Consider the following 57,671-nt stretch of genomic DNA (forward strand, 5'->3'; position numbering starts at 1 on the left):
CGGCGCCGGCTGTGCGGGCGTCTGCTGCGGCGCGCCCGCCTGGGGCTGAGTCGCCGGCGGCAGCGTCGCGCCCGGCGCGGGCAGGGGCCGCACCGAGTTGTCGACGCCGTCGGTGGAGCGGTTGTTGTTGAGGAAGTCGGTCAGCGGGTCGCCGCTGGACAGGTCGAGCGAGGCCACCGCCTGGCCCGGCGGGAATTCGTTGAAATAGTATTCGCCGTTGTCCACCAGCAGGCCGTCGGGACGCGGCGCCGGCTTGGCCTCGGGCACGCCCTTGAGCGCCGGCTGCATGTAGTCGAGCCAGGTGGTCAGGGCCAGGCCGCTGCCGAATTCGTTGGTGCCCAGCGACTTGGGCTGGTCAAAGCCCATCCAGACCGTGGTGGCCAGGGTGGGGGTGAAGCCGGAGAACCAGACGTCGACCGCTTCGTTGGTGGTGCCGGTCTTGCCGCCGATGTCGTTGCGCTTGAGCACCTGGTGCGCGCGCGCCGCGGTGCCGCTGGTGGTGACGCCGCGCAGGATGTCGTCCATGACCCAGGCGGTGCGCGGGTCGATGGCGCGCGCGGCGGCGTCGCCCGCCACCACCGGCTGCGCCTGCATCAGCACATTGCCCGAGCGGTCGGTGACTTTGTCGATCAGGTAGGGCGTGACGCGGTAGCCGCCGTTGGCGAACACGCTGTAGCCGTTGACCACCTGCAGCGGCGTGGCGCCGCCGGCGCCCAGACCCAGCGGCAGCACCGCCGGCCAGCGCGCCTTGTCGAAGCCGAAACGGGTCAGGTAGTCCTGCGCGTACTGCGGGCCGATGGCCTGCAGGATGCGGATGGTGACCATGTTCTTGGACTTGTACAGGCCCTGCCGCAGCGTCAGCATCGGCTCGTAGCGGTTGCCGTCGTTCTTGGGCTGCCAGTCCTTCGAGCCGGTCTGCGCGGCGGTCAGCATGAAGGGCTGGTCGGAGATCTGCGTGGCGGGCGTCAGGCCGCGCTCCAGGGCGGCGGCGTAGACGAACGGCTTGATGTTCGAGCCCGGCTGGCGCCAGGCCTGCGTGACGCGGTTGAAGGTGCCGCGGTTGTAGTCGAAGCCGCCGATCATGGCGCGGATGGCGCCGTCCTGCGGCACCATCGACACCAGCGCCGCCTGCAGCGCCGGCATGTTGATGATTTCCCAGCCGTTGCCGTTCTTGTGGATGTAGACCACCGAGCCGCGCTGGATGCGCTGGCTGTCGCCGGCCTTGGGGTTGAGGGCGCGCGCCACCACGGCCAGCGCCTTCTTGTCGGAAATGGTGATGATCTCGCGCGCGCTGCGCGCCACGGTCACTTCCTGCGGGCTGGCGGCCAGCACCACGGCGGTGAGCAGGTCTTCGCTGTCGGGCGTCTTGTCCTGCACGCCGTCGAGGATGTCGTCGAATGCCGCGGCATCCTTTTCGACGCCGTCGGGCAGCTCGATCTGGTCTTCCGGCCCGGGGTAGGGCGCGCGGCGGGTGTAGTCCAGCACGCCGTCGCGCACGGCGCGGTAGGCGGCTTCCTGGTCCTTGGAGTCGATCGTGGTGTAGACGTCGATGCCCTTGGAGTAGGTCTGCTCCTGGAACACGCCGTACATCAACTGGCGCGCCAGTTCGGCCGGGTATTCGCCGTGGATGGCGAAGCCGCGCAGGCTGGCGCCGTCGGCGCCGCGGATCACCACATGCTGCTTGAGGGCTTCTTCGGTCTGTTCCGGCGTCAGGTAGCCCAGCGTCTTCATGCGGCCCAGCACGTAGTGCTGGCGGATCTCGGCGCGCGGGAAGTTGGTGATGGGGTTGAAGCGCGAAGGCGCCTTGGGAATGCCGGCCAGCATCGCGGCCTCGGCCGGCGTGACCTCGGACAGCGGCTTGCCGAGGTAGGTGCGCGAGGCGGCGGCGAAGCCGTAGGCGCGGTGGCCCAGGTAGATCTGGTTCATGTAGAGCTCGAGGATCTGGTCCTTGGTGAGCTCGGATTCAATCTTGTAGGTCAGCAGCAGTTCGTAGAACTTGCGCGAATAGGTCTTTTCGGACGACAGGTAGAAGTTGCGCGCCACCTGCATGGTGATCGTGCTGCCGCCCTGGGTCTTGGATTGCTTGACGAGGTTCACGAGCACGGCGCGCACCATGCCCATCCAGTCGACGCCGCCGTGCTGGTAGAAGCGGTCGTCCTCGGCCGCCAGCACGGCCTGGCGCATCACCGCCGGGATTTCGTCGAAGCGCAGCACGTTGCGGTGTTCTTCGCCGTATTCGCCGATCAGGACCTTGTCGGCGGTGTAGATGCGCAGCGGCACCCGCGGCCGGTAGTCGGTCATGGCGTGCAGGTCCGGCAGGCTGGGCCAGGCGATCGCCAGCGCCAGGCCGACCAGCAGCGCCCCGCAGACGCCGAGGCCGGCGACGGCGACGCCGGCCTTGATCAGGAGTCGTTTCCAGGGAAAGCCCGATTTGCCGCCCGGGTTGGCGGAGGATTGCTGGGGGGTGCTCATTGCTGGCGATTCTAGGGCAGAACGCTATAGACCGGCGACGGGGCCGGAAGGTTTCGGTAACCAAACTTGCCCGCGGGGACGGTTCGCGCCACGGGCAAGGCATATGGGGACGGGTTTGAGCATACGCGCCGCGCGGGTTTCGCGCAGCGGCCGGCTGCAAGCGCGCGCTGAAATGTATTGCGCGCCGTGACAAACGGCAAGGCCGGTTGCAGTGTCATGCGACATTCGCCCGCAGATAGCGTTGCGGCGGCGCGCCCAGGGCGCGGTGGAACATGGCGCTGAAGGCGCTGGGGCTGCGATAGCCCAGGTCGGCGGCGATGCGCGCCACGGGTACGCCCAGCGACAGGCGGCAGACGGCGTCGGCCAGGCGGACCTGCTGCACCCATTGCCGATAATTCAGTCCCAATTCAGCCTGGAACAGCCGGATCAGCGTGCGCGCGCTGGCGCCGACCTCGCCGGCCCAGCCCTCGATGCCGCGTTGCAGGCCGGGCCGGTCGAGGATGGCCTCGCAGATCGTCTGCAGGCGGCGGTCGCGCGGCCAGGGGATCTGGATGGGCACCACGCGGGCGGCGGTCAGTTCGGACAGGATCAGCGCGGCCACCTGCCCGGCCCGTCCGCCCAGCGGATAGTCGATGGGCTCGGCGGTCAGCGCCAGGATCAGTTCGCGCAGCAGGCCGCTGACCTCGATCACCTGGCATTGCGGCCAATAGGCCCGCGCGGCGTCGGCATGGATGTACAGCGAGCGCATCGAGACCGCGCCGATCATGTCGACGCCATGCGGCACGCCGGCCGGCACCCACAGCGCGCGCAGCGGCGGCAGGGCCCAGAAGCCGCTTGGCGTGGTGACGCGCATCACGCCTTCGACGGCGTAGATGAGTTGGGCGCGCGGATGGGAGTGGGCGCCGGTGCGGGCGCCGGCGGCGAATTCCTTGGCCATCGCCGTCACGTCGCGGGGGCGGTCCTGGTAGTCCTGGGCGTCGATGCTGCGAGCCGGGTCGAGGCGCGCGGGCCGGGTGGGCATGGTGTCACTTCCGACAAAAGGAGGAAGCCGATTTCATGGTGGGGGAAACGCTATTTTGTCACTTTCTCGACGAAAAATGTCAGACGCTGGAAGCGCGCCGTTCCTACACTGGCCAGGCCCCGGCGTGAGGTCGGACGCATTCCCGTTTTCTTTTTTCGTTCCCTATCCATGAACTCCGCCCAGAATCCCGCCGCCGCGTTGCCGGACCGCACCGCGTCCGCCGCGCCCGCGCCGAGTCCCGCCGTTGCCGATCCTTCCACCGCGTTCGCGGTATTGGGCGCGATCAGCGTGGCGCACCTGATGAACGACATGATCCAGTCGATCCTGTTGGCCATCTATCCCATGCTCAAGGATTCGTTCAGCCTGTCCTTCGCGCAGATCGGCCTGATTACCCTGGTGTACCAGTTGGCGGCCTCGCTGCTGCAGCCGTTCATCGGCTTCTACACCGACCGCAATCCCAAGCCATATTCGCTGCCGGTGGGCATGGGCTTCACGCTGGCGGGGCTGCTGTTGCTGTCGGTGGCGCCGTCGTTCGGCTGGCTGCTGGTGGCGGCGGTGCTGGTGGGCACGGGCTCGTCGGTGTTCCACCCCGAGTCGTCGCGGGTGGCGCGCATGGCCTCGGGCGGGCGCCACGGGCTGGCGCAGTCGCTGTTCCAGGTGGGCGGCAACGTCGGCTCGGCGCTGGGGCCGCTGCTGGCCGCGCTGTTCATCATTCCGCACGGCCAGCGCAGCGTGGCCTGGTTCTCGCTGGCGGCGCTGTTCGGCATCGTGGTGCTGACCGGCATCGGCCGCTGGTACAGCGCCAACCGCGTGCGCCTGAAGCCGCGCGCCCGGCGCGAGGGCAGCGGCCACGGCCTGACGCGCAACCAGGTGCTGGGCGCGCTGGGCGTGCTGGGCCTGCTGGTGTTCTCGAAGTACTTCTACCTGGCCAGCCTGAACAGCTATTTCACCTTCTACCTGATCGACAAGTTCGCGCTGTCGGTGCGCGAGGCGCAGTTGTACCTGTTCCTGTTCCTGGCCGCGGTGGCGGTGGGCACGGTGGTGGGCGGGCCGGTGGGCGACCGCATCGGCCGCAAGATCGTGATCTGGGTGTCGATCCTGGGCGTGGCGCCGTTCACGCTGCTGTTGCCGCATGCCAACCTGTTCTGGACCGGCGTGCTGGTGGTGATCATCGGCGTGGTGCTGGCGTCGGCCTTTTCGGCCATCGTGGTGTACGCGCAGGAACTGGTGCCGGGCAAGGTCGGCATGATCGCCGGCCTGTTCTTCGGCTTCGCCTTCGGCATGGGCGGGCTGGGCGCGGCGGCGCTGGGCAAGCTGGCCGATGCCACCAGCATCGGCTATGTGTACCAGGTGTGCGCCTATCTGCCGCTGCTGGGCATCGTGGCGGTGCTGCTGCCGGACGTGGAGCGCAAGCGCGCCTGAGGAGCGGGGGCGCGCGACGGCCCGTGACGGCCGCCCGCGCGCTCCGGGCGCTATCCGCCCTCAGGCCGCCGGCACGGCGGCCAGGCGCGGGCGGGCCGCCTCGATGGCCTGGATCTCGCCGTCGCCGCCATGATGGATGACGGCGACGCGGGCGGCGCGCAGTTGGGCGATCTGGCGCGGCGTGACGGCGAAGCTCAGCGCCAGCCGGTGATCGTCCAGCGGCGCGATGGGCTGGCGGCGGTCCTTGCCGCCGAAGCGCAGGTGGTTGTAGGCCGCCCACAGCACCAGCACCGCCGCATTCAGCAGGGCCAGCACGGCGTAGCTGCCGAGCGTCTGCAGCGTCGGCAGGAAGGTCGGCCAGAGCGGCGCCTGCGGCCCGCTGGCCGCGCCACGCAGGATGGCGACGATGCCGGCGCCGAACAGGTAGACGAAGGCGAGCCAGCCGACCGCGGTCAGCAGCAGGTCGAACAGATAGCCCGCGCGCGAGCGTTTGGTCGTGATGATCATGATGCGTCCGGTGATTTGATGCCGCGGTCGGGGCTGGTCCAGCGCGCGCGCTCGGCCTGCTTGCGCAGCATGACTTTGGGGAAACTGACCAGGGTGGTGAGCAGGCTCACCATCCAGTAGGCCAGGGGATACCAGATGACCCAGTAGAGCGCGCGCCACAGGCACGGCTCGTAGCGGCGGTCGATCAGGATGCTGATGGCGAATTGCAGCAGGCACACCATCGCCAGCATCATGCCGGTGAAGGCGGGCGGCATCAGGCTGGCGATGTGCATGTTGTTGGGCAGGGTCACGATCTGGCTGATGAGCCACAGCAGCACCGAGATGCCGAAGGCGAAGGCCCAGGCGGTCGACAGGCAGAATTCCAGCATCAGCGGCCACAGGCGGCGGTGGCGCCAGCTCCAGATCGAGCGCAGGTTCTTCAGGAACACCTCGGCGCCGCCCTGCGCCCAGCGCAGGCGCTGCTTCCAGATCCCGCGCAGCGTCTCGGGCATCAGGATCCAGCACAGGCCGCGCGGTTCGTAGAAGATCGACCAGTGGTCGCGCTGCAGCTTCCAACTGATGTCGATGTCTTCGGTGATCATGTCCAGGCTCCAGTAACCGACCCGGTCGAGCGCGGCGCGGCGGAAGGCGGCGACCACGCCCGACACGGTGAAGACCTGGCCGTAGACGCGCTGGGTACGCTTGATCAGGCCGATGATGGAGGAGAACTCGCCCACCTGGACGCGGCCGATCAGGGTCGAGCGGGTGCGGATGCGCGGGTTGCCGGTGACGGCGCCCACGCGCGGGTTGTCGATCAGCGGCGCCACCAGGTAGGCGGCGGCGTCCGGATCGAGCACCGCGTCGCCGTCGATGCAGACCAGGTATTCGCTGCGCGCGGCCAGCGCGCCCATGCGCAGCGCCATGGCCTTGCCCTGGTTCTGCGCCAGGTGCACCACGCGCAGGCGGGGGTGCTGTTCAGCCAGACGGTCCAGCATGGCCCCGGTGCCATCGCTGGAACCATCGTTGACGGCGATGACCTCGATGTTCGGATAGCGTTGGTTGAGGGCGGCCAGCAGGGTCTCTTCGCCGTTGTCGGCTTCGTTGTAGCAGGGCACCAGGATCGACACCAGCGGATCGCCGGCCAGCGCCGGCGGCGCCGATCCGGGCCCCCACTGCCAGCGCCGTTCCCAATGCCACCAGAAGTACAGGCCGCCGGCCATCCACATGCCGGACATGAACAGCGGGTAGAAGAAGACGAAGCCCAGCAGCGCCTGGCCGGTCAGCATCATGGTGAAGCCGAACGGCGCGCCCAGCACCGCCAGCAGGATAATCAGGGCAATCAGACGGTCGATCATCGGAGGGGATACCAGGCTTCGGAGATGGCGGGCCGGATGCCTTGCAACCGGGGCTGGTCTTGCGAGAAATCGTCGGGGTAGTAGCCGAAGCTGCGGGCGCCGCGCAGTTGCAGGCGTTGCATCCAGCCGGCCAGCACCGCGGTGTCGACGGGCGTGGCCTCGGGGCGGCCGGGGCCGGTGCGCCAGTCGCGCGCCTGCAACTCGAACACGGTCCGGTCGAGCGCGCCGGGGCGCCGCGCCACGGCGTCGACCAACCGGTCGAGCCAGGCGTTTTCCTGGCCCTTGGGCACGTTCTCCATCAGCGGCATGGCCATGGGCGCGGTCCAGTCGTAGGCGCCCAGGAAGTCGTCCAGGTTCTGCGCGAACCAGGTCTCCGATTGCGGTTCCAGGATCGGCATGGCGAAGATGTTGCGGGCGGTCTTGATCTGCGGGCCGCGCACGGCGCGCACGCGGTCGGTCAGCTCGGCGGTGAAGTCGACCAGGGCGCGGCTCTTGACGCGCGTCCAGCGTTGCAGCGTGTCCGGGTCGGCGCGCAACTGGCCGATGTCGCCGGGCAGGCCGGCGGCGCGGTAGGCCGCCAGCGCGCCGGGGCTTGCGTCCTCGAAGTCGGACAGCACGGCGTCGTCGTGGAACAGGATGCCGTCGAAAATGGCGTGGCGCGCCAGGTCCTCGTACAGGTCGCCGATGCGGGCGCGCGCGGTGGCGTCGAACGGCGACAGGCGGCGGTACTGGTCCGGATCGGGCCGCGCCTCGGCCTGGCCGGGCTGCCAGCGCGTGACGCGCGGGATCGAGGCGTCCAGGTCGTAGGCCAGCACCGGCATCCAGGCGTACACCATGACGTTGGCGCGGTTGTGCAACTGCCAGGCGGCGCGGTTGAACAGGTCGGCGCGCACCGGCAGCCAGCGGTTTGGGAAGTACACCGAGCGCACCAGGCCGTCGCCGGTGGGGTCCGAATACGCCTGCAGGAACACGGTGTTGATCTGCAGGTCGAGGATGCGCTGCACCAGTTCGCCAAGATTGCGGTCGGTCTGCGCCGGATCGGGGTCGTAGACGTAGTCCAGGTCGACGTGGGCGACCCGCATGAAGGGGGTGGCTTCCATGCCGACGATGCTGTTGGCGAACGGCTTGAGCGGCGGGTCGCTGGCCAGCAGCATGCGCGGCGTGGACATCAGGCGGCCGAGGCGGCCGGGGCCGTCTTCCAGCGTCAGCGCCAACTGGTAGCCGTTGTCGGCGGCGATGCGCAGCGTGCTGCCGCCCTCGGCGCCGTAGGGCCAGACCCAGACGCGCGGCTTTTTGCCGGTGACCTGTTCAATCTTGCGGCTGATGGCGCGCACGTCGCCGCCCATGCGGGCCTCGAATTGCGCCTCGGTCTCGTAGCGGCCGGTCTTGGCGTCGTAGGCGCGGATCGCGGCGGCCGGCTCGGTGTTGCCCTGCGGGTTGGCCAGCGCGCCGTAGTGCGAGGCGTCGGTATGGGCGGCGATCTCGACCAGCCCGGACTGCGAGATGGCGCGCACTTCGTCCCAGTTCAGGAAGCGCTGGCGCGGCTCGGGGCTGCCGCCGAAGTCCACGCGCTTGTCCGCGGGAGTATCCATCCAGGTGCCCACCGGCGCCAGCAACGCCGGCCAGCGGTAGGCCTTCAGGATCGGCAGCACGCGGGTGTAGAAGCTGCGGTAGCCGTCATCGAACGACAGCAGCACCGCGCGCTCGGGCAGCGGCTTGCCGCCCTGGCGCGCGGCCAGGATCTGGTCGACGGAGACGGCCTGGTAGCCGTTTTCGCGCAGCCAGGCCAGTTGGTCGACCAGGCGGTCGGTGCGCACGCTCAGAAAGCCCTGGTCGGGGTCGTCGTCCTCGACGTCGTGGTAGGCCAGGGCCAGGAAATTTCCCTGGACCCAGGGTTGTTCGGCGGCCGCCACGGGCCGTTCGGACGGCGGCGTGTAGACCGGGATGTCCTTGGCGCAGGCGGTCAGCGCCAGGATGGCCAGCAGCAGCAGGGCCGCCAGCAGGAGTCGGGTGGATAGCTTGAGCAACATGGCGGTCTCAGAAGCGGTAGGCAAGGTCGAACACGATGCGCAGTTCGCGCTCGCGCTGGCCGTCGTACGGGCGGCTGATGCCGGTGACCATCGCGCCCATGTCGAGCACGTCGTTGGCGCGAAAGCGCTGGCCATAGCCGAGGGCGATGACGCCGCCGGTGCCGTGGCCCTGCTGGGTGTAGGTGCCAGCGCCGATGGTGCCGATCTGTTCCCAGGCGGTTTCGTAGCGGCGGTACAGCGTGTGCGTGAGGCGCGCGCCGGGCAGCGCCATCAGGTCCGAGCGCGGGTTGTAGTAGGGCGCGTCGTCGCGGCTGTTGCGCTGGGTCGACAGGTCCAGCGTCAGGTCGGCCTTCAGGTGCGGCGCGGTGTAGACGCGCTCGCGCCCGTCCAGTCCCAGTTCCCAACGCTGGTTGCCGTCGGAAAAGCGCGACGGCGACAGCGACAGGGTCCATTCGCGCCGCTCGTTGGCGCGCCAGCGCACGAAGCCGGTCAGGCGGTTGGCGGTGATGTCGTTGGTCAAGGCCCGCAGCGGGGTCTCGCGCGACAACAGCTCGCCCGAGCCGCCCACCTGCCAGTGGTCGTCGATGTCATAGGCGGCCGACAGGCGCAGGCCCGGTTTGACGCCGTGGCCGTAGCTGTGGGTCGAGACTTCGCCCTCGACCGTCAGGTCGCGGCCGCGCCATTGCACGCCGGTGCGCAACCAGCGGTAGTTGCCGCGTCCTTCCTCGAAGTCGCCGGTGGCGTAGCCGCCGCCGCCAAAGGCGCGCCAGTTGTAGTCGATGGGCGGCGAATACAGCACCGCGTCGATGCCGAAGTCGCCATTGCCGTTGACCGGGCTGTCCGAGGCCAGGCCGCGGTAGCCGCTGATGCGCAGCTCGGCCTTGTTGTGCACTTCCCATTCGCGCGCCAGGCGGCGGCTGGTCAGGTTCTCGGGGGCGCGCGCCAGGGTGTCGGCCGACAACGCCTCGGCCTGGCGCCATTCCTGCAGGTCCATGGCGGTGAAGCCCTGGCCGTTTTCGACCTGCAGCGCGCGCGGCGCCAGGGTTTCGGCCATCTTCAGTTCGCGTTCCGAGGCGCGCGGCAGGTCGCGGCGGCGATACAGCGAGGCCAGGTCGGCGCGCAGCGTCGAGTTGTTGGGCGCGTTCTCGACCATGCCGCGCAGGCGCTGCTCGGCGGCGACCGTGTCGTCGGCCAACTGGCGCGCGGCCGCCACGGTCTGGGCGCTTTCGAGCTTGAGGTCGTTGGGGTTGCGGGTGGCCTGGCCCTTGAAGTACAGCCAGGGCGCGTAGCCGGATTCGATGGCGTCGGTGACGGCATCGGTGCGGTCGAATTCCTCGGCTTCGGCCAGCGCGTAGTACAGGCCGGTCTCGGTGTTGAGTCGGTCTTCGGCATCGTCGTCGCGGCTGGCGCCGTCGGCGCCGACCTGGCGGTAGAGGTCGCGGGCCTTTTCCGGCTGGCGCAGGTACAGGTAGGCCGAGGCGACGTCATTCAGCGCATAGCGTGGCACCGCCACGTCCTGGGCGCGCAGGGCCTCGTATTCACGCACCACGTCGGCCATGCGGACCCGCGCATGCAGCGCGTGCAGACGGTCGATGCGGGCGCGCAGCACGTCCTGGCGCGCCGGCTCGCCCAGGGCTTGCCAGGCGGGGATCAGCGCGTCGTAGCGGGCCAGCGCGCGGTCGGCGATGGCGAAGCGCCCGGCCTCGGTGCGGGTGGGCATGGCGGCCAGCCGGACCTGCTGGGCCAGCGCGTCACCCTCCATCCGGCGCAACTGCGCGGCGTCGAACAGGTCGGAATGCTGGCGGGCCAGATCCAGCGCCGGCTGCGCCAGGCGGGCGCGGCTGAGGGCGTCGATATATTCGCGCAGCACGTAGGGCGTGCCGGGCGCGATCGACAGCGCCTGGTCGGCCTGGTGCAGGGCCTCATACGGCTGGCGCAGCCGCGCATGGACATAGGCCAACGCCAGGCGCGCGTCGGCGTCGCGCGGCGCGCGCTTGACCCAGGCCTGGCCGGCGGCGAGCGCGGCCTCGGTCTGGTCGGCGTCGGCGAGGGTCATGATCTCGCCGGCGGCGAAGGCGGTCTGGCCGGGATGGCGGCTCAGGCCGGCGCGGTAGGCCGCCAGGGCCTCGGGCCAGCGACGCAGGTCGCGGTAGGCGCGAGCCGCCGCCAACTGGATGTCGGCGGGCACGGCGGCGGCCCGGGGCAGGGATTCGTAGGCGGCGACCGCCTCGCCGGGCCGGCCGGCCCAGCCGGCGATGACGATGTGGTCGTAGATCGCCTGGCGGCCGGCGCCCGCGCCTTGTTGGCGCAGCATGGCCAGCGCCGGCTCGTAGTCGCCGGCGCGGGCGCGCGTGATCAGGGCGTCATAGTCGGCGCCAGGGGCGGCCAGCGCCAGGGCGGGAGCCAGCAGCGCGCCGGCCGTGAAGGCGCGCACGGCCGTGGCGGCGGCGCGCTGTCGCGGGGCCGCCTGCGTGGCGGTCGCCATGTCGGGGCCCGCGTGGCCCCGGGGGGGCATTGTTCCTTTCAGCATCCGTAGTACTTCCGCAGTTGCGACGAGGGCGCTCACGGCTCCGCCGGCCGGACGCGCAGGGCGCGTCGCCGAAGGCGCGGCACGGACGCAAGCAAGGGCGCCGGCGGCGGATGGGAGAGCGTTGGGTAGTGACTGCGCGGCGCCCGCTGCGGGGACCTTCGCACTCGCACGAGGGAGTGCATGGCTAGTACGCGCCACGCCCGTGGGGCGTGGTTGCGACGCTTCTGGCGGCGCCGTCAACAGCCCGAACTTTATGGGTTTTCGGTCAATCCAACTGTCAATTAGTGCAAAGGGCGGCGCCGTTGTTACGAAGCTTGACGTATTCTCTGTCGCATACCGCGCAACCGTCGTGGCGGTATGCCGGTATTGGGGCAACCCGGGCACGGAACGTTGTGCGCGCGACGGAATGGGTTCACATGGTTCGCCCTGAAAGTAACAAAAAACGTCAAAAGTGCAGGTCTGTAACGTGACTACGACACTGCCTCCGGTGCAACACCTAGCGACGGCGAGCGCATGCGAACGCGCGAGCCGGTAAACAACATGACGACTTCCTTATTTTTCCTGGTGTGGGGGCTGGCGACGGCCCTGGCGCTACCCTTGCTGCTGCCGCTGCGGACGCGTGGCGTCGGCGGCGTGCAGGCGTTCACAATCGCCAACGGCCTGGCGGTGCTGTCGATGCTGGCTTACGCGTCGTCCGAAATCATGCCGCCCGGCGCCTATGTGATGGTGTCCAACGCCGCCTGGCTGGCGTCCGTAAGCCTGGTGTACGTGGGCGTGCGGCAGTTCTTCGGCCTGCGGCCGCAGGGCGCGCGCGTGGGCCTGGCGGCGGCGCTGTGTATCGTGGCGATGGCGGCCATGCTGTACCGGCAGGACTACCTGGTGGGCCGCATGGTGGTGTTCTCCACCTTCACCTGTGTGCTGATGCTCGCCACGGGCGGCGTGGTGTATCGCCAGCGCAAGCAGATCCAGACCCCCGGGGTGGTGCTCTACGTGCTGCTGGCGATGACCGGCCTGGCGCTGCTGCATGCCCTGCGCGTGGCGGTGTATGGCAGTGGGTGGGTGCCGGTGTCGTCGCTGCTGGATCCGGCGCCCTGGGGCCTGTTCTTCATCGTCTGTGGGTCGGTGACGGTGCCGGCGCTGTTCCTGGCCTTGCTGTTGCTGATCCAGACCGCGCTGTCGGAAAGAATGCAGGCGGCGCTGACCTTCGACAGCCTGACGGGCGCCTATTCCCGCCGCAGCATCCTCGACGAGCTGGAGCATGAACTGCTGCGTTGCGAGCGCGGCGACGGCCGGCTGGCGGTGCTGGTGCTGGACATCGACCACTTCAAGTCGATCAACGACCGTCACGGCCATGCGACCGGCGACGCCGCCCTGCGGCATTTTGCGCAGGCGGTGCCCAAGGCCGTGCGCGCCAGCGACCGTTTCGGCCGCCTGGGCGGCGAGGAATTCGTGCTGCTGATGTACGGCTGCGACGCCGCCTATGCGCTAGTGCAGGCGCAGCGCGTCTGCGATGCCCTGCGCGATTCGCCGCTGTACCTGCAGGGGCAGGCGTTGCGCATGACCGTCAGCGGCGGCGTGGCGACATTCCAGCCAGGCGACACCGCCGACGGCATTCTGGCCCGCGCCGACCTGGCGTTGTACAAGGCCAAGGAGCTGGGCCGCGATCGCGTCGAGATGGCCTGGAGCGGACGCGCCACGGGCCGCCCGCAGGCGGCCCGGGAGCAGGGGGAGGAAGGCGCCGCGCGGGAAGGCGCCAGCCCCGAGGGGGGCGCGTTGGCCGCGGAGGGCTCCAACCTTACGGCTTGAGGTGCTCGGTGAAGAACTTTTCCATGGCCGCGTAGAACTCGAACTTGTTTTCGTCGTTGTGGAAGCCGTGGCCTTCGTTGTCCTTGACCATGTATTCCACCTCGACGCCGCGGGCCTTCAACGCCTTGACCATCTGGTCGCTCTCGTCCTTGTTGACGCGCGGGTCCTTGGCGCCCTGGGCGATGAACAGCGGCGTCTTGATCTTGTCGGCGTGCAGGGCCGGCGAGGTGGCGGCCAGGCGGTCCTTGTCGCGCACCGGGTCGCCGACCATGTCCTGCATCTTGTCGAGCATCGGCTTCCAGTAGGGCGGAATCGACTTCATGAACGTGAACAGGTTGGACACGCCGACGTAGTCGACGGCGGCCGCGTACAGGTCGGGTGTGAAGGTCACGCCGGCCAGCGTCGCGTAGCCGCCGTAACTGGCGCCGTAGATGCCGATGCGCTTGGGATCGGCGATGCCCTGCTTGACCAGCCATTGGACGCCATCGGTGATGTCGTCCTGCATCTTCAGGCCCCATTGGCCGAAACTGGCTTCCCAGAAGGCGCGGCCATAGCCGGTGGAGCCGCGGAAGTTCATCTGCAGCACGCAGAAACCGCGGTTGGCCAGGAACTGCACCTCGGGGTTGTAGCCCCAGCCGTCGCGCGCCCACGGGCCGCCGTGCGGGTTGACGATGCATGGCAGGTTCTTGGGGTCGCGCCCGGCCGGCAGCGTCAGGTAGCCATGGATGGTGAGGCCGTCGCGGCTCTGGTAGCTGATGGGCTGCACCCGCGACATGTCGGCCTCGGGGATGGCCGGGTTGATGTCGGCCAGCTTGCTGAGGGTGTCGGCGCGGGCGTCGTAGATGTAGCGCGAGCCGGGCGTGCGGTCGTTGTAGGCGGCGACGATGAACTTGTCTTCGTCGCGGTTGGCGCCCTGGATGGCGAACTGGTAGCCCTCGAGCTGGGCTGACAGTTTCTTGAACAGGGTTTCGGTCTCGGCGTCGAAGAACTTGTACTGCGGCTTGTCGGTCTGGTAGGAGGCCACCGTCAGCACGCGGCGCTTGCGCGAGAAACCGGCCGCGTCCAGGTCGACCGTGTCCGGGGTGAAGATCTCGTCTTCCTTGTCGGGGCTGGCCGGGTCGATCACCACCAGCGCGAGCTTGTCGCGGCCGCGGTTGGACAGAGCGTAGAACTTCTTGTCGTCGAAGGTGAAGAAAGCCGGGCTGACGCTGGTGCGGTAGTCGGTGGTGAACAGCGGGCGGAACTCCGAGGCCTCGTTGTCGCGGTAGAGCAGGGTGGTGTTCAGGCCGTCGCTGGTGACGGCCGCGCGCACCTTGCCGGCGTGGTCGGTCTGCCAGCCGACGATATTGCCGGGGTTCTGCGCCACCAGCACGCCGGCGCCGGTGTGCACGTTGACGCGGTAGACGTCGAACACCTGCGGATCGCGCTGGTTGTGACTGATCAGGATGTGGTCGGGGTCGTCTTCGAGGTCGTCCTCGATGCTGGCGCGCACGCCGTCGTAGGGGGTCAGGTCGGTGACCTTGCCGGTCTTGGCGTCCACCGCCAGGACGTGGAAGTTCTCGTCGCCGCCGAAGTCCTTCTGGTACAGCACCACGTCGGGGCCTTTCCAGAAGAAGTTGCTGATGTCGCGGGCCGACTCGCTGGTCAGCTTGCGCGGTTCGCCCACCGGCTTGCTGCCTTCCAGTGCCTGGACGTAGATGTTCATGCGCGGCGGCTTGCCGTCGACGCTGGTGGGCTGCATGAAGCCCAGGGTCTTGCCGTCGTCGGCCAGGCGGAAGAAGCCGCGTTCCGGATTGCGGAAAAAGTCTTTCAGGGGGTAGGCCCGGGGCGGCTGCGCGGCGGCGCTGGCGCCCAGGGAGGCGCCGACGATACCGGCGGCCAGGATGGTGTGTTTCATGAATGAGAGCAAGGCATACCTCCGACGATTCCACCCGGCCGCGGGCGCCGCCGGACTACTGATCGATAATGCCATAGCCTCGGCCGGGGTGTCGAACCGCCCCGGCCACTTATGCCGGTGGCCGGTTTGCGGGATAATCGCGGCTATCAATCTGGAGAAACACATGGTTCGGAATCTGGTCGTGGCGTCGGCGCTGGCCCTGGGGCTGGCGGGCTGCTCGCTGGGCATTTCGCAGGATGGCTCGTCGCCGCACAGCGAGTTCAAGGCGCCCGTTGCCTTCAAGGACGCCTATGCCACCACGGTGCGCCAGGCCAACGCCTGCCTGCGCAGCACCGACAACGCCTATCGCGTGGTCTCGAGCCTGGACGAGGGCGCCCAGTCCGCCGTGGTGCGGGTGCTGGCCCCGTACAGCGACAATGAAATGACGCGGGTCGACCTGAAGGCCGCCGGTCCCAAGACCACCGAAACCCGCATCGTGATGTGGGGCAAGGGCACCTGGGACGCCGCGGCGATGCGCGCCATGCAGGACGCGATCTACTACGGCATGAGCTCGTGCGCCAGCTACATGCCGCTGGATCCGCGGCCGCCGGTCAAGCCGTCGCGCGACCTGCCGAAGTAACGCGGCGGGCGGCGGCCCGATCGCGGCGGCCGCGGTCAGGCCGCCGCCCGGCCTGGCGCCAATCAGAATGCGTGGCGGATATTCGCGTTGATCGCCTTGTCGGTGTTGTATCTGCCGAAGGCGGAACGTTCCATGCTCAAGCTGAGGCGGGTGCCGCCCCTGATCCTGGCGTTCACTCCCAACTCCATCAACATCCTGCCATCCTTGCCGTGGCTGGCGTGGATCTGCCCCAGATCGTCGCGCAACGACGTCGCGCCGGGGGCGCGCAGGTCAAATTGGTAACTCAGGGCGGCCAGCGAGGTCAGTTGCCACGCCGTGCCCTCGAAGGACTTGCCGGCCGCCAAACCCACGCGCCCGATCAGGGGGGTGAAGCGTCCCTGCCGTACGCTGACGTTGGCGCCGTGGTATTGCCAATCGAACCGATGGCCGGGCACCGTGCCGTACACCAGCTCGACCTGGGGTTCGACGAACGCGCGGTCGACCAGGGTGATGCGCCGTCCGGCTTCCGCGCCCAGATACCAGGAATGCCCGCCGTAATCCTGCGCCGCCAGGCCCATGGCCGGCATCCCATAGTGGTTGCGGTTGAGCACGTATTTGCCGATCACGTCGACATACCATCCGGCATCGAACAGGGCGGAGGCATAAAGACCGCCGCCCGAGGATCGGGTCTTGCCCGAGAAGGCCCGGCCGTTATGGCGGTTGTCGGTGAATGTCATGGTGGCGCCGGCGTAGACGTCGGCCCCGGCAAAAGCGAACTTCCGGTCGGCGCCGAGTTGCAAATGGGTATAGCGGCTCGTGGATCCCCCGCGCGCCGAGCTGCCTGAGCCGTTCATCAGGCGCGCCCAGCCGCCGGCATTGCCCTGGGCGTGACGCAGATCCCCCATGCGCCGGTTGAGGTTGTTCACTTCGGTCAGGAAGTTCTGGCGGCCGACGTCCGTCAGTCCCGTGCCGCCCTGGAGCGCGGCTTCGTCCCGCTTCAGCGCGAAGCCTTGCAACACCCATTGTGTCGCGGTGTCGGTGGCGACGACTGCGACTTGCGGGGTGAGGCGATGAAAGCCGAGTTCGCGCGTGGGCGTGTCCAGGGTGAAAACGTCGCCACGGGTGCCGGGCGGGGCTGTCACCAGGGGCGTGGGCGAGGGGGTGAGGCTGGCCGGCGACCGGGCCAGCAGGACGTGCAGCGCATTGTTCCGGCCGGCCAGGGACTGCCTGACCGTGATGCGGTCGGCGGACAGCCCGTCGGTCCGCATGAACACTTGGCTGTCGTCCATGGTCAGGACGTCGACGTCCAGCGATCTGAAGTCGGACGCACCAGCGAGAGCCAGGTCGGCACGATCGAGCCGCAACGATTTCGCCGACGACGTGGACCTCACCTGCCAGGACAGGTCTTGCATGGTCACGTCGGACGCGGGCGCGGCGATGTCGCCGAGGTAAGCGGCGCGCGGCGCGGTCGGGCCGACGGATTCGCCACCGCCAAGGCGGATGTGCGCGGCATCGTCGGACACAATATTGCCGGCAAGGCGGGTGCCGGCTTCCGCCTCGAGGCTGGCATCCGGACCATTCAGTCTCCAGGATTCGGCCGAGTAGGTCGTTGCGGGAAGGGCGGGGACCGCCGCCGCCCGCATCGACAGGATGGCGCGGGCCCCCACGCGCACTTCGCCATCCGAGGCGAGGCCGGCATGGCTTGTCACCCTGGCGTCCTCGCGCAGGTTCAGCAGCGAGCGGGTGAATACGCTGTGGCGGTCGAGCACCGCGTGGGGGGAAGAGACATGCGTTTCGCTATCGGCGCTGTCGATGCCCCCGTTGAAGCGCTCCGCGATGTGCAGGGTGGAGTGGTTCGCCAGGGTCACCCCTCCCTCGAATCTGCTTGTCCCGGCGTCTGTGCCAGCCCTCGATTCGCCGGCGGCCGGCGCCGTATTGATGGCGGTGCCGTCGTTCAGGTCGATGAAGACAGAGGCGCTGCCCAGGGTGACGATGGAATTATCGGCGAGGATATCGGTGGCGAGCACGGCGTTGCGGCCGAGATGGAGGCGCGCGTTGCGCAGTTGCAGCGATGCCATGCGGAAGTGGCGCGTTTCCCAGTCGGGCTGAGCGAAGGAGACGGGGCGGGTCCGCAGCGAGTCATCGCCCATGGACTTGAGCTTGTCCGCGACGGCGGCGGTATTGGCGGCGTGGACAAGCGGGTGCCCTTGCAGGTACAGCAGGCCGTTCTGCTGGATGAACGCGCCAGTGCTGTCGATACCTCCGTCGATGGCGAAGCGGCCCTGCGGCGTGGCGGTGTTGGCGATGTCGAGATTGCCGGTGAAATGGCCGTGCCAGAGGGTCGTGGCATTGGCGCCGCCGGGTGGGTCGAAGGCCAGGTTCACGGTGGCGGGGGAACCGCTATTGGTGAGCACGGCGCCGGCGTCGGCGCCGTTCAATCGATGGAAGGTGAGATCGTTGCCGTTGATGTCGAGCTTGCCCCCACGGAATCCCCACTGGATGTTGTCCGGATCGATCTGGCGGCTGTCGGCCAGCACCAGGGTTGGGCGGCCGCTGACGATGCGGACCGCCGCGAAGGCCTGAACCCGGTCGCTGGCATCGGCGCGTTGCGCCAGGATGACGGTGCCATCGCCAATGTTCAACGTGCCCGGGTTGATCCCTGAAGCGCTGATCTTCAGTGTGCCGGCGCCCAGCTTGTGCAGGCTGTCGGCCTCCACGCCGTTGACCTGCCAGTCGACGAACGCTTCCGCGTTCACCGTGATGCCGCCGCCTCGCCAGGTCTGGGTATCCGTGGGCCTGACGGCGTAGCGGCCGTCGAATGTGAGGGCGCCGGCGCCTTGGTCGACCGTGCTTTCCAGCGTGACGATGCCGCCGCCGCGAAAGGCCAGATCCTTGCCGTGATCCAGCGCGGCGGCCTGATTCGCCCCGAACCTGCCATGCATGGTCCAGGCGTTCTCCGCCTGGCTCAATGCGCCGGTTCCGCTGGCCCTGTCGTAGGTCCAATGAATCTCGTCATCGGGCCTTTGGGTGACCACCGGCGCATCGGTCTTGCCGTCGATGACATCCATGACGTCCGGGACCGGAATCACATTGAACGCGCTGAGCGTCGCGGCCTCGCCAGACCAGCCGGTCTGCACCGCTACCAGGGTCCACCGCCCGCGTTGCGCGTCCCAGGCAAACAGCGGAGAGCCGCTGTCACCGGGCCCGCCGTATGAGGCCATTGGACCCTGCTTGGGCGAGTAGGTGGCGCCCGGCAGCGCCCTCAGGAACCAGTAGGAATCCTCGGGCGATCCCACCGTGCCGCCGGTCAGGTAGGCGTAGCCGCCCGCGATGCGTGTGCGCACGCCGGCCCGGTCCTGGACCCGCTGCACGCCGGAGCCGACCCGGTAGAACACCGGGAAGCGGGACAGGTCAGTATAGGTTCCGGCGGCATCGCCGGCGTCGGTCATGGCGATGGGCGACACTTCGGTCACGACCTTGTTCAGGCGCGGGGAATGGAAGTCCTCCCAACGGTGGTTGTTGCGGTTGACCAGGGTATAGCGGGTATCACCGCGATAGCCAAAGGCCACGCCGGCGTAGCCGCCGTTGTGTTTGACGCTGACGACGTATTGCGGCGCCACCAGCGTTGCGATGCCCGAGGTGTCGGCCACGCTGAAATCGATCATGGGCGCGCGGTCCAGGATCGCGTAGGGCGCTCCGGCCTTGTCATGCAGCGGGATGCCCTGCGCGCCGGGCCGGAACTCCCCTTTGTTCTCCGCGAAGTCGCGATAGGTCTGGTAAGGCAGATCCGTGCCGACCATGGCGGCCTGCAACGGCGCCGCTGCCAGCAGACCCGCCAGGATCGACAGCCCGTGGCAGATCGGCCGGAAGGTCAGGCGGGGCGCGCCATGGCGGCCCGGCTTGTTGCGTGGATCAGGTCTTGCCGGGCTGGCCGGGAGGGAGGGGAGGGCGTTGCGGCCAGGTGACAGAGATTTCCAGCCCATGCGGCGCTTTCAACACGATAAGCGAAAGCGCCCATTGTCATGGATCAGGGTCCGAACCCAGGTCTGATAATGGGATGCCGCAGGGCCCGCGCCCGACCGACCGGCCGACCGGCCGACCGGCCAACCTTTCCGCCTCAAAACTGATAGCGCACGCCCACCTGGCCGCTGTAGTCGTGTTTCAGTTTGCCGGCAAAGCTGCTTTCCACCTGGCTATAGAAACGCCAGTTGGGCGACAGCCTGGCATTGAGCGATACATTGACCAGATAGCGGCTGTCGTCAGCCATCGGTGTGCGCAGCATATCTCCTCGGACGCTGTTGTTCAGGACATCGACGCTGCCGCCGCGCCGCAGATTCTGAAGCCGGAACAGCCCGGCTGAAAGCGTCAGTCCGCGTTGTTCGTCCGACTGGAAATTCAGCCCGGCGGCGGCGCCGATCTTGGCATAGACCGGCGTGCTGGCATTGACCCGTACGTCGACGGTGCTCTTGTCGCCATGCAGCGTGTAGCCGCTCGTATAGCCCGTGACCACTTCCACTGACGGTTCAATGAAGGCGCGATCATTGAACAGGTTCATCCGCCATCCCGCTTGCACGCTGGCCAGCACCGAATTCGAGTGCGCGCCATGCCCTTCGATGCGAAGATTGGCGGGCATGTGGTAGGTATGGTTGGTCCTCAGGTACTTGGCGATGAAGTCGACGAAGGGGCCGTCCTCGTTGATCAAGGCATAGTAGACACCGATGCCGCCGGTGGTGTGCTTTTCCGACAGGCCCGCATCGCCATGCCCCGAGCCTTGGGTATAGCTTCCCATGACGCCGTACAACTGCATGCCATCCTTGCGGTCCACGCCCAACTGCAGCGTATCGTGCTTCAGGCGCACTTGCTGATAATCGGCCTGTCCATGGCTGGTCTTGATCCATAGTCCGGCTGCTTCGTGCAATTGACGCACGTCGCCCAGGCGTTTGTTGAGCTGGTTGGTTTCCAGCACGAACGCGATCTTCGGCAGGCTGGCCAACGCGGCGGTGCGGTTGATTTGCTGGCGTACCGCGTTGATCTGGTTGACGATGTCGTCGTCCGCGGCGATGCCGGCTTGGCGCAAGCGGCCGATGATCTCGTCGCGCGACCGCAGGATGCCCAGTTCGGACAGCCTCAATGAATACGGCGTGAACAGCGACAGTCCCCCGGCGTGTGGCCTGTGGGTTTGGACTGGCGGGTCAGCGGGTTTTTCGACTGGCGGTTCCGCCGGTTTTTCGGCGGGCGGGTCCGCGGGCTTTTCGACTGGCGGCTCCGCCGGTTTTTCGGCGGGCGGGTCAGCGGGCTTTTCGACTGGCGGCTCCGCCGGTTTTTCGGCGGGCGGGTCGACGGGCTTTTCGACCGGCGGCTCCGCCGGTTTTTCGGCAGAATCGCCCTCGTCAGGCGTGGCCGCATCAGGCGCGTCGTCGGGGGGCGGCGTCTGGTCGGGCGTGACGACCGGTTCGACCGTCCTGTACGTCAATTGCCATCTTTTCTCCGTGTCGGTGCTGACGATCTCAAGGTTGGGCACGTAGAGCGTGAGTCCCTGCGTGACGGGACCCGACTTGAAGTAGCTGTCCAACGTGGCCGCGGGCGCTGTCGCCAACAGCAAGACACCGCTGTCGTCGGCGGGGACCGGATCGTGCACGAGGAGAGTAAGGTCCAGTCGGTTGTCGTCGCCCTGCGCCAAGGAGGCGATATGGATACTGTCGCTTTCGTGGGTCTGCGGCCTGGCGGTCATGGCGAAGCGCACGCCGCTGGCAATCAGCGTGTCGACCCGCAGTGCATGCGGGGTCCATGCCGGTCCGGGTTGCGACAACTCCACCCTTTCCGCCGTCGGCAGGTGCAACAAGTCGAACTCGCGATTCTCCGTCAGCTTCCACGGCGCTTCGTCGCTCATGCTGATGAGCCACCATTGCCGTTGATCGGCCGCATGGCTGACCGCCAGGCCGCTGCGCCAGGGATCGCTTGACGCAGGGGTGTCGGAGGCATCGCTCTTGACGAAGTACTTTTCCGGCGCAAAGCGATCCGCGGGCGTGGCGGCGGGTGCGCTGAACACCAGGGTTTCCCTGGCTTGTGCCGGACCGCTGGCTTGCGCCTGGCCGGAATAGGCGGCCCGCAAGCGGTTGCCGCTGCCCTCGAGCAGCGCGGTGACGGTCATTTCGTCATGGGCGCCGCTATAGGGATCCACGCGAAAGACAAAGACACTGTCGGATGCGGCAAGCGTGTCGACCGTCAGGGCATGAGGCGGATTCGCGGGCGTGGCCTCGATCAGGCCCATGGCCAACGCCTTGGCGGAATTCGCCTGCGGCGGGAAATCGCGGTCGAGCAGGCGGCTGTCACCGAAACTCAGTAGCGCGTTGCTTGCCTGTAGCCGATTCAAGGCCGAGTCCCCGGTGATGAACCAGTGGCCGTCATCGTGGATCCGCATGCCCGCCTGGTTGGCGCTGACAGCGCCAGCGTAGACCGCGGCAGCGGTGGACTCGGACGTGATGGCGGCATCGCCGCCGCCCAGGTTGATGCTGGCGTCGTCATCCGCGACGATGTCGCCAAACAGGCGGGTGCCCGCGCCGGCGTCGAGGGCGCCATGGGCGCCTTGCAATCGCCAAGCGGCGGCGCTGTAGGTGGTCCACGACGCGGCATCTTGCGGCGCTGCCTGCATTGACAGGAGTGCGTCCGAGCCAACCTGCACGTCGCCGTCGGAATGGAGGGCGGCGCGGCTCGTCAGCCTGGCGTCGTCGGCCAGCTCCAGCAAGGAGCGGGTGAACTCGCTGGGCTGCGTCAGCTCGGCCTGGGTCGAGGCCACGCGGATGGCGCTGTCGACGCTGTCGATGCCGCCAATGAACGAGTGGTTGATGCTGAGCGTGGATCCGTCCGTCAGGTGCACCCTGCCTTCGAAACGGCTTTGGTCAGCCGGGGCGAGCGCCTTCGACTTGCCCAGTACGGGCCGGGTCTGCACGCCGTTGCCGTCTTCGAGATCGATGTAGAGTTCGTCACTGCCCAAGGTCACGTTGGCGTTCTGCGCCAGGATGTTTGCGGCGAGCGTGGCATTTCTCCCAAGGTGCAGCCCCGCGTCCTTCAGGACGAGGGATTCCATCGTGAAATGCCGCGTTTCCCAGTCGTCCTGGTCGAAGGAGACGGGTTGGGTCAACAGTGAGTCGTCCCCCATCTTGCTGAGCTTGGCGACGATCGGCTTCTGGTTGACGGCATGGATGACGGGATGGCCCTGCAGGAAGAGTTGTCCATTGGTCTGGTGCAGGGCGCCGGCGATCCGGGTGCCGCCGTCGATCGCGAAATCGTTCTTCGTGCCCGCTTCGACGCGGTTCACCACGTTCAGATTGCCAGTGAAATGGCCGTGCCAGATATTGGCGATGGCAGCGGTGGCCGTTGCCTCGGTATCGGTTGCCGCGGTATCGGTTGCAACGGTATCCGTGCGATTGAAGTCAAGGTTGAGCGTCGCCTGCGCGCCGCGGTTCGTCAGGATCGCGCCCTTGTCGGCGCCGTTGAGACGGTGAGCGGTGATATCGTTGCCGTTGACATCGAGCTGGCCGCCGCGATAGCCCCAGTTGATGTTGTCGGGGTCGACCTGCCCGGCATCGCCAAGAACGACGGTCGGACGGCCGCTGGCGATATGGATTGCATCGAAGGCCTGGACCCGCCCTTCGGCATCGGCGCGTTGCGCCAGAATGACGGTGCCGTCGCCGACGCTCAGTTTCCCGGGATTCATCCCCACGCCATTGATCCGCAGCGTGCCGGTTCCGAGTTTGTGCAGGCTGTCGGCGGGCACGCCGTTGATGCCCCAATCGACGACGTGATTGTCGTTGACGAAAATGCCGGCGCCCATCCAGGTCTGGCTATCGACGGGCTTGACGGTGTAGTCGTCATCGAAGGTCAGCGAGCCGGCGCCCTGGTCCACCGAGTTCTGCAGGATCACGGTGCCACCGCCGCTGAAGATCAGGTCCTTGCCGTGGTCGAGCGCCGCCGTGATGGTGGCGCCATGCTTGCCATGCATCGCCCATGCATTGTCTGCCTGCGTCAGGCTGCCGGTGCCCTGGGCGGCGTCATAGGACCAGAGGATGTCGCCCAGGGTGGGTTGGGTGACGACGGGGGCATCGCGGTTCTTTGCCATGACGGCGTTGAACTCGTCGACGAGGATGACCACGAACGAATTGGCGGCTCCCTGGGGCTCGCTGTACGTTCTGGTGACAGCGACCAGCACCCATCTGTTCTCCTTGGCGTCCCAGGCGAATAGCGGGGAGCCGCTGTCTCCGGGGGCCCCGTATGACGCCATCGGGCCTTGAGCGGGGTTGTAGGTGTTGCCGGGGCTCGACACAATACTCCAATCGGAAATACTGGGCGAACCAATCGTCCCGCCGGTCCGATACTGGTAGGCGCCCTGGAGATTCGTCAGCGTGCCGTCCCGGTTCTTGACATACTGGTACCCCGTCCCTACCCGGTAGAACACCGGAAAGCGATTCTTGTTCTGGTAGGTGCCCTGCGCGGTGCCGGCGGCTGTCAGGGGCATCGGCGCCACTTCGGTCACGATCTTGACCAGCCGGGGACTATGGAAATCGCGTGCGTAATCGTCATTATTGCGGTTTGCGAATCGATAGAGCGTATCGTCCGCATAACCGAAGTTGACGCTGCCGTAAGCGGTATTGTGCTTGACGCTGACGATGTACTGCGGCGATGCCAGCGTCGCGATGGCCTTGCGGTCGACGCCGCTGAAATCGATCATGGGCGCGCGATCCAGGACGGCATAAGGAACGCCGGTCTTGTCGTACAGGGTGATATTTGTCGCCCCGGGCTGGAATGCGCCCTTGTTCTCGCTGAAATCGCGATAGGTCTGGTAGGGGAGATCGGTGCCGACGATGGATGCGTGAAGCGGGAGGGAGCCCAACATGCTGGCCAGGATCGACACGCCGCACAGCGCAAGCGCTTTTCGCTGGCGCCTTGAACGGCCGGTCTTTTTCACGCCGCGCCGAATCTCGGCGACCGGAACGACTTGTTGCCTGGCGTTTTTCTTCAGTGCGTAGATCTTGTTCATACTGCTTTCCGGTTATTGCGCCTCTCCTGGGCGCGGACGCGAGGAAAAATGGGCGCACGCGCTCGCCCCGGCGCCGTTGAGCGTCGGGAGTGTTGAAGCGGATTGCGGAGGTTGGGGATGCGCGGGCGCCGGCAAGGGCGCAGACGTCAGCCCGGCTTGGCCGGCATCGCTCGGAGTTGCCCTTCGCGCGGGGGCGTCACGGGGCAGGGGCGTGGGCCGCCCGCATGGGACGGGGTGCGCCTACCCGGGGCGGGAGGTGCCGCGGCGGCGGCGAGTGGCGGGTGTGTCCAATCCATGGGACGCTGTCAATGAGGCTTGATGAAGAGTCCTCATTGTCGGGGAATAGCGTCCCACCGCGGGTCTGATAATGTGGCGCGCGAGTCCTATATTGTTGCTGCTCGCTTGTTCGGCCAGTCGCCCGCCCCAGGGGGCGGGGCGAGGAATGATTTTGCATGCCCGCGTCTCAGAAGGCGTAGCGCATGTTCGCGTTGACCGCCTTGTCGACGTTGTACTTGCCGAAGGCGGAGCGTTCGAAGCCCAGGCTGAGCCGGGTGTGTTTCCTGATCCTGGCGTTCACGCCAAGCTCCATCAGCATCCGGCCATCCTTGCCGTGGCTGACGCGGGTTTCGCCGGCATCGTCACGCAATACTGTCACGCCGGGGGCGCGCAGGTCGTATTGGTAGCTGAGCCCCGCGAACGAGGTCAGTTCCCAGTGCGCGCCCTGGAACGTCTTGCCGGCCGCCACGCCGACGCGCCCGATCAACGGGTTGTCCCGCCCATGCCGCACGCTGACGTTGGACGCGTTGTGCTGCCAGTCGAAGCGGTGGCCGGGCACTGCGCCGTACACCAGTTCGACCTGGGGTTCGACGTACATGCCCTTGGCGACGGCGAGGCGCCATCCGGTTTCGGCGCCGAGATACCAGGAATGCGAGCTGCGCTCCTGACGCGACAGGCCCATCGCCGGCATGGCGTAGCGGTCGAGGTTGCGCAGGTATTTGCCGATCACGTCGATATACAGCCCGGAGCGGAACAGGGTCGAGGCGTAGAGGCCGCCGCCGGTGGATCGGGTCTGGCCGGAGAAGGCGTCGCCGCTGTAGCGGTTGTCGGTGTGGGTCAAGGTGGCGCCGGCGAAGACGCTGGCCCCGCTGAACGTGAATTTGCGGTCGGCGCCGATCTGCAGAAGCGTATAGCGGTTCGAATAGCCGGTCCGGGCCGAACCGGAATCGCTCATCACGCGGGCCCAGCCGCCGGTCTCGCCAGGGGCGTCGCGCAGGTCCCCCATGCGGCGGTTCAGGTGATTCACTTCGGTCAGGAAATTGCGATAGTGGACGTCCATGAAGTTGCGGCCGTTGTCGACGTTTTTTTCGACCCGCCGCCTGTCGACGCCTTGCAGCACCCATTGCGTGGCGGTGTCGGTCTCGACGACGCCCACCAGCGGGATCAGGCGATGGAAGGCGAACTCCCGCTCGGGCGCGCTGATGGTGAAGACGTCGTTGCGGGAGCCCTTGGGCGCGGCGACCAGGACGACGGGCGCGGCGGGATTGGCCGAGGAGCGGGTCAGGGCGGGAGCCAGCGAGGGGGCCAGCCGGACATGCAGCGCGTTGTTCTGGCCGGTCAGGGACTGCGATACCGTGATGCGGTCGGCGGACTGGCCGTCGGTGGCCATGAACACCCGACTGTCGTCCAGGGCAAGCGAATCGACGCTGAGGGATGTGAAGCCAGGTCCGCTGGCCATATCCACCTGGACGCGGTCGAGCTGCGCCGATTTTGCCGACGATGCCGACTTCACCTGCCAGAACAGGTTTCGCATGGCCACGTCGGAGGCCGGCGCCGCGATGTCACCGGCATAGGCCGCGCGCGGCCCGTCCTGGGCGGCGGGTTCGCTGCCGCCCAGGTCGATGTGCGCGGCGTGGCTGGACAGAATGTCGCCGAACAGGCGGGTACGGGACCCGGTATCGAGGCGGCTGTCGTGGCCGGTCAGGGCCCAGGATGCGGCCGAGTAGGTCGTCCAGGGCGCATCGGCGGCGGCCGCGGCCAGCATCGACAGCGCGGCAGCGGTTTCCACTTGCACCACGCCATCGGAAATGATGCCGGCATGGCTGGTCACCCTGGCGTTGTCCTGCAGGCGCACCCGGGAACCGGCGAACCGGCTGGGGCGGTCCAGCACCGTGTGGGCCGAAGCGATGTACGTTTCGCTGTCGCTGCCATCGATGCCGCCGCTGAAGTAATCCGCGATGTGGAGCGTGGAGTGGTTCGCCAGCGTCACCCGCCCCTTGAACCGGCTGCGATCCGCATCGTCGCCGGCCTTCGATTCACCGGCAGTCGGCGTGGTCTTGATGCCATTGCCGTCGTTCAGGTCGATGTACACGAAGCTGCTGCCGAGGGTGACGGAGGAGCGGTCGGCATGGATATCGGTGGCGAGGTCGGCATTCCGGCCAAGATGGAAGTCCGCGTCCCGCAGTTCGAGCGACGCCATGCGGAACCGGCGTGTCTGCCAGTCGGGTTGCGTTAAGGACACGGGTTGGGTCAACACCGAATCATCGCCCGTGGCCTTGAGCTTGTTCGCGATGGCGACCGTGCTGGCGGCATGGGTGACCGGGTGTCCCTGCAGGTAAAGCTGGCCGTTGTGCTGGACGACCGTCCCGGTGGTGTCGATACCGCCATCGATGGCGAAGCTGTCTTGGGCGCTCGCATCGACGGTATTGGCGATGTTGATGTTGCCGGCGAAATGGCCATGCCACATGGTGGCGGCGTGGGTGACGCCGGGCCGGCTGAAGTCCAGGTTCACGGTGGCCAGCGGGCCGCTGTTGGCGAGGATGGCGCCTTCGTCGGCGCCGTTCAATTGATGGAAGACGAGGTCGTTGCCGTTGATGTCGAGCTTGCCCCCGCGGTAACCCCAACTGATGTTGTCGGGATCGATTTGCCGGCCGTCGGTCAGCACCAGGGTGGGGCGACCGCTGACGATGCGGGCGGCGCTGAACGCTTGCTGCGTTCCGGCCGCATCCGCCTGTTGCGCCAGGATGACCGTGCCGTCGCCGACATTCAACTTGCCGGGGTTGGCCCCGGTGGCGGCGATCCTGAGGGTGCCGGCGCCCAGCTTGTGGAGGCTGTCCGCCTCGACGCCGTTGACTTGCCAGTTGACCGTGCTGCCTTCGTTCACGACGATGCCGCCGCCCCGCCAGGTCTGGATATCGGCGGGCTTGACGGTGTAGTCGCCGTCGAAGGTGAGCGCGCCGGCCCCCTGGTCCACCGGCTGCGCCAGGACGATAGTGCCGCCGCCCTGAAACGTCACGTCCTGGCCGTTGTCCAGGGCGTCGGGGCCGGCGGCGTCGAGCCGGCCGCGCACGTCCCACGAGGCCGGGCCCTGGGTCAGCGCGCCGGCGCCGGTGGCCTCGTCGTGGGTCCAGAGGAGGTCGCCATCGGCGGGGGCCGTGATGACGGGCGCCGCGGTCCGCTGCTGCATGACGTCGAGGATGTCTTCGAGGGGGATCACCGTATGGTGGGTGGTGATTCCGGTTATCTCGGTATAGCCGCTCAACACGCCCAGCACGACCCATTTGCCGTCGCGGGCGTCCCAGGCGAAGAGCGGCGATCCGCTATCGCCGGGCACGCCGTAGGACGCCATCGGTCCCTGGGCCGGGTCGTAGAGGTCGCCGGAATGGGAAAGGAATGTCCAGAACGAAAAAAAAGGGCTTCCGACCGTGCCGCCCGTGCGGTAGAAGTAGGCGCGCTGGAGGTCGGTGATCTTGCCGGCCCGGTCCCGAAGGTATTGGTGGCCGGCCCCCACGCGATAGAAGACGGGAAAGCGGGTCTGGTCGCCATAGACGGGCAATCTGCCGGCGCGGGTCATGTCCAGGGGCGCTGCCTCGGTCACGATCTTGTTAAGCCTGGGCGTATGGAAATCGAGCCGCGCATGTTCGTTGCGGTTGACGATCGTGTAGGTGGTGTCGTCGCGATTGCCAAAGATCACGCGCCGATAGCCGCGGTTGTGCTTGACGCTGATGATGTGTCCGGGCGACACCAGGGTGGCGACGCCGGTCCGGTCCACGGAACCGAAATCGATCATGGGAGCGCGATTCAAGCTGGCATACGGCTTGCCCGCCTTGTCGTACAGCGGGATGTCCTGGGCGCCCGGCTGGAAGGCGCCCTTGTTTTCAGCGAAGTCGCGATAGGTCTGATAGGGGAGGTCGGTGCCGACGACGGAAGCATGGAGCGGCGTGGCGCCCAGCGCCGCCATCACGATCGACGCGCGGCCCAGGAACGGGCCGAGGCTGTCGCGGAAGCGGCCGCCGGGGGCCTTAGCGGTGACGTGGCGGATGCTGGGCGGCTTGTGTTTGCAATCCATGCGGCGCTTTCAATGAGGCATTCGGGAGCGCTCATTGTCATGGATTGGCGTCTCACGGCGAGTCCGATAATGTGGTGTCCGGACCCCGCCGCAGACCGGGCCGCCGCTTCAGTCGCCGCCGGGACGGCGGCGGATGATCTTGAAGGTGGCGGTGGCGCGCGCCACCAGTTCGCCGTCGGCGCGGCGGATGTCGCCCTCACAGAAGGCGATGGATCCGCCGCGGCGCAGGCAGCGCGCCTCGATCACCAGGTCGCCGGTGCCGGGCGACAGGAAGGTGGTGTTCATGTCGATGGTGGCCATGCCCTCGGTGGCATCGGCCGAACCACGCGCGGCCGCGCTCAGGGTGAAGTCCAGCACGCTCATCAGGGTGCCGCCGTGCACGTCGCCGCGGCTGTTGGTCAGGTCCTGGCGCCAGGGCAGCGAGGTGCGGGCGTAGGCCGGCGCGATGCTTTCGGGCACCAGGCCGATGAAGCTCATGAACGGGATGGCCAGGCCGAAATATTCGCCGGTGGCGGGGGTTGCGGTTGCAGTCATGGAGATGGGCACGCAGGGAAAGGGAACGACGGGAATTTGGCGGTCATAATATCCACTTTTACGCCGCCGGCCCGCGAGGATGCGGCGGCCATGGCCGTTTTTTTCGGTGACCGTACTTTTCGCGCCCGTGTGCGCGCCATGCGGTCGCCGATCCGTTTTCCGCCGACATGAGCGACGTCACCCGCAAGATCGTACATATCGACATGGACGCGTTCTACGCCTCCGTGGAACAGCGCGACAACCCCGAACTGCGCGGCCAGCCGGTGGTGGTGGCGTGGACCGGGCCGCGCTCGGTGGTGTGCGCGGCGTCCTACGAGGCGCGCCGCTTCGGCGTGCATTCGGCCATGTCGGCGGTGCGCGCGCAGCGGCTCTGTCCGCAGGCGGTCTACGTGCCGCCCGACTTCAACCGCTACCGCGAGGTCTCGCGCCAGATCCGCCAGATATTCGCCCGCCATACCGACCTGATCGAGCCGCTGTCGCTGGACGAAGCCTACCTGGACGTCACCGTCAACAAGCTGGGGCTGCCGTCGGCCACCGAGGTGGCGCAGGTGATCCGCCAGCAGATCCGCGCCGAGACCGGCCTGACCGCGTCGGCCGGGGTGGCGCCCAACAAGTTCCTGGCCAAGATCGCATCCGACTGGAACAAGCCGGACGGCCAGTTCGTGATCCGTCCGAACCGGGTGCTGGAATTCCTGCAGCCGCTGCCGGTGCGCAAGGTGCCGGGCGTGGGCAAGGTGACGCAGGCGCGCCTGGAGCAACTGGGCATCCAGACGGTGGGCGACCTCGCCACGCATGGGGTCCAGGAACTGGAACACTACTTTGGCCGCTACGGCCGCCGCCTGTATGAGCTGGCGCGCGGCATCGACGAGCGCGAGGTGCAGACCGACCAGCCGCTGCAGCAGGTGTCGGCCGAGACCACGTTTTCCGAAGACGTGCGGCTGGACGCGATCGGCGAGGCCCTGGACCGCATGGCCGAGAAGGTCTGGAGCCAGGCGCTGAAAAAAGGCGCGCTGGGCCGCACGGTGGTGCTCAAGCTCAAGACCGACCGTTTCCGCATCCTGACGCGCAGCCAGACCAGCCCGCATCCGCCGGCGTCGGCCGCCGAACTGGCGGCGCTGGCGCGGCTGCTGTGCGAGCGTGTCGACCTGCCGGCGCAGACGCTGTACCGGCTGGCCGGCGTGGGCATGAGCAATTTCGCCGACCCGCAGGAGCAGACGCGCCAGCCGGATCTGTTCGGCGGCGCGTTCTGAGGGGCGGGGGCAGCGCGCGCTGTCAGGCGGCGTCGAGTTCGCGCTTGATCGAGGCGTTCTTGATGGCCTTGCGGCAGCGGGCGACGTAGGCCGGGTCGTTGGCGCAGGCCAGTCCCAGTTCCAGCAGCAGCCAGTCGCGCAGCCGCGCGTCGCCGTGCTTGAGCCTGGGATCCATGGCATCGACGCGCGCGAACAGGGCGTCGAATTCCTGGCTATCGCGCGAGGCGCCGGCGCCTTTTTCTCGGACGCAGAAGGCGGGCACCAGGACACTCAGGCCGTCGCCGTTGTCGGGCGTGGCCAGATCGGGGTGTTGCGCCAGCGCGGCCCGCAGCGCGTCGTAGTCGCCGGCGTCGATGATCGGCTGCAGCGCATATTCGCGGCAGGCCGGGCCGATGCGCTTGTTGGCGCACAGATCGAGCGCGGCCTGCAGGCCGTCGCGGGCGCTGACGGCGGCCACCAGCCGACTCTTGATCGTATCGATCTCGTGGCGCTCGCTGCGCGTGTTGCACTGGGGCAGCAGCTTGAGCGCGGCGGCGGCGTCGCCATGGTCGGCCGCGTCGCGCAGCAGGATGCGGTAGCCCTGGTAGCGGTTGTCTTCCTCGCGGAAGATATGGGTGACGCGCAACTGCTGGATGTAGGGTTCGGCCGCGGCGGCGCGCGCCGCCTGGCTGGCGCCCGAGTGCAGGGCCAGTGCCAGCGCGTCTTCGATGATGTGCAGGGTGATGTGATTGAAGACGATGTCGTCGCGCAGCGGCGCGATGGCCTGCGCCATCGCGGCGGGCGCCAGGCAGGTGGCCTGGAACAGCAGGTACAGGCAGCGGGTGTAATCCAGCGTGCCATCGGCGTCGCCGGGGCGGCCATGGCTGCCGCGCCACAGGCCCAACGTCACTGGGCGCGGCTCGCGGTAGCCCAGCGCCGAGCCGCCGCCCGCGCCCCAGCCGTGGCCGTTGTCCGGCTCGGCGGCCAGGCGTTCGATCACGGGCGCGATGGCGTCCGACAGGCGGCGCAGGGCCGCCGGGTCGGCCCGCAGTGGATCGGACAGGGTGGCGTCATAGCGCGACTCGAAATGCTGCCGCGCCAGGTTGATCGCCGCCACGCAGTCGCCGATCGCCCCGCGCAGCGGCGGGGCCAGGGCGTCCAGCGTGTCGGCGGCGCCGGCCATGCTCAGGCGAGCCGGCCCTTGACCTGCTGCGACAACGCGGTCATGTCGGCGCGGCCGGCCAGCGACTGCTTGAGCAGCGCCATGACCTTGCCCATGGCCGGGGCGCCGGTGACGCCCTGCGCGGCCACTTCGGCCAGCGCGGCGTCGATGGCGGCAGACACTTCCTCGGGCGTGGCGGCCTGCGGCAGGAATTCCTGCAGCACGACCAGTTCGGCCTTTTCCTGCTCGGCGGTCTCGGTGCGGCCGGCCTGCTCGAACGCGGCGATGGATTCGCGGCGCTGCTTGACCTGCTTCTCGATGATGGCGGTGATCTCGGCGTCGGTCAGGTCGCGGCGTTCGTCGACTTCCTTCTGCTTGACGGCGGCCAGCAGGAAACGCAGGGTGGCGAGGCGCTCGACCGCCTTGGCGCGCATGGCGTCCTTGACGGCGTCGGAGAGGCGGGTCTTGAGCGTAGCGGTGCTCATGGGGGAACCTTTGTGGTGTTGCGTCAAAGACGCAGTGTAACCGTGGGGCGGTGATCCGTGGGGCGGCCCCGGCGGGCGCGGATTTTGCGCCTCCTTTTTAAACATGTATTATTAATGCATCTTTAAAAAGGATGGCCCAGGCGCCGTCCGCAGCGCAAGGAGCAGTCAATGTTGAGCCCGCAGATCCGCGTCCTGGTCAAGGCCACGGCCCCCGTCCTGAAAACCCATGGCGAGGCCCTGACGCGCCATTTCTACGCCCGCATGTTCCAGCACAATCCGGAACTCAAGCACATCTTCAACCAGGGGCACCAGGCGGGCGGCGAGCAGCAGCAGGCGTTGGCCGGCGCGGTCGCGGCCTACGCCGAGCATATCGACGACCCGTCGGTGCTGGCGCCGGTGGTGACGCGCATCGTCCACAAGCACGTCAGCCTGGGCATCCGGCCCGAGCACTACGCCATTGTCGGCAAGCACCTGCTGGCCTCGATCCGCGAAGTGCTGGGCGAGGCCGCCACCGATGAACTGGTCGACGCCTGGGCCGCCGCCTATGGCCAGTTGGCCGACATGCTGATCGCCGCCGAGGCGCGGTTGTACGCCGAGTCGGCCGCCAAACCGGGCGGCTGGACCGGCTGGCGCGCGTTCCGCGTGGTCGGCAAGCAGCCCGAAAGCGCCGAGATCACCTCGTTCTACCTGGCGCCGGCCGATGGCGGCGCGGTGCCGGCCTATCTCCCCGGTCAGTATGTGTCGGTGCGCGTCTACGTGCCGGAGCTGGGATTGATGCAGCCGCGTCAGTACAGCCTGTCGGACGCGCCGGGCCAGGACCGCCTGCGGATCTCGGTCAAGCGCGAAGCGGGCGGCGCGCACGGTCCGGCCGGACGCGTGTCCAATGCGCTGCACGACCGCCTGGAGGAAGGCGGCGTGCTGGACGTGGCGCCGCCGCAGGGAGACTTCCACCTGCGCGAGGACGGCGACGCGCCGGTGGTGCTGCTGAGCGGCGGGGTCGGGCTGACGCCCATGGTGTCGATCCTGAACCACTTGGTGGCCACCGGCGATGCGCGCCAGATCCGCTTTGTGCATGGCTGTCGCAACCAGGCGGTGCACGCCATGAAAGACCACGTCAACGACATCGCCGCGCGCCGCGGCAACGTGCGCAAGGCGGTGTTCTACGAGCAAGTCGGCGACGCCGACCGCCCGGGCCGCGACTACGACCATCATGGCCGGGTCGACCTGCGCGCCATCCGCGACGAGGCCATCGTGCCGGATGCCGATTACTACCTGTGCGGCCCGTCCGGTTTCATGCGGGCGCAGCGCGAAACGCTGCTGGCGCTGGGCGTGGCGCCGGACCGCATCCACGCCGAGGCCTTCGGCAGCGGCGGCGCGCCGGCCTGAGCGGTGTATCCTGGCGCCCATGCAACTGACCCGATTCACCGACTTCGGCCTGCGCGTGCTGATGTATCTGACGCAGTGCCGCGACCGGCCCGCGGCGGTCACCATTCCGGAGATCGCCACGCGCTTCGACCTGTCGCGCAACCACCTGGTCAAGGTGGTGCATTTCATGTCGCAGCGCGGCTGGGTCAGCACGGCGCGCGGCAAGGGCGGCGGCCTGGCGCTGGCGCGCCCGGCCGGCGAGTACCGGCTGGGCGACCTGGTGCGCGAACTGGAACAGCAGGGCCCGCTGATCGACTGCCGCGAGCCGCCCTGTGCGCTGGACGGCGCCTGCCGCCTGGCGGGGGTGCTGGCGCAGACCCTGCAGGCGTTCTACGACGCGCTCAATGGCTATACCCTGGCGGACCTGGTGCGCGATCCGACCGCCGCGGCCATCATCAGGCTGCATCGCGCCGCCTGACGGCGGCGCCGGCGGCTCGCCGGTGGCCGTGGGCGTGACGTTTGGCGGCGAGGCCGGGCCATGAGCGCCGTCCATGAGCCGCGGTTATGGGTGCTGGGGCTTTGGTGATTTGCGGTCATCCGTCCCCCGCTTCAGAATAAGACCGTCGCCATTTTCTTATCGGGATGCAGGCTATGCGGGTATGCGTGATCGGCGCCGGGGTCGTGGGCGTGACCTCGGCTTATTTCCTTGCCCGCCAGGGCCACGAGGTCGTGCTGGTCGACAGCCACGCCCATCCGGCCGAGGTTTCCAGCTACGCCAACGGCGGCCAGCTCAGCTACAGCTACGTCGCGCCGCTGGCCGGGCCGGGCGTGTTGCCGAGCGTGCCGGGCTGGCTGCTGCGCGAGGATTCGCCGCTGCGTTTCCGGCCGCGGCTGGACCCGCATCAGTGGCGCTGGTGCCTGCGCTTCGCGCTGGCCTGTCGCGCCTCGGTGGCGCGCGAGTCCACCGCGCAATTGCAGGCGCTGTCCTTTCTCAGCCGCGACGCCATGCATGCCTTGCTGGAACAGGAAAACCTGGAATTCGGCCATCTGCGCAACGGCAAGCTGATCGCCTACCGCAGCGCGGCCCTGCTGGACAAGGCGCGCGCGCTGGTCGCCTACCAGGCGGCCCACGGCGCCGAGCAGCAGGTGCTGGACGCCGCCCAGACGTTGCAGCGCGAGCCGGCGCTGGCCGGCATGGGCGCCAGCCTGGCCGGCGCCATCTACACCCCGAGCGAAGAGGCGGGCGACTGCCGCCAATTCACGCAGGCGCTGTTCGAGCGGCTGCAAGCGCTGCCCAACGTGCATTGCGCCATGTCCAATCCCGTCGCCGGCCTGCAGCGCGAGGGCAGGCGCATCGTCGCGGTGCACGCCCAGGACGGCGACATCGGCGCCGACGCGGTGGTGCTGGCCACGGGCATCGGCACGCGCGCCTTGCTGCGACCGCTGGGCCACGATGTGCCGCTGTATCCGCTCAAGGGCTACAGCCTGACCGTGCCGCTGGCGGACGACGATACCGTGGCGCCGCGCATCAGCGTCACCGACTACGAGCGCCGCATCGTCTATGCGCGGGTCGGCGGGGTACTGCGGATCGCGGCCATGGTGGACATCGGCAGCGCCAATGCCGACATCGATCCGGCCCGCATCGCGCTGCTCAAGCGCCAGGTGCGCGAGGCGTTTCCGGCGCTGGACCTGGCGCAGGCGATTCCCTGGGCCGGGCTGCGCCCGGCCACGCCCACCGGCAAACCGCTGATCGGACGCAGTTCCGCCGCCGACAACCTGTGGCTGAACATTGGCCAGGGCGCGCTTGGCTTCACCCTGGCCTGCGGCAGCGCGGCGCTGCTGACGGCGCAGATGGCGGGGCTGGATACGCCGCTGGACCCGCTGCCGTTCAGACCGTGAGGGTGGGGCCGCGCCGCGGGGGGCTGCAACTCGCGGGCCGGCACTTCGCGGGCTGGTATTTCCCGGGCCTCCGCTGCCTGGGTCTCTGCGTCCCAGGCCTGCGTTCCCCGCCCACGACGGCCTGGGATATGGCGGCCTCGGGAATGTCCATTTCAAGGTAGTCCCTGCCTGTTCATCGGCAGACGGGCGCTCGCGCGCTCAATAGGATACCGGTCATCCGCCACCTGCGCGGCGCCGAGCGCCGCGGCGGAGAGCCGATTTCCCTTCCGCGAGTGAACCCATCATGTCCTACCTGTTTCCATTGTTCGCCATCCTGTTCTGGGCGGGCAATGTCATCGTCTCCAAGATGGCGGCCAGCGCCATTTCGCCCACCGCCATCACGTTCTACCGGCTGATCCTGGCGCTGGCGATCATGGGCCTGTTCACGGCCGTGCCGGCCTGGCGCAACCGCCATGTGATCCTGCGCCACTGGCCCAAGCTGGCGCTGTACGGCGGACTGTCGTCGGCGCTGTTCCAGGCGCTGTCGTACCGCGCCGCCGAGACCACCACCGCCACCAACATGGCGATCCTGACCGCGTTGATCCCGCTGCTGAGCATGCTGCTGAGCGTGGTCATCCTGCGCGATCCGCTGACCCTGGGCATGGCGGTCGGCGGCGCGCTGTCATTCCTGGGCCTGCTGTACCTGGTGGGGCAGGGCGAGATGCTGAGCGTGTTCCAGCACGGCATCCACGTGGGCGACGGCCTGATGCTGATGGCGGCGTTTTCCTACGCGCTGTACGGCGTGCTGCTGCGCCACTGGAAAGTGCCGCTGCCGGCGTGGCAGTCGACCTTCGTGCAGTCGATTTTCGCGCTGCTGTACATGCTGCCGCTGTATCTGCGGGTGCCGGCCGCGCAGGCGGCGCTGGACATGAAGACGATTCCGCTGATCCTGTATGCCGGCATTTTCTCTTCGGTGCTGCTGTCGTTCCTGTGGATCGAGGGCGTGCACCGCCTGGGGCCGAACCGCTGCAGCATCTTCATCAACCTGCTGCCGTTGTTCACCGCGCTGGCCGCGTTCGTGTTGCTGCGCGAGCAACTGCATTCCTACCACCTGCTGGGCGGCGCGGTGACCTTGCTGGGCGTGCTGCTGGCGCAGACGGTGCAGCGGCCGCTGTTCGGCCGCGCCCGGGCCGCCGCGCTGGCCGCCGGCAAGGCGTGACGGGCGCCGGCGCGGTTCACTCCCGTTCAAGACGGGACGGGGGCCGGCGCCGCATAGTGGCTCTCTTTGAACGGAGAGCCCATGAGCCTTTTCCAGAAAACCGCCATCGCCCTGGCGCGCAGCCCGGGCGCCGGGCGCGCCATGCGCGCGCTGGCCGCGCGCACCTCGCTGGCGCGCCGCTTCGTCGGCGGCGCCGATGTCGAGGCGGCGGTGCGCACCGCCGCGCGGCTGCGCGAGGCGCACGGCATCCGCGCTTCGCTGTTCTACCTGGGCGAATACGTGGCCGACCCGGCGGCGATCGAACACAACACGCAACAGGCCATGCAGGCCTGCGCCGCGCTGGGCCGGGCGGGGCTGGACGTGCACGTGTCGATCGATCCCACCGCCATTGGCTACATGCGCGACGATGCGCTGGGGCGCGGCAATGCCCGGCGCATCGCGGCGGCGGCGCGCCAGGCCGCGGGCGGCGGGCGCGACTGGGTGGTGCTGGACATGGAGGACTCGGGCCTGCGCGAACGCACCTGCGCCTTGCACGCGGAACTGCTGGGCGCCGGCCTGCCCGCCGGCCTGACGCTGCAGGCGCGCCGGCGCCGCACGCCGGTCGACCTGGCGTGGGCCATCGGCCAGCGCACCTCGCTGCGGCTGGTCAAGGGGGCGTTCCCGGAACGCGCGCTGGATCATGCCGGCCGCGCCCATATCGACCAGGCCTACCTGGACGCGGCCGCCATCATGCTGTCGCCCCAGGCGCGCGCGGCCGGCTTCCTTCCGGTCTTCGGCACCCATGACGACCGCCTGGCCGGCGCCATCATGGCCTTGGCGCGCGAGCGGGGGTGGGGGGCGGACGAGTTCGAGTTCGAGATGCTCTATGGCGTGCGGCCCGACTGGCAACTGGCGCTGCGGCGCCTGGGCTACGCCGTCCGGGTGTACCTGCCATTCGGGGCGGACTGGTGGCCCTATGCGGTCCGGCGGGTGGGCGAGCATCCGCGCAATGCATGGCTGCTGGCGCGGTCGTTGGCCGCGGAAGGGGACTATTTCGGGTAGCCTGTCGCCAGTGGCCGGGCTTGCCGAGGCCGCGCCCGAGCGTTTTTCACTGGCGGTTTTCCGATGGCGGTTTCCCAACATATCTGGCATTGCGGCGCCGGCCTGCCCGGCGATGTGCTGATCGCCGACCTGCGCGCCTACCGGTACGACGCGCATTTCCACGACGCCTGGTCGATCGGCGCCATCGCGCGCGGGCGCTGCGCCTTCACGGTGCACGGCCGCCCCTTCGAGGCGGGCGAGGGCGATCTGGTGGTGATCGCGCCGGGCCAGGTGCATACCGGCGGCACGTCGGCCGGCCTGCTCGCCTACCGCATGGCGTACATCGAGCCGGCCTGGTTCCTGCAGCACGCCCTGGCGCTGCGCGAGGGCGGACTGGACCTGCCCGGGCCGGTGATCCGCGACGCGCCCCTGTGCGCGCAATGGCTGGCCGCGCTGGCGCCTGACCATACCGATGACGCGGCGCGCCGCGGCGACCTGTCGGCGGCGCTGTTCCGGCTGTTGGCGGCGCATGGGCGGGCGCCCGCCGAGGCGGCGCGAGATGGCGCCGACGTGTGCGAACTGCTGTGGCAAAGGATGCGCGCCGATCCTGCCTGCGCGCCCGACCTGGAGGCGCTGGCGCGGGCCGATGGCCGCCACCGCAGCACCCTGGTCAAGCAGTTCGCGCGCCGCTACGGTCTGCCGCCGCAGGCCTGGCTGCGCAATTGGCGGGTGGCGCGCGCCCGCGCGCTGCTGCGCGGCGGGCTGCCGCTGGCCGAGGCGGCGCTGGCGGTGGGCTTTGCCGACCAGGCGCACCTGACGCGGGTGTTCAAGCAGGTCTATGGCAGTCCGCCCGGCGTGCTGCGTCGATCGGCGGCCCGCAAAGCCGCCGAATGACATTCCCATGGCTCATGTAATGAGCGATGAATGATCGGTTGAATCAGGGGTTTTTACCGGATTTAATCGCTTCATATGGCGTCCTTCGACGCCGTATTGATTGATTCAAGGGAATGTGAAGATGGACTCGCAACGCATCACGCTGCGCGCCGCGGACGGCGTGCCGCTGGGAGGCTACGTGTGGCGCCACGCCGACCCCGATCCGGCCGGCCCGCGTCCGGTGGTGGTCATCAATGCCGCCACCTCGGTGCGCTGCCGCTATTACGCGCGCTTCGCGGCCTACCTGCACCAACACGGTTTCGATGTGCTGACCTACGACTATCGCGGCATCGGCGAGTCGCGTCCAGCGTCGCTGCGCGGTTTCCGGGCGTCCTGGATGGATTGGGGCGAGAAGGATTTCGAGGCGGTGCTGGAGTATGTGCGCCACCATTTTCCGGGCCAGCCGGTGGACGTGGTGGCGCACAGCATCGGCGGCTTCGTCACCGGGCTGGCGCCGTCGGCCAGCGGGTTGCGGCGCATTTTCACCATGGGGGCGCAATACGCCTACTGGCGCGATTACGCCGCCGGCCAGCGCCTGCGCATGCTGGCCAAGTGGCATGTGGCGATGCCGCTGCTGGCCGCCTGCCTGGGTTACTTCCCCGGGCGTCGGCTGGGCTGGCTGGAGGACACGCCGCGCGGGGTGGTGCGTGACTGGAGTTTCATGGGCGCGCGCTTCGAGGGGCGTGGCGGGCCGGATCGCCGCGTCGCCGCGATGGCGGCGGTGACCGCCCCGATCCTGGCGCTCAGCGTCACCGATGACGAATTCGGCACCGAGGCCGCCATCGCCCGGCTGCTGGCGTATTTCACCGGCAGCGCCCGCACCCACCTGCGCCTGGCGCCGGCCTCGCTGGGGTTGGACGCGATCGGCCATTTCGCCTTTTTCCATGACCGCTTTCGCGATACGCTGTGGCCGATCGCCCTGGGCTGGCTCAGCCGCGGGGAGCGGCGGCTGGCGGGGGCGACGCCCATACGTTGTGACTGCGTGGCGTCTCTAGCCGATAGTCCGAGTATTTCCGCGTGAAGAATTCGGCGCCCAGTGTTTCGGCCGCCAGCAACGGATTGCGGGGATCCGCCGCGATCTCGCCGCGGCTGTTGCCGGCGCCGTGGACCACCCCGACGAAATCGGCGTGGGTGTAGCGCGCGAATTCCTGCACCTGGTGCACCACGCCCAGGATCGCGCCGGGATAGGTTTCCTCGGACGCCACCGCCAGGGCCAGGCGCTTGCCGGCCATGCGCGCCTTGACCGCCTCGGGTTCGGGGCCGGTGCCGGCGTAATGCGTGAACGAGCGGTCGAAGAATGCCTTGGTCTGCGCCGACATGCCGTACCAGTAGAGCGGGGTGCAGAACAGCACGCCGTCGGCGGGCAGAAAGTGTTCCAGGAACAGCTCGGCGTAGCGGTCGTCCGGCGCCGAGGCATGGCGCAGGTCTGGCAGGAAGCCTTTGATGTAGTCGTCCAGGAACAGCAGGCTGGCGTGGCTGCCGGCGGCCTGCGCGCCGCGTTGCGCCGCGGCGCCGAGCGCGGCGCTGTTGCCGTCGCGGCGAGGGCTGCCGGCCAGGATCAGCAGGCGCTTGGATTGATGAGCTGGATTCATGTTTGGATGCCTCGATGAGTGAAACGAAAAGGGAAGATACGAGGCAAAATTTACGCAGCGGCGTGTATCAGGACAAACGAGGATTTCTTGGCTAAGATGAGTTGAATTCATCTGAATGGCACGCCATGTTTGCTTCCCTGCCCGTCACCGCCCTGCGCGCCTTCGAGGCCGCCGCGCGCTTGCGCAGCTTCAAGGCGGCCGCGGCCGAGCTGGCCGTGACGCCCACGGCGGTTTCGCATCAGATCAAGGCGCTGGAGCGCCACGCCGGCGTGGCCTTGTTCGACCGGGTGCCGCAGGGCGTGCGCCTGACCGACGCCGGCGCGCGGCTGTTCGCCAGCGCGCACGGCGCCTTGTTGGACATCGCCCAGACGCTGGATGCGCTGCGGCCGGCCAGCGCGGCCGGCGCGCTGACGCTGTCCACCACGCATTCGTTCGCGGCGCTGTGGCTGGTGCCGCGGCTGGGCCGCTTCTACCAGGCCTATCCGCAGTACCAGTTGCGCCTGCAGGCGCAGGCCGAGACGATCGACCTGCTGCAGGACGCCAGCGTCGACGTGGCGATCCGCTACAGCCGCCAGCGCTATCCCCTGCTGCATGCGGCGTGCACGCTGCAGGAGCGGTTCGGGGTCTACGGCGCCCCCGCGGTGGTGGCGCAGGCGCGGCGGGCGCGCCCCGCGCTGGTGACCGTGCGCTGGCGCGATTCGGCACTGTATGACGAGGGCTGGCTGCAGTGGTGCGAGGCGGCCGGGCTGCCGGCCTGGCGCAAACCGGCGGCGCTGCACGCCTATGCGGAAGAGCACTACGCGTTGCAGGCGGCCATCGCGGGCCAGGGACTGGTGCTGGCCAGTTCGGTCATGGTTTCGGATAGTGTCGCGGCCGGCACGCTGGTGCCGCTGCGTCCCGAGGTCAGCGTGGCCGGTGCGGCCTACACCGCGCTGTGCGCGCCGGGGCGCGAGCGCCATCCGCCGGTCAAGGCGTTCCTGGCGTGGCTGCGGCAGGAATTCAAGGACTAGCGGCGGCGTTGGTCGATGCGTGCCGGTCGACGCGCATTCACGGCCGTGCCGGTCGCGGCAACAGCGGCAAGATTGCCAGCATGGCGCCGCCGGCGGCCAGCCAGGCCAGCGGCCAGGACGCGGCCGCCACCAGCCGCGGCAGCGCCAGCGGCGTCAGGAACAATCCCAGGTAGCCGCAGGTGTTGGCCAGCCCCAGCGCGGTGCCGGCGCGGGCGGCGCCGGCCAGCGTGACCAATTCGGTGTAGGCCACGCCGTGCCAGGCCGAGGCGCAGATGCCGGCGGCGGCCAGCAGCACCGGCACGGCCAGCAGCGCCGCGCGGTTGCCGGGAACCGCGCCCTGGAGCCAGGCCGCGGCCGCCAGCGCCACGAACAACACACAGCCCAGCCAGACGCAGCCGCGCAGGTAGGCGCGGCGATTGCCGTGGCGGTCGGTCCAGCGGCCGCCGGCGATGCGCGCCACCATGGCGCCCAGTTGCACCGCCACCATCACGGCGGTCAGCGTGGCGATGCCGGCGCCGCTGAAGTCATGCAGGAATACGGTGGCGAACGTCAGCACCGCGAATTGCGGGCAGCAGAGCAGGCCGATCGCCACCGCCGCGCGCCATACCCTGGCGTCGCGCAGGGGGCTCGACGCGGCGGCGATCGGCGTGTGGGTGGCGGCTCGGGAGCGCGGGGAGGTTGTCGGGGTGTTGTCGCCGGCGTGGGAGGCTGCGGTGGAGCCGGCCGCCGTGGCGGGGTGCGCCCGATCCGGCTCGCGCAGCCATCCCAGCGTCAGCAGCGCGGCGCCCGCGCACAGGCCGGCCAGCAGGCCGAAGACCGCGCCGAAACCGGCCCGCGACGCCAGCCAGGGCAGCACCAGCGCGCCCAGTCCGCCGCCCAGCGGCACGGCGGTCTGGCGGATGCTCATCGCCAGGCCGCGCTCGCCTTCGTCGAACCACGCCATCACCGCGCGACCGCTGGCGCCGTTGACGCTGCCGCCCATCACGCCCACCAGCAGCAGGCCCAGCGCCAGCAGCCACAAGGCGGGCGCGACGCCGTGGGCCGGCGCGGCGAACAGACTCATCCAGGCCAGCGCCGCGGCCGTCGCGCCCAGGCCGCCCAGCAGCACCGGCCGGTCGCCCCAGCGGTCGGCCAGCAGGCCCCAGGGCAGCTCGAACAACGCCACGCCCAGGCCGAGCACGCCGAGCGCCAGGCCCAGGGCGTCGTTGTCCAGTTGATAGTCCGCGCGCAGGAAGACGGCGGTGGCGGGCAGGCCGGCCGCCGCCGCGGAGAAGGCAGCATTGGCGGCCACCCCCACCGCCAGCACCTTCCAGCGGTGGGTGGGGCGCACGGCAGGGGTTGGGGCGGAGAGCGCGGAGGCGGGCAGGGACATGACGGTTCCAGATGGGATTGACGCGGCAAAGTCTGCGCCCGTAACATCATTCTGAAAATCGGGAAATTTTTAACTAAAGGTTTTGAAAAACAGGATGATAAGGCCTGTCACCTTTGACCTTGACGTGCTGCGCAGCTTCGTCGCTGGGGTGGAGCTGGGCAGCTTCGGCCGCGCGGCCGACCGCCTCGGGCGCTCGACTTCGGCCGTCAGCGCGCAGTTGAAAAAACTCGAGGAACAGGCTGGCGTGCCGCTGCTGCGCAAGGCCGGTCGCGGCCTGGCGCTGACCGACGCGGGCGAGATCATGCTGGCGTACGCGCGCCGGCTGCTGGATCTGAACGATCAGGCTTCGGTGGCGGTGCGCGGCACGCGCTTGCAGGGGCGGGTGCGCCTGGGGCTGCAGGAGGATTTCGGCGAGATCCTGCTGCCGCGCGTGCTGGGCCAGTTCGCCCGCGCCCATCCGCAGGTGCGGATCGAAGCGCGGGTGGCGCGCAATGCCGAGCTGCTCAAACGCGTCGCGGCGGGCGAACTGGACCTGGCGCTGGCCTGGGACCATGACGCGGCGCGGCCGCATGGCCAGCGGCTGGCTGAACTGCCGCTGTGCTGGATCGGTCCGGCCGCGACGGGCCCGGCGCGCGATGCCGACGGCGCCTGGCCGCTGGTGGCGTTCGAGGCGCCCTGCCTGTTCCGCAGCCGCGCCACCGATGCCCTGGACCGCGCCGGCATCGCCTGGACCTCGGCTTTCATCAGCCCCAGCCTGGCGGGCCTGTGGGCGGCGGTCAGCGCGGGGCTGGGGCTGATGGTGCGCACGCCGCTGGGGCTGCCCGCCGGGTTGCGGGTAATGGCGCCGGGCGAGCAGGGCCTGCCGTCGTTGCCGCCGTTGTCGCTGTCGCTGTATCACGCGCAAGGCCGGCCCGGCCCGGTGGCCGCGGCCCTGGCCGATATCGTGCGGCGCTGCGTGCGCGACAGCGTCGCGGCGCTGCCGGCCATGCCGGGCCTGCCGGCGCGCATCCCTTCCGAGGAGGCCGAGCGCCTTGAACCGATTCCATGAGATGACTGTCTTCCTGGCGGTGGCCGAGGCGCAGAGCTTCGCCGCCGCGGCCCGCCGGCTGGCGATGTCGGCGCCGAGCGTGACGCGCAGCGTCGCGGCGCTGGAGCGCCGGCTGGGCACGCTGCTGCTGGTGCGCACCACCCGCAGCCTGCGCCTGAACGAAGCCGGCCAGCGCTACGCGGCCGATTGTCGCGCCATTCTTGAAGCCGTGGAGCAGGCCGACGACGCCGCCGCGGGGGCGATGGCGGCGCCGCGCGGGTCGCTGCGCATCACCGCGCCGGCGCGCTTCGGTGAACTGCACGTGATGCCGGCGGTGCTGGGCTACCTGCGCCAGCACCGCGAGGTATCGGTGAACGCCCTGCTGGTGGACCGCGTGGTGAATCTGCTGGACGAGGGCGTGGACGTGGCGGTGCGCATCGGCGCCTTGCCCGACTCCACCCTGACGGCGGTGCCGGTGGGGCAGGTGCGGCGGGTGGTGTGTGCCTCGCCCGACTTCCTGCAGCGCCACGGCACGCCCGACAGCCCCGACGCGCTGGCGCGCTTTTGCACCATCACGGCGGCAATGGAAGGGCGCGGCGCGCAATGGCGTTTCCTGCAGGATGGCCAGCCGCGGCGCCTGCCGCTGGCATCGCAGTTGACGGTGACCTCGTTCCAGGCCGCGGTGGCGGCGGCCTGCGAGGGCTGGGGGCTGACCCAGGTGGTGTCCTACCAGGTGGCGCGCGACCTGGCCAGCGGCGCTTTGCAGGTGGTGCTGCGCGACTACGAAATGGCGCCGCTGCCGGTGCACGTGGTGTATCCGGAAGGGCGCAAGAGTTCGGCCAAGGTGCGCAGCTTCGTCGACTTCTGCGTCGACGCGCTGCGCCGCGACCTGGCGGCCCTGCCGGCTTGATCCTTTCACTGGCGGCAATGGTGTCTTGCGCGCCGTGGCCGTTCCCCGGCGGGCGCGTGCGGTTCAAGATGGAGGCCTGTTTCCTCTATCCGAGATACCCCATGTCCGCCGCTCCCCTGACGTTCTACAGTTTTCCCCTGTCCGGCCATTCGCACCGCGTGGCCCTGATGCTGTCGCTGCTGGATGTGCCGCACCGCAATGTCGAAGTCGATCTGCGCAGCGGCGCGCAGAAGCGGCCCGAGTTCCTGGCGCTGAACGCGTTCGGCCAGGTGCCGGTGATCGACGACAACGGCGTGGTGGTGGCCGATTCCACCGCGATCCTGGTGTACCTGTGCAAGCGCTACAACGGCCAGGCCTGGCTGCCCGAGGACGCGGTGGGCGCGGCGGCGGTGCAGCGCTGGCTGTCGGCCGCCTCCGGCCCGCTGGCGGCCGGCCCGGCCGCGGCGCGGCTGGTGACGGTGTTCGGCGCCCCGTATGACGTGCCGGCCACGCTGGCGCGCGCGCATGCCTTGCTGGCGGTGATGGAGCGGGAGCTCGCGGCCACCGGCTACCTGGCCGGCGCCGCGCCGACGCTGGCCGACGTGGCCTGCTACACCTACGTGGCGCATGCGCCGGAAGGCAACGTGTCGCTGGCGGATTATCCGCGGGTGCGCGACTGGCTGGCGCGGATCGAGGCGCTGCCGCGCTTCGTGCCGATGGTGGCGTCTCCCGTGGGATTGCGGGCGGCGTGAACGCAAGCGCCCGCGCGCAAGGAGCCTGACATGAATACGACCTCGACGAGTCCGCTTGGCGCCGCGCCGGCCGGCGGTTCGACGGCTGCCACGACGGCGACCGGCCAGCCGGCCGCGGCCGCGCCCGCGACGCCCTGGCACGCGGGCGAACTGCGGTTGCAGGCGCATATCGGCATGGCCGAGCGCATGGCGCAGGTGGGCGCGAAAGTGATCCGGCCGTACATGCCGGACCAGCACCGCGCCTTCTTCGCGCAACTGCCGTTCCTGGTGGCGGGCGCGGTCGATGGCCAGGGCGATCCCTGGGCCGGCGTGCTGGAGGGGGAGCCGGGCTTCGCCGTGTCGCCGGACCCGCAGACCCTGCAGGTGGCCGCGCTGCCGGATGCCGATGATCCGCTGCGCGCCGGCCTGGGGCCGGACCAGCCGGTGGGCCTGCTGGGCATCGAACTGCACACGCGCCGCCGCAACCGCATGAACGGCCGCATCACCGCCTGGGACGGCAGGCGTTTCGCGGTCACGGTGGCCGAGTCGTTCGGCAACTGCCCGCAGTACATCCAGGCGCGCGATTTCCATTTCTCGCGCTCGCCGTCCCTGCGTTTTCCGGGGGCGGCGCGCGAGCGGGCGGGGCTGGCCGAGGCCGACCGGGCGCTGATCGCGCGCGCCGACACGCTGTTCGTGGCGACCTATGCCGACACCGACGAGGCCGGCCGCCGGATCGACGTCTCGCACCGTGGCGGCATGCCGGGGTTCGTGCGCGTCGACGGCGACACGCTGACGATCCCGGATTTCTCCGGCAACCGCTTTTTCAATACGCTGGGCAACATGGTGCTCAATCCGCGCGCCGGGCTGCTGTTCATCGATTTCGAGCGCGGCGACGTGTTGCAGGTGTCGGGGCGCGCCGAGGTGATCCTGGACAGTCCGGAGATCGCCACCTTCGCGGGGGCCGAGCGGTTGTGGCGCGTCCACGTGCGGCGGGTGCGGGCCAGGCCGGGCGCGCTGGCGCTGCGTTGGCGCTTTGGCGGCTATTCGCCGACCGCGTTGGCCACGGGGCAGTGGCCGCAGGCCGCCACGGCCTGACGCGGGGCCGCTCGCCGGGCGCCGCGCGCGGCGACTGCTTGAGCGGCCAATGGCGGGGGGGCGCCAGGGTCAGGCGCGGTCGGCGCCGACCTTGCGCACCACGGTGTCGTCCGGCGCCAGCGCGCGGCCGTCCTGGGCGCGGATCTCCAGGCGCCGCACCGGCTGGCCGCGCTTGCGGTCGATGAGTGTGGAGTGCGGCTCGGCGGGGCCGTAGTAATGGTCTTCGCCCCATTGGCGCAGGCCGACGATGACGGGAAACAGCGCCTGGCCTTTTTCCGTCAGTACGTATTCCTGGTAGGCGCTGCCGTCGGACGCCGGCACGGCCGCCAGGATGTCGTGCGCGACCAGGGTGCGCAGGCGGTCGCTGAGGATGTTCTTGGCCACGCCGAGGCTTTTCTGGAATTCACCGAAGCGGCGCACGCCGTCGAAGGCGTCGCGCACGATCAATAGCGACCACCAGTCGCCGATGGCGTCCAGCGCGCGCGCCACCGGGCAGGCGGCGCCTTCGAGACTGGTGCGTTTGACCATGTCGTCCTGACCTTTGCCGCGCATCGCGGCGGGGAAAGATGTCGAATGTTTGGTTGCATTATAAAACCTCAAGGTCTAGCATTCTGGTTTTGTAATGAAACCATTTGAGGCCATCATGCCAGACCAGACCGATCCTGCCCCTGCTGCTCCGCCATCTCCTTCATCGCCTTCATCTCCTTCATCGCCGGCGTCCACGGCGTCCAAGGAATCCACAGCATCCGCGGCATTCGCGGCCTCTGCGGCAGCCGGGGCATCCGCTGCATCCACGGCATCTGCTGCATCCGCTGCATCCACGGCATCTGCCGCATCTGCGCCCGCCACGCCATCCGCCGATCGCCTGCCCGCCGCCCTGGTGCTGCTGCTGGCCGTGGCCTGCGCCTTGAGCGTGGCCAACGTCTACTACGCGCAACCGCTACTGGACGCCATGGGCCGCGAGTTCCGCCTGGACGAGGGCGCGGTGGGCATCGTCGTCACCGCGACGCAACTGGGCTGCGCGCTGGCGCTGGTGCTGGTGGTGCCGCTGGGCGACCTGCTCGACCGGCGCCGCCTGATGCTGGCGCAACTGGGGCTGCTGGTGCTGGCGCTGGCCGCGGTGGCGCTGGCGTCCGCCGCGCCGTGGCTGCTGGCCGGGATGCTGGCGCTGGGCCTGCTCGGCACCGCGATGACCCAGGGCTTGCTGGCGCTGTCGGCGGCGCTGGCCGCGCCGCACGAGCGCGGGCGGGTCGTCGGCGCGGTGCAGGGCGGAGTGGTGATCGGCCTGCTGCTGGCGCGGACTCTGGCGGGCGCCGTGGCCGACCTGTGGGGATGGCGCGCGGTCTACCTGGTGTCCGCCAGCCTGGCCGCGTTGCTGGCGCTGGCGCTGGCGCTGGCCCGCTGGCTGCCGCGCCGCGCCTTGCCGGCCGCGGGACTGGGCTACGGCGCGCTGCTGCGCTCGATGTTCACGCTGCTGGCGCACGAGCGGGTGCTGCGGGTGCGCGGCATGATCGCGCTGTTGATGTTCGCCGTCTTCAGCGCGTTCTGGACGGCGCTGGTGCTGCCGCTGAGCGCGCCGCCGTATTCACTGACGCACACCGCGGTGGGCGCGTTCGGGCTGGTGGGCGTGGCCGGGGTGCTGGTGGCGGCGCGGGCGGGGCGGCTGGCCGATCGCGGCCATGCGCAACTGACCACCGGCGCGGGCCTGGCGCTGCTGTGCCTGGCGTGGGTGCCGATCGCCTTCCTGGACCGCAGCCTGTGGGCGCTGGCGCTGGGCGTGCTGGTGCTGGACATCGCGGCGCAGGCGCTGCACGTGACCAACCAGGCCATGATCTTTTCCATCAGCGCGCAGGCGCACAGCCGGCTGGTCGGCGGCTACATGATGTTTTATGCGGTGGGTAGCGGACTCGGGTCGATCGCCTCGACCTTCGTCTATGCGCGCGCGGGCTGGCTGGGCGTGTGCGCGCTGGGCCTGGGACTGAGCCTGGCGGCGACGCTGTTCTGGGCGCTGACGCTGCCGCGCAAGGCGGCGCCGGCGCCCGGCTGCGCGGTTGCGCCGCGGGCGTGACGGAACGCCGGCGCGGTCCGCTCAGTGATGTTCGAGCGTGTGGGCGATGGCCGCCACCTGCCGCGCGAACGCCGGATCGGTGCGGTCGCGCGGCCGCGGCAGGTCGATGTCGTAGTGGCCTGCGATGTTGGCCGGGCGGCCGCCCAGCACCACCACCTTGTCGGCCAGGAACACCGCTTCCTCGATGTCGTGGGTGACGAACAGCACCGCCGCGCCGGAGGCCTGCCACACGCGGATCAGCTCCTGCTGCAGGTTGCGGCGGGTGATGGCGTCGACCGCGCTGAAGGGTTCGTCCATCAGCAGCAGGTCGGGCTTGACGGCCAAGGCGCGGGCGATGCCGACGCGTTGCGCCTGGCCGCCGGACAACTGGTGCGGCCAGCGGCGGCCGTAGTCGCCCAGGCCGGTCAGTTGCAGCGCGGCATCGATGCGCTGTTGGCGTTCCTGGCGGTCCAGCCCCAATCCTTCCAGGCCATAGCCGACGTTGCCGCCGACCGTGCGCCAGGGCATCAGGCGGCTGTCCTGGAACACCACGGCGCGGCTGCGGCGCCCGGGGCGCGCGGGCGCCTGGAAGCGCACTTCGCCGCTGGCGGGGTCGGCCAGGCCGGCCGCCGCGCGCAGCAGCGTGGATTTGCCCACGCCCGAGCCGCCCACCACGGCCACGAAACTGCCCGCCTCGATCGCCAGCGACAGGCCCTGGATCACGGCCGCGTCGGCGCCCGGATGTTGGTACGAGAGTTTCGAGAATTCGATCACGGACGCCATTGCAGCACCTTGCTTTCGACCATCGAGAACGCCAGGTCGCACAGCGTGTAGACCAGCGAGATGATCAGCATGTAGACCACCACCGCGTCGTAGGCGCCGACGCCGGCGGCGGCATTCATTTCCTGGCCCATGCCGGGCACGCCCAGCAGTTCGGCGGCGATCAGCGTCATCCAGGCCTGGCCGATGCCGGTGCGCACGCCCGACAGCGCGCCGGGCGCGATGGCCGGCAGCGTCACGCCCAGCGCGCGCTCCAGGTAGCCGCCGTGGCCGAAGGCGCGCGCCAGTTCGTAATAGCGCGGATCGACGTTGCGCACCGCGCTGTAAGTGGCGAAGTAGTTGACCCAGAACACGCCGATGGCGATGACGAAGGCGGCGCCGGCATGGCTGACCTTGAACCAGGCGATGGCGAACACCACCCAGGCCAGCGGCGGGATCGGCCGCAGGATGCGCGCCAGATAGGCTTGCGCCAGGTCGAAGCGCGGCAGCGTCGCGGCCGCCAGGCCCACGCCGAAGCCCAGCGCGGTGCCCGCGGCCAGGCCCCAGAAGTAATGCACCAGGCTGGAGCCGATGGCCGGCAGCAGCCGGCCCGACTGCCATTCCTGGACCAGCGTGGCGGGCAGCGCGAAGGGATCGGGCAGGGTGCCCGCGGGGGCCCATTGCCAGATCAGCGCGGCCTTCCAGATGGCGATGAAGAGGGCCAGTCCGCCGATGCCGTAAGCCGCGCGGCGCGCGGCGGCGAAGCCCGGCGGCGCGCCCTTGCGGGCCTGCGGCGCGGGCGCGGCCAGGGCGGGGGCGGTCTGGCTCATGGCTTCCCGGCCTTGTCGTAGAAGCGGGTGTCGAACAACTGCTTGACGTCGACCTTGGCGGCCTCGACCGTGCCCAGGCTGGCCTGGAAGGTCTGCAGCTCGGCGGTGGCATCGACGATGGCGTGCGGATCGGCCACGAACTGGTCATGCGAATTGCGGATGGCCTTTTCGACCAGCGCGCGGTCCAGGCGGCCGCCGCCGACGTACTTCTGCACGTGGCCCGCGGCGCGGGCCGGATCGTTCTTGAGCAGGGCGGTGGCGGCGAGCTGGGCGTCGACCAGTTGCTGCACGGCCTCGGGGTGCTCGGCGATCAGCTTGTCGCGCACCAGCAGCACGGCGCCGGGCTGGTTCGGGAATAGTTGCGAGCCTCGCGCCACCACGCGCGAATCGGGCGCGCGGGTCAGCACGGTGGTGACGGTGGGTTCGAGGATGGCGGCGCCGTCGATGGCGCCGGTCAGCAGCGACTGCTGGATCTGCGCCTCGCCCTGGTAGATCAGTTCCAGGCTGGCCGGGTCGGCCTTGAGGCGGTTGCGCAGCCAGTATTGCAGCGCGGCCTCGGGCACGGCGCCCTTGGGGTAGCTGGCGATGACGGGCTTTCTGCCCTTGTCCTTGGCAAAGCGGGCGAACGCGGTGGCCGGATCGCCCGAGGCGAAATACGGCGCCAGCGCGCCCAGCGCGACCACGTTGACCTGCTCGACGATGTTGGAGGCCACCACCTTGATGCCGGCGCCCTTGGCGCTGGCCACCAGCGCCGGGCCGATGCCGACGTAGGCCACATCCAACTGGCCGGCCAGGAGCGCCTGCGTCAGCGCGGGGCCGCTCTGGAACTGCACCAGCTTGGGCGCGGGCGCGCCCTTGGCCTGCAAGGTGCCTTCTTCCAGCGCCACGAACAATTGCGCGTCCGGCAGGATCGGCAGGTAGCCGATTTCCAGCGCGGGCGGCGCGGCGTGGGCGGGGGCAACAGCGAAAGCGGTGGCGATGAGCGCGGCGGAAAGCAGCTTGCGAAGCATGGGGGAAGGGTCCTGAACTACGCCTTGGTACGGCTGGCGTCTTGCCTGCGGGCAGGATTTCCGGTGTCCGCTTAATAATTTTAGATATGTTTATTTCTTTTATTTATTCTTTTTGGTTATATGTTTAACCGCGCGCGCTGGTCGATGCTGGCGATTGTCCGCGTCAGCCAATCCCGATGCGTCGGGACGTGGCCCGGCGGGTCTTCGAATGCCTCGCGCGCGGCCAGGTAGGCCTCGACGTGGCGGAATTGCACCGCGCCGGCGGCGGCCCGCAAGTCGTCCAGCGGCGCATCGGTTTCATAGAGAAAGTCGAAGCGGTGCGCCCAGAATCCCTGTTCCGTCAGGGCCAGCACGTCGACGGATTGCGGGGCTTCGATACTGAACCGGATGAACTCGCGGCCGGTCGCCGTGCCTCGCAGGGCGTAGACCTGGTCGCCATCGTCCCACAGCGGCGCCAGCGGCGCCCCTTGCGGCGCGCTGGCGCCGTGATAGGAGTGGAACGGCGGACCCAGGCACGCGCCGCGCAGCAACGGATGCACGCAGTCGCCGCTGGCCAGCCGGACCAGCGGCGCCGACGCGCCCAGCGCCACCAGCGCGTCGATGCGCGATCCGGCGTCGACCACGCTCATGGCTGCACGGCGTACTCGATCGACCCCGCCACCACCGCCGCCAGGCCGGGCGCCTGGGTCAGCTTGTGCAGCGCGTAGGTCTGGGCCGTGGCGATCTTGGCCTGGTGGAAGGCCGGGTCCTCGTCCAGGTGGTCCAGCGATGCGAGCAGCGCGCGCGCCATCTGCCAGCCGGCCAGCACCGTGCCGGCCAGCAACAGGTAGGGCACGGCCGAACCGAACACCGCGTTGGGATGGGCGGCGGCGTTGGCCACCACGAAGTCGACCGTGTTGGCCAGCGCCAGGCGGCCCTGGCGCAGCGGCGTCAGCACCAGGCGCGCGGCCGGTTCGCTGCGCGCCTGCAGCGCTTCCTCGGTCTTGCGGATCTCCTCGATCAGCGCCTGCGCCACCGCGCCGCCATCGCGCAGCGTCTTGCGGCCGACCAGGTCGTTGGCCTGGATGGCGGTGGTGCCTTCGTAGATGGTCAGGATGCGGGCGTCGCGGTAGTACTGGGCGGCGCCGGTTTCCTCGATGAAGCCCATGCCGCCATGCACCTGCACGCCCAGGCTGGCGACGTCGATGGAGGCTTCGGTGCACCAGCCCTTGACGATCGGCACCAGGAATTCCTGCACCGCCAGGTGGCGGGCGCGGGCGGCCGGGTCGGCACTGGCGTGCGCCAGGTCGGCGTGGCCGGCGGTGTAGTAGGCCAGCGCGCGGCCGGCCTCGGTCAGGGCGCGCATGGTGCCCAGCATGCGGCGCACGTCCGGGTGCTGAATGATCGGCACGGCCTCGCGCGAGGAGCCGTCCACCGGGCGGCTCTGCACGCGTTCGGCGGCGTAGGCCAGCGCGTGCTGGTAGGCGCGGTCGGCCACCGCGATGCCCTGCACGCCGACGGCGAAGCGGGCCGCGTTCATCATGATGAACATGGCGTCCAGGCCGCGGTTTTCCTGGCCCACCAGGTAGCCGATGGCGCCGCCCGCGTCGCCGAACTGCAGGGTGGCGGTGGGGCTGGCCTTGATGCCCAGCTTGTGCTCGATCGACACGCAGGCGACGTCATTGCGCGCGCCCAGCGAGCCGTCGTCGTTGACCAGGAACTTGGGCACCAGGAACAGCGAGATGCCCTTGACGCCCTCGGGCGCATCGGGCAGGCGCGCCAGCACCAGGTGGACGATGTTCTCGGCCAGGTCGTGCTCGCCGTAGGTGATGAAGATCTTGGTGCCGGAAATGCGGTAGGTGCCGTCGCCGACCGGCTGCGCGCGGGTGCGCAGCAGCGCCAGGTCGGAGCCGGCCTGCGGCTCGGTCAGGTTCATGGTGCCGGTCCACCGGCCCGACAGCATCGGGCCGATGAAGCGCTCGCGCAGTTCGGGCGAGCCGGCCGTCAGCAGCGCCTCGACCGCGCCGTTGGTCAAGAGCGGACACAGGGCGAACGACAGGTTGGCGGCGTTGAGCATTTCGGAGCAGGGCGCGCCCAGCAGGCCGGGCAGGCCCTGGCCGCCGTATTCGACCGGGTGCGTCATGCCCTGCCAGCCGGCTTCGGCATATTGGCGGAAGGCCTGCTTGAAGCCGGGCGAGGTGGTGACCGCGCCGTCGCGCCAGGCGCTGGGCTCGCGGTCGGCGGGGTGGTTCAGCGGCGCCAGCACGTCGCCGGCGAAGGTGGCGGCTTCCTCCAGCACGGCCTGGGCGGTGTCGGGCGTGGCTTCGGCATATTGCGGCAGCGCCGCCACCTGCGGCAGGCCGGCCAGGTGGTTCAGCACGAACAGCATGTCTTTCACGGGGGCTTGGTACGTCATGGCGTCGGAGCTCCGGGTAGGAAGGGAATCAGGTGGCGTCGATGGCGCGGGTGGAACCCACCGCGGCGCGCAGTTCGAATTTCTGGATCTTGCCGGTCGAGGTCTTGGGCAGTTCGCCGAAGCGCACCGCGCGCGGCACCTTGAAGCCGGGCAGCAGCAGCTTGCAGTGCGCGATGATCTCTTCGGCGGTGGCGCTGTGGCCGGGCTTGAGCTCGACGAAGGCGCAGGGCGTTTCGCCCCATTTCGGGTCGGGCATGGCCACCACCGCCACGGCGGCCACGGCCGGATGGCGATAGAGGGCGTCCTCGACCTCGATGCTGGAGATGTTCTCGCCGCCCGAGATGATGATGTCCTTGCTGCGGTCCTTGATGCGGATGTAGCCGTCGGGCGTCATCACGCCCAGGTCGCCGGTGTGGAACCAGCCGCCGCCGAAGGCCTCGTCAGTGGCGCGTTCGTTCTTCAGGTAGCCCTTCATGCAGATGTTGCCGCGGAACATGATCTCGCCCACGGTCTGCTCGTCGGCCGGCACTTCCTGCATGGTGTCGGGGTTGCGCACCGAGACGCCGGCCTGCAGGTGGTAGCGCACGCCCTGGCGCGCGGTCAGCAGCGCGCGCTGTTCGTCCTCCAGGTCGTTCCAGGCTTCCTGCGGGGCGCACACGGCGGCCGGGCCGTAGACCTCGGTCAGGCCGTAGACGTGGGTCAGCTCGAAGCCGATTTCCTTCATCTTGGCGATCACCGCCGGCGCGGGCGCGGCGCCGGCCACCATGGTGCGCACGGTGTGGCGGATGCCGGCGCGCAGCTCGGCCGGCGCGTTGGCCAACGCGCTTTGCACGATGGGCGCGCCGCAGTAGTGGGTCACGCCCTCGGCGCGGATCAGGTCGAACACGGTCTTGGGGTCGAACTTGCGCAGGCAGACGTTGACGCCGGCGCGCGCCGCCACGGTCCACGCGAAGCACCAGCCGTTGCAGTGGAACAGCGGCAGCGTCCACAGGTAGACCGGGTGCTTGGGCATGTCCCATTCGAGGATGTTGCTGACGGCGTTCAGATACGCGCCGCGGTAGTGGTAGACCACGCCCTTGGGATCGCCGGTGGTGCCGGAGGTGTAGTTCAGCGCGATCGCGTCCCATTCGTCGGCCGGCGGGCGCCAGTCGAACGTGGCGGGGGCGGCGGCCAGGAAGGCCTCGTAGTCGATGGCGCCGGGCAGGGCGGCCGGGGCGCCGTCCAGGTCGTGCACCGAAATCACTTTCAGGTGAGGGAATTCGGCGCGGGCGCGCTGCGCCAGCTCGGCGTATTCGGTGTCGACGATCAGCGCGCGGGCCTCGCCGTGGCCCAGCATGAACAGCACGCTGGGCGTATCCAGGCGCGTGTTGAGGGTATTGAGCACGGCGCCCAGCATCGGCACGCCGAAGTGCGCCTCGACCATGGCGGGGATGTTCGGCAGCATCACCGCCACCGTGTCGCCGCGCTGGATGCCGGCGGCGGCCAGCGCGCCGGCCAGGCGTTGCGCGCGCTCGTAGGTCTGGGCCCAGGTGCGGCGCACGGCGCCATGCACCACGGCCAGGCGGTTGCCATAGACCTGCGCGGCGCGCGCGATGAAGTCGACCGGGGTGAGGGGCTCGTAGTTGGCGTCACGGCGTGCCAGGCCGTGGTCGAACAGGCTGCTCATGCTTGTCTCCTGTGGGGCGCGGGGGCGCCCGGATATGCTTTTATGCGGGAAACTTGATCTGGATCGCCGGGGTTGATCTGTAGCCGGAATCCCGCTGCTTGCCAGGGGGCACCAACCTTCACAGGAGCCTCGCATGAGTGCCAAAATGAGCGACTATCAAGGCGCGAAGCGCAGTCGTGGCGGGACCACGGCGAGCATTCGCAACGTAGAGAGGCGCTCATTTTGGCGCTCACCCTACGGGCAGGCAGGTAATCGGCCGCCAGGCGTCGTTGCGCTCACCTTGCGTGGCAAAGCCACGCGGCGGCGACCACGCCTGGCCTGGCGGCCGATTACCTGCCTGTGCGAGGCTCCTGTGAAGGTTGGTGCCCCCTAGCTTATCGGCCGCCGGAAAATGGTGTCTGTCGCCTGCATGACAGACCTTTTTTCGGGCGCCCAACCCGCAGTTTTACACGGTTCTTTCCATGTCCGATGTTTCAAACATTGTTTCCCAGACCGAGCTGGCCGCGCTGCTGCGCGGCTGCGCCTGGTTCACCGCGCTGGACGCGCCGCACCAGGACTTGGTGCTGGCCACGGCGCGCGCCGAACACGTGGCCAGCGGCGCCTGGATCGCGCGCCGCAACGCGCCGTCGGATTACTGGCTGGGGGTGCACAGCGGCCTGCTGAAGCTGGCGATCTACAACGAGTCGGGACGCAGTTGCACGTTCTCGGGAGTGCCGCCGGGCGGCTGGTTCGGCGAGGGCAGCGTCATCAAGCGCGAGCTGCGCAAGTACGACGTGGTGGCGATCCAGCCGTCGCTGGTGCTGCTGGTGCCGGCCGCCACCTTCCATGCGCTGCTGGCGGCCAGCCTGCCGTTCTCGCATTTCGTCATCGGCCAGTTGAATGACCGCATGGGCGAGTTCATCGCCTCGATCCAGAACCATCGACTGCTGGACGCCGATGCGCGCGTGGCGCAGTCGCTGGCGCAATTGTTCAATCCACAACTTTATCCGTCCACCGACCTGACGCTGGCGATTTCACAGGAAGAACTGGGCTACCTGACCGGCCTGTCGCGCCAGCGCGTCAACCAGGCGCTGCAGACGCTGGCGGACCAAGGGGTGCTGGCGCTGTCGTACAACCAGATCAAGGTGCTGGACCTGGATCGCCTGCGCCAGTACGGGCTGGACCAGCTCTGACCGCGGGCGGGGTTCAGGCGGGGCCGGGACGCCAGGTCAGGCCTGAGCCAGGGCGCGGTCCAGCGCGGCGCGCGCCAGGATGCGGGTGGAATCGAGCGTCGGCAAGACGCAGTTGGCGTCGTTCAGCACGAGCGGCAGTTCGGTGCAGCCCAGCACCACCGCGTCGCAGCCGGCATCGCGCAGCCGCGCGACCACGCCTTGCAGCAACGAGACCGATTCGGGCTTGAAGACGCCGTAGACCAGTTCGTCCATGATGACGCGCGCCAGCAGATCGCGGTCGGCCGGCGCGGGACGCACGTAGTCCAGGCCGCGCGCCTGCAGTTTGTCGGGGTAGACCGGACTGTCGACCAGCCAGCGCGTCCCCAGGATGCCGATGCGGCGCCGCCCGCGCGCGGCGGCCTGGGCGGCGACTTCCTCGGCGATGTGCAGCCACGGCAGCGGCGATTGCGGCAGCACGTGGCCCAGGGCCTGGTGGATGGTGTTGTCGGGGCAGATCAGGAAATCCGCGCCGGCGCGCGCCAGCCGGTCGGCGGAGGTCCGCATCAGCGCGCCGACGCCGGCCAGGTCATTGCGCTTCAGGCAGGCCACGTAATCCGCCAGCGACAAGCTGTGCAGCGACACCTCGGGGTGCGCGTGCGGCCCCAGGCGCTGCGCGCCTTCGGCGCAGATCGTGCGGTAGCAGAGCGCCGCGCCCTCGGCCGAGCAGGCGACGATGCCGATGTGCAGGGGCGGACGGACGGGCATGCGGACTCCGTGGCGGTCAGGTCAAGCCGGGGTTCTGGACAAGGCCCGCACATGGCGGGCGATCTGGCGGAACTGCTCGGCCATGGCGTCCTGCTGCGCCGGCGGCAGTTGCGACAGGAACAGTTCGTCGATGGCCGGGCCATACACCTTCCACATCTTGCGCCGCAGCGCCAGGCCTTCAGGCGTGATGCGGGCGTAGGTGGCGCGGCGGTCCTCGTCGGAACGGAAGCGCTCGACCAGCCCGGCGGACTCGATGCGGTCCATCAGGCGCGTCAGGTTGTAGCGCGCGATGACCATGCGCTCGGCCATCTCGAACATGCGCGCGGTGCCGTCGGGCGCGCGTTCCAGCGCCCACAGCGCGTCGTACCACGCCAGCGGCGGCAGGCCGGCGGCGGACAGTCGTTTTTCGATCTCTTCCACCACCAGCGCATGCGCGGTGAGAAAGAGGCTCCACGCGTCGGGCTTGCCCGTGGCCATGCGGTCGCTTCCTTTTCCAGGGATTTCGTTG

The 57,671-nt window shown here is 69.2% G+C and carries 43 protein-coding genes; 18 read left to right on the top strand and 25 right to left on the bottom strand.

Annotated features, from left to right (window positions below):
• Both HV783_RS19485 and HV783_RS19490 read right to left on the bottom strand, forming a co-directional pair.
• Nucleotides 1-2,472 (bottom strand): penicillin-binding protein 1A (locus HV783_RS19485; protein ID WP_254603963.1); only part of this gene is annotated, 2,472 nt, incomplete at its 3' end.
• A gap of 214 nt (nt 2,473-2,686) precedes the next feature.
• On the bottom strand, nt 2,687-3,493 hold the full coding sequence (locus tag HV783_RS19490; RefSeq protein WP_054503822.1) for an AraC family transcriptional regulator: 807 nt from the start codon (nt 3,491-3,493) through the stop codon (nt 2,687-2,689).
• Nucleotides 3,494-3,661: 168 nt separating this feature from the next.
• Between HV783_RS19490 and HV783_RS19495 the strand changes: the two genes are divergently transcribed.
• Nucleotides 3,662-4,915, top strand: a complete 1,254-nt coding sequence (locus tag HV783_RS19495; RefSeq protein ID WP_054503821.1) for an MFS transporter — start codon at nt 3,662-3,664, stop codon at nt 4,913-4,915.
• A gap of 60 nt (nt 4,916-4,975) precedes the next feature.
• Here HV783_RS19495 and pgaD read toward each other — a convergent pair whose 3' ends face one another.
• Genes pgaD through pgaA form a run of 4 tightly spaced genes read right to left on the bottom strand, consistent with a single transcriptional unit; the run spans nt 4,976 to nt 11,271 of the window.
• Complete coding sequence (gene pgaD, locus HV783_RS19500) at nt 4,976-5,422, bottom strand: poly-beta-1,6-N-acetyl-D-glucosamine biosynthesis protein PgaD (protein ID WP_024068435.1); 447 nt, start codon at nt 5,420-5,422, stop codon at nt 4,976-4,978.
• Nucleotides 5,419-6,756 carry a poly-beta-1,6-N-acetyl-D-glucosamine synthase gene (pgaC, locus tag HV783_RS19505; protein WP_175189714.1) on the bottom strand — a complete coding sequence of 446 codons (1,338 nt, stop codon included), beginning with the start codon at nt 6,754-6,756 and terminating at the stop codon, nt 5,419-5,421. Before pgaC ends, pgaD begins: the two co-directional genes overlap by 4 nt.
• Nucleotides 6,753-8,786 (bottom strand): poly-beta-1,6-N-acetyl-D-glucosamine N-deacetylase PgaB, encoded by a 2,034-nt coding sequence (gene pgaB, locus HV783_RS19510; protein ID WP_175189715.1) that lies wholly within the window; start codon nt 8,784-8,786, stop codon nt 6,753-6,755. The genes pgaC and pgaB overlap by 4 nt, the downstream gene beginning before the upstream one ends.
• Before the next feature lie 7 nt (nt 8,787-8,793).
• Nucleotides 8,794-11,271, bottom strand: a complete 2,478-nt coding sequence (pgaA, locus tag HV783_RS19515; RefSeq protein ID WP_254603964.1) for a poly-beta-1,6 N-acetyl-D-glucosamine export porin PgaA — start codon at nt 11,269-11,271, stop codon at nt 8,794-8,796.
• Nucleotides 11,272-11,856: 585 nt separating this feature from the next.
• On the opposite strand from pgaA, the gene HV783_RS19520 reads away from it, so the two are divergent.
• The gene (locus HV783_RS19520) at nt 11,857-13,122 is read left to right on the top strand and encodes a GGDEF domain-containing protein (protein ID WP_175142959.1); all 1,266 of its coding nucleotides are present in this window, start codon (nt 11,857-11,859) and stop codon (nt 13,120-13,122) included.
• Here HV783_RS19520 and HV783_RS19525 read toward each other — a convergent pair.
• Nucleotides 13,112-15,019, bottom strand: a complete 1,908-nt coding sequence (locus tag HV783_RS19525) for a S9 family peptidase (protein WP_374700857.1) — start codon at nt 15,017-15,019, stop codon at nt 13,112-13,114. The genes HV783_RS19520 and HV783_RS19525 overlap by 11 nt on opposite strands.
• Nucleotides 15,020-15,182: 163 nt before the next feature.
• Here HV783_RS19525 and HV783_RS19530 point away from each other — a divergent pair, with 163 nt between their 5' ends.
• On the top strand, nt 15,183-15,638 hold the full coding sequence (locus tag HV783_RS19530) for a BPTD_2524 family lipoprotein (RefSeq protein WP_054503816.1): 456 nt from the start codon (nt 15,183-15,185) through the stop codon (nt 15,636-15,638).
• 62 nt (nt 15,639-15,700) lie between these two features.
• On the opposite strand, the gene HV783_RS19535 is transcribed toward HV783_RS19530, so the two are convergent.
• From HV783_RS19535 to HV783_RS19550, 4 genes are all read right to left on the bottom strand, one after another.
• A complete protein-coding gene (locus tag HV783_RS19535) occupies nt 15,701-19,600 on the bottom strand; it encodes a S6 family peptidase (RefSeq protein WP_175189716.1) in 3,900 nt (1,299 codons plus the stop codon).
• A gap of 134 nt (nt 19,601-19,734) precedes the next feature.
• Nucleotides 19,735-24,654: a S6 family peptidase gene (locus HV783_RS19540; protein WP_175189717.1), complete on the bottom strand. Its 4,920-nt coding sequence runs from the start codon at nt 24,652-24,654 to the stop codon at nt 19,735-19,737.
• Nucleotides 24,655-25,117: 463 nt separating this feature from the next.
• Nucleotides 25,118-28,999 carry a S6 family peptidase gene (locus HV783_RS19545; protein WP_175189718.1) on the bottom strand — a complete coding sequence of 1,294 codons (3,882 nt, stop codon included), beginning with the start codon at nt 28,997-28,999 and terminating at the stop codon, nt 25,118-25,120.
• A gap of 108 nt (nt 29,000-29,107) precedes the next feature.
• Nucleotides 29,108-29,533 (bottom strand): PaaI family thioesterase, encoded by a 426-nt coding sequence (locus tag HV783_RS19550; protein WP_054503814.1) that lies wholly within the window; start codon nt 29,531-29,533, stop codon nt 29,108-29,110.
• 167 nt (nt 29,534-29,700) lie between these two features.
• On the opposite strand from HV783_RS19550, the gene dinB reads away from it, so the two are divergent.
• Nucleotides 29,701-30,783: a DNA polymerase IV gene (dinB, locus tag HV783_RS19555; RefSeq protein ID WP_054503813.1), complete on the top strand. Its 1,083-nt coding sequence runs from the start codon at nt 29,701-29,703 to the stop codon at nt 30,781-30,783.
• Nucleotides 30,784-30,805: 22 nt separating this feature from the next.
• Here dinB and HV783_RS19560 read toward each other — a convergent pair whose 3' ends face one another.
• Nucleotides 30,806-31,945: a hypothetical protein gene (locus HV783_RS19560; RefSeq protein WP_175189719.1), complete on the bottom strand. Its 1,140-nt coding sequence runs from the start codon at nt 31,943-31,945 to the stop codon at nt 30,806-30,808.
• A gap of 2 nt (nt 31,946-31,947) precedes the next feature.
• Nucleotides 31,948-32,409 carry a GatB/YqeY domain-containing protein gene (locus HV783_RS19565; protein ID WP_175189720.1) on the bottom strand — a complete coding sequence of 154 codons (462 nt, stop codon included), beginning with the start codon at nt 32,407-32,409 and terminating at the stop codon, nt 31,948-31,950.
• A gap of 168 nt (nt 32,410-32,577) precedes the next feature.
• Between HV783_RS19565 and hmpA the strand changes: the two genes are divergently transcribed.
• The 7 genes from hmpA to HV783_RS19600 all read left to right on the top strand — a co-directional run bounded on the left by hmpA (nt 32,578) and on the right by HV783_RS19600 (nt 39,845).
• Entirely contained in the window at nt 32,578-33,795 is a 1,218-nt protein-coding gene (gene hmpA, locus HV783_RS19570; RefSeq protein ID WP_175189721.1) for an NO-inducible flavohemoprotein, read from the top strand.
• A gap of 19 nt (nt 33,796-33,814) precedes the next feature.
• Nucleotides 33,815-34,252, top strand: a complete 438-nt coding sequence (locus HV783_RS19575; RefSeq protein WP_054503809.1) for an Rrf2 family transcriptional regulator — start codon at nt 33,815-33,817, stop codon at nt 34,250-34,252.
• A 173-nt stretch (nt 34,253-34,425) separates the two neighbouring features.
• Complete coding sequence (locus HV783_RS19580) at nt 34,426-35,673, top strand: D-amino acid dehydrogenase (protein WP_054503808.1); 1,248 nt, start codon at nt 34,426-34,428, stop codon at nt 35,671-35,673.
• Between the two features lie 283 nt (nt 35,674-35,956).
• A complete protein-coding gene (locus tag HV783_RS19585) occupies nt 35,957-36,871 on the top strand; it encodes a DMT family transporter (protein ID WP_054416136.1) in 915 nt (304 codons plus the stop codon).
• A gap of 81 nt (nt 36,872-36,952) precedes the next feature.
• Nucleotides 36,953-37,912 (top strand): proline dehydrogenase family protein, encoded by a 960-nt coding sequence (locus HV783_RS19590; RefSeq protein ID WP_049074869.1) that lies wholly within the window; start codon nt 36,953-36,955, stop codon nt 37,910-37,912.
• Between the two features lie 63 nt (nt 37,913-37,975).
• Nucleotides 37,976-38,785, top strand: coding sequence for a helix-turn-helix transcriptional regulator (locus tag HV783_RS19595; RefSeq protein WP_064526357.1), 810 nt, complete (start codon nt 37,976-37,978; stop codon nt 38,783-38,785).
• A 121-nt stretch (nt 38,786-38,906) separates the two neighbouring features.
• Nucleotides 38,907-39,845 carry an alpha/beta hydrolase family protein gene (locus HV783_RS19600; RefSeq protein ID WP_064526355.1) on the top strand — a complete coding sequence of 313 codons (939 nt, stop codon included), beginning with the start codon at nt 38,907-38,909 and terminating at the stop codon, nt 39,843-39,845.
• On the opposite strand, the gene HV783_RS19605 is transcribed toward HV783_RS19600, so the two are convergent.
• Nucleotides 39,754-40,416, bottom strand: coding sequence for a flavodoxin family protein (locus tag HV783_RS19605; protein ID WP_054503804.1), 663 nt, complete (start codon nt 40,414-40,416; stop codon nt 39,754-39,756). The genes HV783_RS19600 and HV783_RS19605 overlap by 92 nt on opposite strands.
• A gap of 125 nt (nt 40,417-40,541) precedes the next feature.
• Between HV783_RS19605 and HV783_RS19610 the strand changes: the two genes are divergently transcribed.
• Nucleotides 40,542-41,426 carry a LysR substrate-binding domain-containing protein gene (locus HV783_RS19610; protein WP_054518896.1) on the top strand — a complete coding sequence of 295 codons (885 nt, stop codon included), beginning with the start codon at nt 40,542-40,544 and terminating at the stop codon, nt 41,424-41,426.
• Between the two features lie 37 nt (nt 41,427-41,463).
• On the opposite strand, the gene HV783_RS19615 is transcribed toward HV783_RS19610, so the two are convergent.
• Entirely contained in the window at nt 41,464-42,798 is a 1,335-nt protein-coding gene (locus HV783_RS19615; RefSeq protein ID WP_175189722.1) for an MFS transporter, read from the bottom strand.
• Nucleotides 42,799-42,895: 97 nt separating this feature from the next.
• On the opposite strand from HV783_RS19615, the gene HV783_RS19620 reads away from it, so the two are divergent.
• The 4 genes from HV783_RS19620 (at nt 42,896) to HV783_RS19635 (ending at nt 46,540) form a co-directional block, all read left to right on the top strand.
• Nucleotides 42,896-43,846 (top strand): LysR substrate-binding domain-containing protein, encoded by a 951-nt coding sequence (locus HV783_RS19620; RefSeq protein ID WP_254603969.1) that lies wholly within the window; start codon nt 42,896-42,898, stop codon nt 43,844-43,846.
• A gap of 1 nt (nt 43,847) precedes the next feature.
• The gene (locus HV783_RS19625; protein ID WP_217484239.1) at nt 43,848-44,735 is read left to right on the top strand and encodes a LysR family transcriptional regulator; all 888 of its coding nucleotides are present in this window, start codon (nt 43,848-43,850) and stop codon (nt 44,733-44,735) included.
• 101 nt (nt 44,736-44,836) lie between these two features.
• Nucleotides 44,837-45,466, top strand: a complete 630-nt coding sequence (locus HV783_RS19630; RefSeq protein ID WP_020927112.1) for a glutathione S-transferase family protein — start codon at nt 44,837-44,839, stop codon at nt 45,464-45,466.
• Between the two features lie 30 nt (nt 45,467-45,496).
• On the top strand, nt 45,497-46,540 hold the full coding sequence (locus HV783_RS19635; RefSeq protein ID WP_254603967.1) for a pyridoxamine 5'-phosphate oxidase family protein: 1,044 nt from the start codon (nt 45,497-45,499) through the stop codon (nt 46,538-46,540).
• A gap of 69 nt (nt 46,541-46,609) precedes the next feature.
• On the opposite strand, the gene HV783_RS19640 is transcribed toward HV783_RS19635, so the two are convergent.
• Both HV783_RS19640 and HV783_RS19645 read right to left on the bottom strand, forming a co-directional pair.
• Nucleotides 46,610-47,068 carry a winged helix-turn-helix transcriptional regulator gene (locus HV783_RS19640; RefSeq protein WP_054503970.1) on the bottom strand — a complete coding sequence of 153 codons (459 nt, stop codon included), beginning with the start codon at nt 47,066-47,068 and terminating at the stop codon, nt 46,610-46,612.
• A gap of 113 nt (nt 47,069-47,181) precedes the next feature.
• The gene (locus HV783_RS19645; protein WP_175189713.1) at nt 47,182-47,367 is read right to left on the bottom strand and encodes a hypothetical protein; all 186 of its coding nucleotides are present in this window, start codon (nt 47,365-47,367) and stop codon (nt 47,182-47,184) included.
• A 38-nt stretch (nt 47,368-47,405) separates the two neighbouring features.
• On the opposite strand from HV783_RS19645, the gene HV783_RS19650 reads away from it, so the two are divergent.
• Nucleotides 47,406-48,608, top strand: a complete 1,203-nt coding sequence (locus HV783_RS19650) for an MFS transporter (protein ID WP_175189731.1) — start codon at nt 47,406-47,408, stop codon at nt 48,606-48,608.
• 21 nt (nt 48,609-48,629) lie between these two features.
• On the opposite strand, the gene HV783_RS19655 is transcribed toward HV783_RS19650, so the two are convergent.
• The 6 genes from HV783_RS19655 to HV783_RS19680 form a co-directional block, all read right to left on the bottom strand.
• Entirely contained in the window at nt 48,630-49,370 is a 741-nt protein-coding gene (locus tag HV783_RS19655; RefSeq protein ID WP_116792065.1) for an ABC transporter ATP-binding protein, read from the bottom strand.
• Nucleotides 49,358-50,176 (bottom strand): ABC transporter permease, encoded by an 819-nt coding sequence (locus HV783_RS19660; protein WP_240317317.1) that lies wholly within the window; start codon nt 50,174-50,176, stop codon nt 49,358-49,360. The genes HV783_RS19655 and HV783_RS19660 overlap by 13 nt, the downstream gene beginning before the upstream one ends.
• Entirely contained in the window at nt 50,173-51,186 is a 1,014-nt protein-coding gene (locus HV783_RS19665) for an ABC transporter substrate-binding protein (protein WP_054503800.1), read from the bottom strand. Before HV783_RS19665 ends, HV783_RS19660 begins: the two co-directional genes overlap by 4 nt.
• Nucleotides 51,187-51,302: 116 nt before the next feature.
• On the bottom strand, nt 51,303-51,815 hold the full coding sequence (locus HV783_RS19670) for a hypothetical protein (RefSeq protein ID WP_175189724.1): 513 nt from the start codon (nt 51,813-51,815) through the stop codon (nt 51,303-51,305).
• The gene (locus HV783_RS19675) at nt 51,812-53,581 is read right to left on the bottom strand and encodes an acyl-CoA dehydrogenase (RefSeq protein ID WP_175142968.1); all 1,770 of its coding nucleotides are present in this window, start codon (nt 53,579-53,581) and stop codon (nt 51,812-51,814) included. The genes HV783_RS19670 and HV783_RS19675 overlap by 4 nt, the downstream gene beginning before the upstream one ends.
• Nucleotides 53,582-53,609: 28 nt before the next feature.
• Nucleotides 53,610-55,247: an acyl-CoA synthetase gene (locus HV783_RS19680; RefSeq protein ID WP_054503797.1), complete on the bottom strand. Its 1,638-nt coding sequence runs from the start codon at nt 55,245-55,247 to the stop codon at nt 53,610-53,612.
• Between the two features lie 461 nt (nt 55,248-55,708).
• Between HV783_RS19680 and HV783_RS19685 the strand changes: the two genes are divergently transcribed.
• On the top strand, nt 55,709-56,419 hold the full coding sequence (locus tag HV783_RS19685) for a Crp/Fnr family transcriptional regulator (protein WP_064526338.1): 711 nt from the start codon (nt 55,709-55,711) through the stop codon (nt 56,417-56,419).
• Between the two features lie 36 nt (nt 56,420-56,455).
• Here HV783_RS19685 and HV783_RS19690 read toward each other — a convergent pair whose 3' ends face one another.
• Both HV783_RS19690 and HV783_RS19695 read right to left on the bottom strand, forming a co-directional pair.
• Nucleotides 56,456-57,163 carry an aspartate/glutamate racemase family protein gene (locus HV783_RS19690; RefSeq protein WP_175189725.1) on the bottom strand — a complete coding sequence of 236 codons (708 nt, stop codon included), beginning with the start codon at nt 57,161-57,163 and terminating at the stop codon, nt 56,456-56,458.
• A 21-nt stretch (nt 57,164-57,184) separates the two neighbouring features.
• Nucleotides 57,185-57,640: a MarR family winged helix-turn-helix transcriptional regulator gene (locus HV783_RS19695; protein WP_175189726.1), complete on the bottom strand. Its 456-nt coding sequence runs from the start codon at nt 57,638-57,640 to the stop codon at nt 57,185-57,187.
• Nucleotides 57,641-57,671 lie beyond the last annotated feature (31 nt).

The organism is Achromobacter dolens (genome assembly GCF_902859745.1).
Taxonomy (GTDB): domain Bacteria; phylum Pseudomonadota; class Gammaproteobacteria; order Burkholderiales; family Burkholderiaceae_B; genus Achromobacter; species Achromobacter dolens.

Excerpts from the sequence above, each read along its gene's own strand:
- HV783_RS19625 (WP_217484239.1), top strand. The coding sequence starts at position 43,848 with ATGACTGTCTTCCTGGCGGTGGCCGAGGCGCAGAGCTTCGCCGCCGCG.
- HV783_RS19695 (WP_175189726.1), bottom strand. The coding sequence starts at position 57,640 with ATGGCCACGGGCAAGCCCGACGCGTGGAGCCTCTTTCTCACCGCGCAT.
- HV783_RS19585 (WP_054416136.1), top strand. The coding sequence starts at position 35,957 with ATGTCCTACCTGTTTCCATTGTTCGCCATCCTGTTCTGGGCGGGCAAT.
- HV783_RS19665 (WP_054503800.1), bottom strand. The coding sequence starts at position 51,186 with ATGCTTCGCAAGCTGCTTTCCGCCGCGCTCATCGCCACCGCTTTCGCT.
- pgaB (WP_175189715.1), bottom strand. The coding sequence starts at position 8,786 with ATGTTGCTCAAGCTATCCACCCGACTCCTGCTGGCGGCCCTGCTGCTG.
- HV783_RS19560 (WP_175189719.1), bottom strand. The coding sequence starts at position 31,945 with ATGGCCGGCGCCGCCGACACGCTGGACGCCCTGGCCCCGCCGCTGCGC.
- HV783_RS19640 (WP_054503970.1), bottom strand. The coding sequence starts at position 47,068 with ATGGTCAAACGCACCAGTCTCGAAGGCGCCGCCTGCCCGGTGGCGCGC.
- hmpA (WP_175189721.1), top strand. The coding sequence starts at position 32,578 with ATGTTGAGCCCGCAGATCCGCGTCCTGGTCAAGGCCACGGCCCCCGTC.
- pgaD (WP_024068435.1), bottom strand. The coding sequence starts at position 5,422 with ATGATCATCACGACCAAACGCTCGCGCGCGGGCTATCTGTTCGACCTG.
- HV783_RS19680 (WP_054503797.1), bottom strand. The coding sequence starts at position 55,247 with ATGAGCAGCCTGTTCGACCACGGCCTGGCACGCCGTGACGCCAACTAC.
- HV783_RS19580 (WP_054503808.1), top strand. The coding sequence starts at position 34,426 with ATGCGGGTATGCGTGATCGGCGCCGGGGTCGTGGGCGTGACCTCGGCT.
- HV783_RS19600 (WP_064526355.1), top strand. The coding sequence starts at position 38,907 with ATGGACTCGCAACGCATCACGCTGCGCGCCGCGGACGGCGTGCCGCTG.
- HV783_RS19490 (WP_054503822.1), bottom strand. The coding sequence starts at position 3,493 with ATGCCCACCCGGCCCGCGCGCCTCGACCCGGCTCGCAGCATCGACGCC.
- pgaA (WP_254603964.1), bottom strand. The coding sequence starts at position 11,271 with ATGGCGACCGCCACGCAGGCGGCCCCGCGACAGCGCGCCGCCGCCACG.
- HV783_RS19615 (WP_175189722.1), bottom strand. The coding sequence starts at position 42,798 with ATGTCCCTGCCCGCCTCCGCGCTCTCCGCCCCAACCCCTGCCGTGCGC.
- HV783_RS19635 (WP_254603967.1), top strand. The coding sequence starts at position 45,497 with ATGAATACGACCTCGACGAGTCCGCTTGGCGCCGCGCCGGCCGGCGGT.
- HV783_RS19645 (WP_175189713.1), bottom strand. The coding sequence starts at position 47,367 with ATGCCGTGGATGCAGCGGATGCAGCAGATGCCGTGGATGCAGCGGATG.
- HV783_RS19495 (WP_054503821.1), top strand. The coding sequence starts at position 3,662 with ATGAACTCCGCCCAGAATCCCGCCGCCGCGTTGCCGGACCGCACCGCG.
- HV783_RS19550 (WP_054503814.1), bottom strand. The coding sequence starts at position 29,533 with ATGACTGCAACCGCAACCCCCGCCACCGGCGAATATTTCGGCCTGGCC.
- dinB (WP_054503813.1), top strand. The coding sequence starts at position 29,701 with ATGAGCGACGTCACCCGCAAGATCGTACATATCGACATGGACGCGTTC.
- HV783_RS19685 (WP_064526338.1), top strand. The coding sequence starts at position 55,709 with ATGTCCGATGTTTCAAACATTGTTTCCCAGACCGAGCTGGCCGCGCTG.
- HV783_RS19535 (WP_175189716.1), bottom strand. The coding sequence starts at position 19,600 with ATGGGCTGGAAATCTCTGTCACCTGGCCGCAACGCCCTCCCCTCCCTC.
- HV783_RS19655 (WP_116792065.1), bottom strand. The coding sequence starts at position 49,370 with ATGGCGTCCGTGATCGAATTCTCGAAACTCTCGTACCAACATCCGGGC.
- HV783_RS19605 (WP_054503804.1), bottom strand. The coding sequence starts at position 40,416 with ATGAATCCAGCTCATCAATCCAAGCGCCTGCTGATCCTGGCCGGCAGC.
- HV783_RS19530 (WP_054503816.1), top strand. The coding sequence starts at position 15,183 with ATGGTTCGGAATCTGGTCGTGGCGTCGGCGCTGGCCCTGGGGCTGGCG.
- pgaC (WP_175189714.1), bottom strand. The coding sequence starts at position 6,756 with ATGATCGACCGTCTGATTGCCCTGATTATCCTGCTGGCGGTGCTGGGC.
- HV783_RS19520 (WP_175142959.1), top strand. The coding sequence starts at position 11,857 with ATGACGACTTCCTTATTTTTCCTGGTGTGGGGGCTGGCGACGGCCCTG.
- HV783_RS19690 (WP_175189725.1), bottom strand. The coding sequence starts at position 57,163 with ATGCCCGTCCGTCCGCCCCTGCACATCGGCATCGTCGCCTGCTCGGCC.
- HV783_RS19540 (WP_175189717.1), bottom strand. The coding sequence starts at position 24,654 with ATGAACAAGATCTACGCACTGAAGAAAAACGCCAGGCAACAAGTCGTT.
- HV783_RS19595 (WP_064526357.1), top strand. The coding sequence starts at position 37,976 with ATGGCGGTTTCCCAACATATCTGGCATTGCGGCGCCGGCCTGCCCGGC.
- HV783_RS19670 (WP_175189724.1), bottom strand. The coding sequence starts at position 51,815 with ATGAGCGTGGTCGACGCCGGATCGCGCATCGACGCGCTGGTGGCGCTG.
- HV783_RS19675 (WP_175142968.1), bottom strand. The coding sequence starts at position 53,581 with ATGACGTACCAAGCCCCCGTGAAAGACATGCTGTTCGTGCTGAACCAC.
- HV783_RS19610 (WP_054518896.1), top strand. The coding sequence starts at position 40,542 with ATGTTTGCTTCCCTGCCCGTCACCGCCCTGCGCGCCTTCGAGGCCGCC.
- HV783_RS19525 (WP_374700857.1), bottom strand. The coding sequence starts at position 15,019 with ATGAAACACACCATCCTGGCCGCCGGTATCGTCGGCGCCTCCCTGGGC.
- HV783_RS19575 (WP_054503809.1), top strand. The coding sequence starts at position 33,815 with ATGCAACTGACCCGATTCACCGACTTCGGCCTGCGCGTGCTGATGTAT.
- HV783_RS19565 (WP_175189720.1), bottom strand. The coding sequence starts at position 32,409 with ATGAGCACCGCTACGCTCAAGACCCGCCTCTCCGACGCCGTCAAGGAC.
- HV783_RS19630 (WP_020927112.1), top strand. The coding sequence starts at position 44,837 with ATGTCCGCCGCTCCCCTGACGTTCTACAGTTTTCCCCTGTCCGGCCAT.
- HV783_RS19545 (WP_175189718.1), bottom strand. The coding sequence starts at position 28,999 with ATGGATTGCAAACACAAGCCGCCCAGCATCCGCCACGTCACCGCTAAG.
- HV783_RS19590 (WP_049074869.1), top strand. The coding sequence starts at position 36,953 with ATGAGCCTTTTCCAGAAAACCGCCATCGCCCTGGCGCGCAGCCCGGGC.
- HV783_RS19660 (WP_240317317.1), bottom strand. The coding sequence starts at position 50,176 with ATGAGCCAGACCGCCCCCGCCCTGGCCGCGCCCGCGCCGCAGGCCCGC.